Raw genomic sequence first — 56509 nt, forward strand, 5'->3', positions numbered from 1 at the left:
GTCATGGCCGGCCCCACCCCGACCGCACACGGCGGCGACCACCACGGCCACGACCACACCACCGACCCGCACACCGGCCACGACCACTCCGTCCAGCGCACCCCGGTCGTCCAGCGGATGACGATGACCCAGTTCGACCAACTGCTGGCTCCGCACAACCTCGTCGGAGACCCCGACTTCCATGCCTACTTCGAGATCAAACGTGGTCAGGCCAACCCGCAGACCGTGGTCAACAACTTCCCACCGGCCGCACCCGGCGCCCAGACCCGGCTCCAGCAGTTCGTGGCGGACCCGACCCTCACCGCGCAGAACGTCACCGAGTACATCAACGCCTACCAACAGCTCACCCCGCAGGCCCGCACCCAATCCGCGGTCCTCGGCGACGCCGAACTCGCCGGCCTGGAGGTCGAACTGCCGTGGGTGCGGCTGAACGTCCCGGCCGGCACGCGCAACGGCGACCTGCTCGGAGCCTCGACCGCCACGACGGAACCCAGTCCACCGGTGATCAAGCTGGAGATCGAGGGCATGGACCGGGGCAGCCCGACGATCGAGCTCATCTACGGACCGCTCCCGCGCGAGGAGTACACGAGCCAGGCATTGATCACCGCCCGCGCGGCGCTCGTCACCGCCCTCACCCCCGCGGGCCAGCTCCACACGCTGCTCACCAACTACAACAACCGCCTCAACACCCCGGAACTGCAGCGCTACCGGATCACCATCGACCAGCGAACCCGCACCATGCGCAAGGTCGGCACCACGAAGGCGCAGGCAGAGCCGTCGAACCCGAGCAACTCCAACACGCAGACCAACGTCTCCACGCCCTACACCAAGCTCGGCACCGCCGCCCAGAACTCCGAGGAGGACTTCACCAACTTCTTCGAGAACCAGTCCGGCCACGAGATCACGATGTTCCGCGAGGCCAGGACGCAGGCCGCGGGCATCCGGACCCGGATCGCCACCCACTGGAACACCAACCACGCGAACGCCGGCCAGCTCACCGCCGGCAGCACCCTCACGTCGCTGCTCACCCACGTCCTCTACCAGGAGGGGATGTACATCAACCACCGGCTCAACCGGACGCAGATCAACGACGCGGACAAGCACCACTTCCACGTGATGCTCAAGGCGAGCCCGCAGGACGTGGTCATGTCCGTCATCAGCGACGACGAGGCCAAGATGCTCCTGGCCTGGCTGGTCAACACGAACGCGACGCCCCTGGGCGCCGCAGCCGTGGCCACGTTCGCGTCGCTGGGCACCGGCCGGCAGGCGCCGCCGCCCACGACCCACATCTACCGGTACCTGGTCAATGCCCTGGTCGCACGGCTCGTCGCCGGCCGGCAACTGCTGGAGGTCAACCACGGCGCACAGCAGCAGCGGTCGGAGGCACGGGGCAACGCCCACGGCGTCGGACAGGTGGCCCACGTGCACCCGCGCCCCAGCAACCGGCTGCCCATCACCATCGAGGGCACCGAGTACTACGTCGTCGTCGAGCAGCGGTCGGCCAGGCACAGCCTCAACCGGAACGCCCTGGCCGATCCCTCCGCCGCAGTGGGGCAGATCGGCGACCTCCAGCACCTGTGACCCCGACGCGCAGCCCACGTGGTGCTCGCCGTGCGCCCAGGCGGTTCCCGCATCGCGGGCGGGGGCGACCCGTGGCTGCGGTGTGGACATGGCGGCTTTTGTTCTCGGCGCGGACCGACCGGACGGGAGGGTCGCGCCGAGAACGGCACGACGGTCTGCTCCGGTCGGCTCGGTGGGGTCTGTAGGTGCCGGTTCCGCAGCCGTAGGTGGGGATGGCTTGCGGCCGAGGGCGTAGATCACCTCCGGGTTCAGGAGGCGGTCCTGGTCGTCGTGCAAGAGGTCGGCCAACGCGCTGGTGTAGTCGTGTTGGAACGCCTGGACCTGCTCGGGGACGAGGGTGGCGATGGCGTCGTGGTGCGGGCCGTGGACGTGGGCTTCCCAGGCGTGTTCGAGGTCGCTGCGGGAGAACTGGACGGTCTCTGCAACCGGGGCCGTCGGGGTGATGCCGGCTTCGCGCAGAGCGTGGGCGCATCGCGATTCCGTGCCCAAGGGCGTGGCCGGGTCGGTGAGATCCAGGCCGTAGCGGCGGGCCTGCTCGCGGAAGAGCCTCGCCCCGACGGGGAATCCTTCCCGCATGGTGGAGAACGCGATGAGCCCGCCGGGCGCCAGCAGCCGGTGCCATTCACGCAGCGCGGCCTGGACGGGCATGTAGAGCAGACCGGCGGAACAGAGGACCAAGTCGAACGAGGCATCCGCGAAGTGGGGCAGCGATGTGGCGTCGGCCTGGACCAAGTCGATGTTCGTCAGGCCCGCTGCGGTGATCGCCGGCTCGTTGCCAGGCGACGGCGACGCTGATGTGGATGCCGAGCATCTTGGCGAGCACTGGGGCGGGCAGATCGGTGGCGAGCTGGAACAGCGCGGTGGAGCGGGACTGGCCGGAGCGGATGCCGAGCCGGCGGAGTCGCTCGTTCAGACGGTAGGCGCTGATGGGCGTCCTGCCCGGCCGCCGGGGAACAGCCGACGAAGGCCGCATCGTCGTGGCTGGTCCGGCGGAAGCGTGCTCCGTCCGGGTTGACCTCGTCGATGTTGTAGGGCGTGCTGATCTGCGCTCCGCGGAAGCGGTAGCGCTCGACCCGCATCTTCGCCGGGTTGCAGAGGACGAGACCGCCCTCGGTGATGCGGTCGGCCCCGTAGTAGCGGCGCCGCAACTGTTTCCAGGTCAGTCGGGGGTGCTTGTGGCGTATCCGGTGAAGGAGCCTCCACCAGGCATACCAGCCGAGGTGGGAGAACGTCTTCTTCGATGCGCCGTAGCGGAAGTAGGCCGCCCAGCCCCGCAGTACCGGGTTGACCGTCCGCAGCACCTCCGTCAACGACCGCGAGGTCGTGCCTCGCCCCGTCAACTGCTTGATCTTGTGCATCACCGACGCCAAGGCGGGCTTGGCCGGGATGGTGGGCACGACGCGACGGCCTTCGCCGCTCGGTCTCCGCCGCATGTGGAAGCCGAGGAAGACGAAGCCGTCGTCGATGTGGGTCTTCTCGTCCGAGAGGGTCATCCTCAGCCTGTCCGCCAACAGTGCGCCGATCTCCACCTTGAGTGCTTCGGCGTCGGACCTGGTGCCGTGCACGAGCACGACGAAGTCGTCCCACACGCTTGGACTTCCGGACCCGATCAGGCTCGCCCGGGGATCGTGGAGGCTTCGGCACACCCCGATTGGCCCGCACGGCAAGAGGAATCACCGGGAACGACTCACGCTATTGCCGAAAGGTCTTTAATCAAGGCGGTCGGCTTCGGGCTCGTCCGAGTGGACAGTCCGGTCGAATGCGCGCGTGCCCGTTCCTGCAACGCTTGTGCACCTGCACGGCAGTTAATATGTGATCCTTGTCAAGATCTCGTGCGTACGGTTCCATCTGGGCAATTCGCACGCGGCAGGTTGTGTGCGTTCGGCACCACCTGGGATCGATGGAGGGTCTGTGGCCAAAAGGTTGAGTGTCGCGAGCGTGCTCGCGCTGATGGCGTCGATTCTGTCCGGCGCGCAACCCGCCGAGGCCGCGACCGGCCTGCACGTCAGCGGCACGCGAGTCGTCGAGGGGAACGGAAGCGCCTTCGTCATGCGGGGCGTGAACCACCCGCACGTCTGGTTCCCCGGCCAGACCGGTTCGTTCGCGGACATCAAGTCCTTTGGTGCCAACACGGTTCGCGTGGTGCTGGGCACCGGCAAGCGGTGGGGACCGAGCTCGGCCGCTGACGTTGCCGACGTCATCTCGCTGTGCAGGCAGAACCGGTTGATCTGCGTGCTGGAGGCCCATGACACCACCGGGTACGGCGATCAGAGCGGAGCCGCGACCCTGGACCAGGCGGCGAGCTACTGGATCGGCGTCGCCGATGCGCTCAAGGGCCAGGAGAACCACGTCGTGATCAACGTGGGCAACGAGCCGTTCGGTACCAATCTGCTGGTGAGCCCGGCGTGGGCGAGCGCGACGAAGAACGCGGTCAAGCGGTTGCGCGGAGCCGGGCTGCAGCACCTGCTGATGGTGGACGCGCCGATGTGGGGCCAGGACTGGCTGAACATCATGCGCGACAACGCCGCCTCGGTGTTCAACGCCGACCCGCGACGCAACACGGTGTTCTCCGTCCACATGTACGGCGTGTACAACACGGCGGCGAAGGTCAACGCGTACTTCGACGCGTTCCGTTCGGCGGGGCTGCCGCTGGTGGTGGGCGAGTTCGGGAACAAGCACAGCGACGGCGACCCGGACGAGGATGCGATCATGGCGCAGTCCCAGGCTCGTGGCATCGGCTATCTCGGCTGGTCGTGGAGCGGGAACGGCGGCGGGGTCGAGTACCTCGATCTGGTCCGTTCGTTCAACCCGGCGGACCTCACCCCGTGGGGCGAGCGCTTCCTCAACGGTCCCAACGGAGTGCGGCAGACGTCGAAGCAGGCCACCATCTACGGCTGAGGTGAGGTTGTCCCACAAGACAATCCGACGTCGGGGCGTTGTCCGATCGGACAGCTTGCCCGTGGGTCATTCGGCGGAGCGTCTTCGGATCGTCAGGTGACTCCACAGTGCACAGTGGACTTGTCCTGGTCGGCACAGCATGTCACCGTGCTTCAGCGTGGCGCTGGCCTTGTGACAAGGCCGATGTCTGTCCACTCGGGATAGCTGCGGGTGTCCTGCCGCCGTTGCGGGGTTACGCTTGGTCGTGCCGCTCGAGCAGTGCTCGCAGCACCGCCATCTCCGCGGCGAGCGCCTCGCGGCCCGCCGCGGTGACGCTCAGCCACGTCTTCGCGCGTTTCCCGTCGTAGCCCTTCTCGACCTCCAGCAGGCCGGCCTCTTCGAGCACCGTGACGTGCCGGGACAGGTTGCCCGCAGTGAGATTCAAAATGGACTTGAGGTAGCCGAACTCCACCCTCTTGACCTCGGCCGCGATCGTCAGGATACCCAGCCGGTGCCGCTGATGGACGGTGTCGTCCAGGCCCGACGTGGGGTGCTCGGTCATGCCGGGATCCTGCCCCGCACCCGACGGGCGATGAGCCCACCGATCCCGCCGAGCGCGAGGATCAGCGACGACGACAGCAGATCACCGAAGTCGATCAGCGCCACCGGCCACAGGACCGAACCGTAGACCCACGTCGACCACCCGTTCACGAACAGCGCCCAGACGGCGAACAGCACGGCGAACGACGTGCACAGCGCACTGCGCTCCACCCACGCCAAACCGAGCACGCCCACCGCCACCACCAGCAACGGCCCGAACGGGAAGATCATCACCAGGTGGGCGACCAGGATCAGCGACAGGATCACGATCGCGGTCCGGACCTTCCGCTTCGCGAGCAACGTCGCCACCACGACCCCGGCGACCAGGACCGAAAGCGCGACCGGCCAACCCAACGTGGAGAAGACCAGCCGGGTGGCCAACGGCACGCCCAACAGCGGAAAGGCCAGCACGAACAGGGTCACCTGGACGTAGAGCCGCGTCGAGGTCTCCACTCCGACCTTCCTCGCCCGCCACCGGTACCACCACACCGTCGCCAGGAACCCGACTGTCAGCGCGGCCATCCAGTAGATGTCCTTCCACAGGGACGGGCGGTCGGTGAGAGCGGAAGTCCTCGTCGCCTGCCCCGTCGGGTGCAACCAGTGCCACACCGACGGCAGGTCGCTCTTCGACCAGGAACAGGCGAACTCGCACCGCACAGGCAGGTACAACGGGATCGCCGCCGCGACGATCACCCCGAACAGCAGGAACGGGAACCAGTAACCGTGCCGGTCACGACGAGCGCGCCGCCGCAACGCCGACAGCTCGTCGAGCAGATACCTCGGATCAGTCGCCACCGCACAACCCCCAACCCCTCGCTGATGCAATCAAGTTTGCACACCAAACCTGGCGGCGTCAACCACGCCCCACGAACCCCACATGGCCGTGCCCGAACGACGTGCTCTCGATGACCGCGTATCGCCAAACCAGACCCCATACCTGCCAAAGATCGGCTCGCCACACGGGCCGTCGATCGGCCATACCGTTGCGCACAAGCAACCGGCGACCGGCCGCAATCGGACGGAATGCGATATTGCGGCCACGGTCGACTGGCCCCTAATCGGGTCAACCTGGCTGATGCTCGTTGTGCGCCTACCGCCACACGGGTCAGGCCGTGCCCTCGCCGGACCTCAGAGACGAAGGCCTCGCGGTCGCACCGCCCCGTAGGACCGACGACGGCTCTACGCGTGCCAGCCTGGTCGCGGACACGCCATCGTCCAGCCTCGGTGACGCGAACGCCCCGACCCGGAATCCCGAGCCGACGGCCGGGTCGGTCCAGCCTGGTGTCGGTGGTCCCGCGGCCGGTTGGACCGGTGGTGGCGCGGGTCGTGGGGTGAGCGGCGGACCGGGCCGGTTGTGGGTAGGAGCGGCAACGCCGGTGAGCGTCAGGACACGGCCAACCCGCTAGGACGCGGTCCCGCGTCGGGGGCGGCCGACACGTCTGCCGTCCGCGACGCCGCGAGACGACGACGACACCGAGCACAGGAGCGTGCTGCTCCAGCCCGATCCCCACGAGTTGTTCGGCCTGGAAGGCCTGACGCCACCGGCTGTGATCGGAGAGGACGAGGACGCTTGACATGGCGGACGATCACATAGCCCTGACCCTGCGGACCACGCTCACGCTGTTGCGGCGCCGTGGTGTCGAGCCGCACCCCGTGTTCGCCTCCACGCTGTCGTGGCACTCCGAGGAGGCGTTGCGGAAGCTGGACGTCGAGGCCGACGAGGAGTTGCGGCGGCTGCACCTGCTGGACGGGCGGCGACTGCACCGCGGTCTCGGCTCGGCGTTGCGCGCGCTGGACCGGTCGAGCCGGGAGTACTACGGGTGGATCGACACGACGATCGGTGGTTCGCCGCGCAGTTTCGCGGTGCTCGCGGCGCAGGCCGGTCCGTCTGGCACCGGGGTGGGCGACAACGCGGAGATCTGCTCCCGCAGCTCGCCGGCATGTCGACGTCCAGGGCTGCCAGGTAGTCCGCCAGCTTTGCGAGGTCGCAGGCCGCGATGATCAGCGGGGCGACGGCCGAGTGCGCCATCGTCCACGCCACCGCGAGGGGTCGTCGGCTGCCACCAGTCTGCCGGAACTGGCATGCCATCCATGTAACCGCTGGGCACGTAAATGGGGGAGTCCCCACTGATACTGGTACTGGCAGTACATCCCACGGTGTCCGGATGGACGTGACCTCGATGTCGTGGACTGGCCCAACGACTCTGGTCCATCGGTTGCTGAGCGGTGGACCAGAGTCGTTGGGGAGGAATGCCAGCTGGTTGGTCAGAGCAGTGCTTCGGCGGCGATGGGGAAGTCGCGGATTCGGCGGCCGGTGGCGTGGAAGACGGCGTTGGCGATGGCGGGTGCGACGCCGACGAGTGTGATCTCGCCGAGTCCTTTGACGCCGAGGGGGTTTGTTTCGGGGTCGTTGCCGTTGAGGTAGATGGCTTGGAGGTTGGGGGTGTCGGCGTCGACGGCGATCTCGGCGAACACGGCGCCGTAGGCGGACATGGAGAACCGGTCGTGCACCGCGCCGGTGTAGGTGCCGATCGCTTCGAGGTGGGGGCGTTGGTTGCGGGTCAGCAGCTGTTGGTAGGTCTCGCCGCGGGTGGGGTCGTTCTTCAGGTGCATCCGTCCGTTGCGGACGATGACGTCCTCGGGCCGCACGCCGTGGAGGGGGGATCGGGGGTCGTTGACGGCGAGTGTGATCGCCTGCCGGCGCACCTGGTCGGAGCCGAGCTGGATTGCGGTGCCGACGCTGGCCATGGTCGTCGAGCCGCCGTGCGGCCCGGTCGGCGGCATGACCGAGTCACCCAGCCGGAAATCGACCGTCTGCATGGTCAGGCCGAGGGCGTCGGCGGCGACCTGGGGCATGGAGGTGTAGGTGCCGGGGCCCATGTCGCTGGTCGCGGATTGCACCAGGGCGGTGCCGTCGGCGTTGAGCCGGACATGTGCTTGGGCGGGAAACCCGCCGGTGTCGTAGACGGCGGCGGCCATGCCGGTGCCGATCAGCCAGTCACCGTCGCGCGTGACGCCCGGTTTGGGGTTGCGGCGGTGCCAGCCGAACTCCCGGGCACCCACCTGGTAGCACTCGCGCAGCCGGCGGGTGGAGAACGGCAACCCGGTCGACGGGTCCTTGCCGGGTTCGTTGCGCAGGCGCAGCTCGATCGGGTCGACGCCCAGTTCGTGGGCGAGCTCGTCCATCGCGCACTCGATGACCTGGGTGCCGGTGGCGAAGCCGGGACCACGCATCCAGATCGGGGTGTTCACATCCAGCGGCACCGTCGAATACGCCTGCCGCACGTGAGGCATGCTGTAGAGCATCTGCCCCGGCACCAGCACGGCCTCGGTGAACGTCTCGTAGCTGGAGGTCTCCGCCCGGACGTCGTGGACCATCGCGGTCAGCTGGCCGCGCCGGTCGCCGGCCACCTTCAACGCGTAGGTGTAGGCGGGCCGGAAACCGGTGCCGAAGTACATTTGCCGCCGGGACAGCACGAGCTTCACCGGCAGACCGGTCACCCTGGCGGCCAGCGCCGCGATCGTGGTGTGCGGCCACGCGCGCAGCCCGCTGCCGAACCCGCCACCCACGAACGGTGAGATGACCCGCACCGACTGCTGCGGAATGCCGAACACCGCGGCGAGTTCGGTCTGGGTGCCACCGACCACCCACTGGGTCTTGTCCCACACCTTGAGGTTGTCACCATCCCAGCGGGCGATGGTGGCGTGGGGCTCCATGGGGTTGTGGTGGTTGCGGGCCAGCCGGTAGTTCAGGTCGAGTCGGACCGGCGCCTGCGTCCAGGCGGTGTCGGCGTCGCCGCGGGCGTAGCGGGTGGGCTCGTCGCCGGGCGCCTGGGTGAGGTCGGTGGACGGTGGCTCGGCGGCGTAGGTGACCTCGACCAGGCTCGCGGCGTGTTGCGCCGCCTCGAGGGTTTCCGCGACCGCGACGGCAACCGGCTGGCCGAAGAACAGCACCCGGTCGTCCTGGAACACCCGCAACCGTGTGCCTGGCTGCGGGTTGTTCGAGCCAGGGTTGTCGACGTAGGGCAGCCGGGGTGAGTTGCCGTGGTGGATCACCGTCAGCACACCGGGCTGGGCGAGCGCGGCCCGCGTATCGACGCCGGTGATCCGGCCGAGGCCGACGGTGCTGTCCACCACGACCGCGTACCGGACGTTGTCGACGCCCTCCTCGGCGCCGTGGTCCGCGGCGTAGGGGGCGCGGCCGGTCACCTTGAGCCGTCCGTCCACACGGGACTGCGGGGTGCCGACGGCAGTCTGGGGTTGCAGGGTCATCGGATACCTCCCACCACACGCAGCTGACGTTCCACGGGTCCGTTTCAGCAGCTCAACCTTGAACTCGTTGTGTGTCAACGGCTGGGCGCCGTCCGCCGCCCGCGCGGCGGCCTCGGCCCACAACCGGTCCGACGGGCGCTTGCCGATCAGGTGCTGTTCCACCGTGGACAGCTTCCAGGGCACCGTGCCGACACCGCCGGCGGCGATCTTCGCCGCGCGGATCACCCCGCCCTGGACGTGCAGGGCGACCGCGGCGGAGGTGAGGGCGAACTCGTAGCTCTGCCGGTCCCGCACCTTCAGATACCCCGACTTCAGCGGCCGAGGATGCGCCGGGATCTCCACCGCGGTGATCAGCTCACCGGGCCGCAACGCCTGTTCCCGCTCCGGCGTGGTCCCCGGCTGGAGCAGGAAGTCAGCGAACGCCACCCGGCGTTCCCCGTCGGGGCCGAGCAGGTGCACGGACGCCTCCAGCGCGGCGAACGCCACCGCGACATCGGAGGGGTGGGTGGCCACGCAGTGCTCTGAGCCGCCGAGGATCGCGTGGGTCCGGTTGACCCCGCCCCGCGCGGCACAACCCGAACCGGGTTGACGTTTGTTGCAGGCGGCGGACACGTCCCGGAAGTACGTGCAGCGGGTGCGCTGCATGATGTTGCCGCCGATGGTCGCCATGTTCCGCAACTGCGCCGACGCGCTCAACTCCAACGCCTCCGAGACCACCGGGTAGGCGTCACGCACCCTGCGGTCGGCGGCGGCCTCCGACATCCGCACCAGCGCGCCGATCCGCACCCCACCCCGCGGCGTGGCCGTGATCTCCCGCATCGGGAGGGCGCTGATGTCGACCACCGCGCCGGGACGTTCGACGGTCTCCCGCATCAGGTCGACCAGCGTCGTGCCGCCGGCGATGAAGCGCCCACCCCGCTGTCCAGCGGCGACCGCTTCACGAGTGTCGGAGACTTTCGCGTAGGTGAAAGGAAACATGACCGCCTCACCGCACCTTCGCGGCCTGCTGGACCGCCCGAACGATCTTCACGTAACAGCCGCAACGGCAGATGTTGCCGCTCATCCACTCCCGGATCTCCCCGGGCGACCCGGTGTGCCCTTCCCGGATGCAGCCGACGCCGGACATGATCTGCCCCGGCGTGCAGAAGCCGCACTGGAACGCGTCCTGCTCGATGAACGCCTCCTGCAACGAATGCAGGTCATCCCCGTCCGCGAGACCCTCGATCGTCGTGACCTCCGCGCCGTCCAGACGCACCGCCAACGTCAGACACCCGTTCACCCGGCGACCGTCCACCAACACCGTGCACGCGCCGCAGGCGCCGGCGTCGCACCCCTTCTTCGTGCCGGGCAAGGCGAGGTGCTCCCGCACCAGGTCCAGCAGCGAGGTCCGGTTGTCCACCGTGACCGTCACTCGCCTGCCGTTCACGGTCAACGAGACACGACTGCTCGTGCCCCCGCCGGCCGGTTGCATCGAGTCGACCGCTGCGGCCGCGGCCTGCTCGGCGTCCAGAAGCGATGGTCCGGCGACCACACCACCGGCCGCGACCCCGGTGGCCGCGATGAACGTCCGACGGCGCAACGCCGGCGCGGACTCCGCTGGCGCGGATACGGGCTCTGGCGGGTCGGGCACAGGGGAAGCGTGGTGTCCGGCGGACATGCGCCCTCCAGTCGAGTTCGGCAGTTCGGAGATGAGCCTCAATACAACCCGCAGCGGCCACGTTGTGGGAGGTACTGACAGAGCACCCCTCACGTCACCTCGGTAAACGAGGGCCACACACCCACTGTGCTGCCGGGTTCAGCGGCGGCGACCAGCAGTGGCAGCTCGTCCAGGTCACCGCTGACGAGTACCCGCACGTCCCATGGGCCGAGGTCCAGCGCGGCGGCTACGGGTTCACCGGTGAGGGCGTCGGACGGGGCCACCGGCACCTGGACCTGAGTGGGTTCCCAGTCCAGTTGTGCACCACGTGGACACGGCGGCCGCCCGGTGCCGTTCCTGTTGTCGCGGTGCGGAACTGCTCGGGGCGGGTGCAGATGCCAGCGCGTGTCGGCGAGGACGGCCGGGTCGTGGGTCGGGTGTCCCGGCTGGATCGCGCCGGGGATGAGCTGACCGACCTGGATACCCTCGCCGGCCGCGGTGTCGTGGAGCATCGACGCGTAGGCGCTCTCGCCGGCGAACGCGATCGAGGCGCCGTTGACGAACAGGTAGGTCGGATTCAACGTTTCTCCTGTAGATGATCCACCATCCCGGACGCGGGGAATCCGCCCGCCGCCGTATCAGCCGCGGATCGGGCTGCTACTCGAGCACCTCGACGGTGACCTGGCCTCGTTCGAGCCGGTTGAGCTGGTCCATCCCCGACTCGACCGTGCCGATCGCGATCACGTCGTCGGAGACGCCGCCGCCAGGGTCGCCGTTGCGGGTGTCAGCGCCCGGCGAGCCGTCCGTGGTGAGCCGATCGGGCAGGTAGCTGATCTTCTCCCTGCCGGCGAACTCCTCGAAAGTCAATGTCAGCGGCAGCTTCGCGACGAAGTCCCGGCTCGTGGGGTTGTCGACCACCCGGACGACGATCTCGGCATCCCCGGTGGCGAACCGTACCCGCGAGGCACCCATCTCAACCCCTTCCCCTTCGGTCGTGTCCTGCGTCGTGGCTGTCGGGGACTGTGCCGAACTCCGGGACTGTGTTGTGCTCGGAGACGGTGTTGGTGCCGAGGCGCCGTCCTGGGAGGCCGCGCAACCTGCCACCGGTATGAGCAGGAGCGCGGCCAGGGTGACGAGGAGTCGCTTCCTCATGGCTAGGACCTCCGAAACGTCGTGACGGGGAATCGGGAGGTACGCGCTCCGTGCCCCGCCCGGCACCGTCGCGGATCACCCGTGAGGTGGGCTGACATGACACCGAGGCGGGCGAGGCACGGCGACGGACCAGACGCGGGGTAGGCAGCGGTGGTCACACGCGGAGCAGGGCCTTGATGGCGCGGCGTTCGTCCATGGCCTTGTAGGCCTCGGCGGCCTGGTCGAGCGGGAGTTCGAGGTCGAAGACCTTGCCGGGGTCGATCTTCCGGTTCCAGATGAGGTCGATGAGTTGGGGCAGGTACTGGCGGACCGGGGCGGGGCCGCCGTGCAGGTGGACGTGGGAGAAGAACAGCTCCAGGCCGTCCAGTGCGACGTCGTGGGCGACGCCGACGTAGCCGACGTGCCCGCCGGGCCGGGTGGAGCGGATGGCCTGCATCATCGACTCCTGGGTGCCGACGGCCTCGATCACGCTGTGCGCGCCCAGCCCGCCGGTCAGCTCCTTGATCTTCGCCACGCCTTCGTCGCCGCGCTCGGTGACGATGTCGGTCGCCCCGTACTCCCACGCGAGCTTCTGCCGCGGCTCGTGGCGGCTCATCGCGATGATCCGCTCGGCGCCGAGCTGTTTCGCGGCCAGGACCGCGAGCAGGCCGACGGCGCCGTTCTACGGTGAGTCGTCCTTCCTGATGTACAACAAGGAAGTCATGGCGGAGAAGGGCATCACGATGCCGGAGCGGCCGACGTGGCAGCAGGTGGCGGACATCGCCGCCGCGGTCGACGGTGCCCGTCCGGGGATGAAGGGCATCTGCCTGCGTGGTCTGCCCGGCTGGGGTGAGCTCGGCGCACCGCTGACGTCCATCGTCAACACCTTCGGTGGCACGTGGTTCGACAAGGACTGGAAGGCGCGGGTCAACAGTCCGGAGTTCAAGCAGGCGACGAACTTCTACGTCGACCTGGTCCGTGACCACGGTGAGGCGGGCGCGCCGCAGGCCGGCTTCACCGAGTGCCTGAACGCGATGAGCCAGGAGAAGGTCGCGATGTGGTACGACGCGACCAGCGCGGCCGGGTCGTTGGAGGACACCAAGTCCAGCAAGGTCGCGGGCAAGGTCGCGGGCAAGGTCGGTTACGCGTACGCGCCGGTGGTGGCGACGAAGAGCAGCGGCTGGCTCTGGGCCTGGGCGTGGGCGATGCCGAAGACCACGAAGAAGGCTGACGCCGCCTCGAAGTTCATGCTGTGGGCGTCGGGCAAGGAGTACGAGAAGATCGTCGGCGAGCAGTTGGGCTGGTCACGGGTGCCGGCGGGGAAGCGTGCCAGCACGTACGACATCCCCGAGTACAGGACGGCTTCGGCGGCGTTCGGTGACATCACCCTGAAGTCGATCGAGGAGGCCGATCCGACCAACCCGAATTCCAGGACCTGGGCACGAAGGTGACGCAGGAGATCTCCGCCGCCATCGCCGGCAACACCACGGTGGACGCGGCGCTGGAGAAGGGCCAGGAGCTGGCCGAGGAAGTCGCGAAGAACTACCCGTGACCCACCGGTGCCCGGCTGGTTCGTTCCGACCGGGCACCGCTCCACCGACCCCCTGGCCGTCACCGGCGGAGGAAAGCCATGACCACGCTCATCGAGGCGCCCGAGACCGCGCCACCGCCCGCCCGCCCGCGGACGCCCGTCGGCGTCGGCAAGTGGCGGCGGCGCATCCCACTGCTACCGGCGCTGGTCTTCACCGTCATCGTCACGCAGTTGCCCTTCGTGGCCACGCTCGTCATCTCCACCTTCCAGCGGAACATCCTCAAGCCGGGGGAGCGGCAGTCCACCGGGCTGGCCAACTACGCGTTCGTGTTCACCGACGAGCGGCTGCGCTCGGCGGTGCTCAACACGGTCGTGCTGACCGCGTCGGTGGTGCTCGTCAGCGTGCTGCTCGGACTCGGTCTGGCGCTGCTGCTCGACCGCCGCTTCCCAGGCCGCGGCCTGGCGCGGACCCTGCTCATCGCACCGTTCCTGGTCATGCCGGTCGCGGCGGCGTTGTTGTGGAAGCACGCCGTGTACAACCCGGGCTACGGGCTGCTCAACGGCACGCTGAACGCCGTTTACCGGTTCTTCGGGGCGGCCAACGGTCCCACGGTCGACTGGGTTTCCACCTTCCCCATGCCGGCGGTCGTGCTGTCGCTGGTGTGGCAGTGGACGCCGTTCATTATGCTGATCCTGCTGGCCGGCCTCCAGGCGCAGCCCGGTGACGTCCTGGAAGCAGCCAAGGTCGACGGCGCGTCGGCACTGGCGACGTTCCGCTTCATCACGCTGCCGCACCTGCGGCAGTACCTGGAGTTGGGCATCCTGCTCGGCACGATCTACGTGGTGCAGACGTTCGACGCGGTCTACACCATCACCCAGGGCGGGCCTGGTTCGGACACGACCAACCTGCCCTACGAGATCTACCTGACCATGTTCCGCAAGTACGAGTACGGCGAGGCAGCGGCGGCCGGTGTCGTGGTCGTGCTCGGCTCGATCGTGATCGCGACCTTCGCGTTGCGCACCATCGCATCGCTGTTCCGTCAGGAGGCATACCGATGACCGCCCACGCAGCAGTCGGCGCTCCCGGCGCCGGGCTCGGGAAGCGTCTCCGCCGGGCCAAGGACCACGGCGGGTCGCCGCGGTTGACGCCGTTGTGGACCTTCGTCGCCTGGCTCGCCACCCTGGCGTTCTTCGCGCCGGTGGCGTGGATGGTGCTCACCTCCTTCCACCAGGAGGCCGACGCGGCGACGAACCCGCCGACGCCCTTCGCGCCGTTCACGCTGGACCAGTACGCGACGCTGCTGGGCCGGGACATCACGCTGTTCCTGGTCAACTCGGCCACCGCGAGCGTCGTGTCCACGCTGTTGGTGCTCGCGCTGGCGGTACCGGCGGCCTACGCGCTGTCCATCAAGCCGGTCGAGAAGTGGACCGACGTGATGTTCTTCTTCCTGTCCAGCAAGTTCCTCCCGGCCATCGCGGCCCTGCTGCCGGTCTACATGATCGTCAAGAACGTCGGGATGCTGGACAACGTGTGGACGCTGGTCGTCCTCTGCACCGCCATGAACCTGCCGATCGCGGCGAGCCGCAGTACGAGTGCTCTGATCGCCGCCGGGGTCGGCGGGCGTCCGGTGTGTCGGCCGGCGCTGTAATCCCACCTCCCGGCGATGAACCTGCGGTGCCAGGCGAGCAGAGTGCCGGGAGACAGGAAAGACGACCCGCCGGCGGAGGCGGTCCACCAGCCCGGACAGCGCGGCGAACCGGAACCGGTCTGAGGGCTCGTAGCGGACCGGGTCCGTGACGTGCCGACGAAGTACCGCGTTCTCGTGCCGCAGTACGAGCAGTTCAGCGTCCTTCGCCGCCTCGCTGCGCAGCAGCACCGACGGGACGGACAGCAGCTTCCGGGTCACCTTGTACAGCAGGGACACGATCACCCGGACATGCTCTCAACCCGCTGGTGCCGCCGGTCTACCAGCGACGACGACTTTTCGAACGGCACAAGGTCGGGCAGCGGCACGTCGGACGCACGCGAACGGCCGGGTACCGGAGGCTTGGCGCCCGGTGCCCGGCCGTGTCGGGCTACTTGCAGCGGCGACCGGTGTTGACGCAGTCGACGATCTTGGCCATGGTCTGGTCGGAGTTGACGTTGACGAAGTCGTTGTGGTCGGAGAACGGGTTGTGGTTCTCCTCCGGGAACGAGTCGAGCTGGTACCGGCCCGTCCGCTGGACGTCCTGGGGGATGTCGTAGGAGATGCTGATCCGCAGCTGCGGCACGGCCTTCGTGCCGGCCGGGCAGGTGCCCGTGTTCCGGTCTGCGACGGCGAGGTGGTCGCGGTGGTTGGCGCTGTCGGTGTTCTTGCCGTCCCAGCAACTGGCGAAGTCGTGCACCCGCATCACCTTCTGGCCCGCGGGGCAGATCACGTACTTGTCGGAGAGCCGGTCGGTGAACCCGCTGCACGTCCAGGTGGCGCGGGCGTTGGCCGGGCCGCGGCTGGTCGGCTTGGCGTCGCCGGTGATGGCCTTGAGGAACTTCGGCATCGCCACGACCTTGCTCGTCGGGTTGCCGCGGTACTCGATCTTCACGGCGGCCGGTTGGACGATGCCGCCCACGTTGCCGGCGATCTCCAGGTTCGGGCCTTGGACGCCGGGCAGCTCCGCGGGATTGCCCTGGTTGCCGCCGTTGCCGGGGTTCGGGTTGGGGTTGCCGTTACCGGGGTTGGGGTTGGCGTTGTCGAGCTTGCACGGCGCGAGGGCTTCCAGCCCGGCGGGCCGGGGTGCGTTGCGGCTGATGGCGATGGCGATCCGATCCAGGGTGGCGAACCGCTTGTCCTTCAGCGGACCGAGGATCGCGTTGTTGACGAAGTTCGGGCCGCCCTGTCCCTGGGTGCTGACCAGGCGCTGGTTCGCCTCGGCGATCTGCTTGTCCAGCAGGTCCAGGTTGCGGTTCACCTCGTCCACCGCCTGGGCCGGGACGCCGCGCAGCTTGCCGCGCACGGTCGGGCAGTTGACGGTCGGCGTCACGGCCGGCGGCGCCGCGTTCGGTGACGTCGCGGGCGGCGTGGTCGCGCCACCCGTCGAGCCGTGCCCGGTGTGCGCGCCGTCGTAGCTGAGGTCGCAGTCGGCGAGCGACTCCAGGCCGGCGGGTCGGGGTGCGTTGCGGCCGATGGCGATGGCGATCCGGTCCAGCGTGGCGACCCGCTTGCTGCGCAACGGACCGAGGATCGCGTTGTTGACGAAGTTCGGGCCGCCCTGTCCCTTGGTGTCGATCAGGCGCTGGTTCGCCTCGGCGATCTGCTGGTCCAACAGGGCCAGGTTCCGGTCCACCTCGTCGCGCGCCTGCTCGGGGACGGCGGGAAGCCGGTTGGCCACGGTCGGGCAGCTGATCGTCGGCGTTCCGGCGGCCTTGAGCGTCTCGGCGTCGGCGCCGACCGCGTTCGCCTGCTCGACTATCCGGACGACCGGCCAGAAGTACGACGACCGGTCACCGTTGCGGCACGTCGTCTCCGAGTCCACCAGGCTCTGGTCGGACGAGTCGGCGCTGATCGACTGGTTGCCGACGAAGTCGTGCACGTGCTGGGCGCCGTTCTTGACGCCCGGTTGCGCGACCGGGTTGTCCGGGCTGAACTTTCGGTTGCCGTTGGTGCCGCAGTCCACGGTGAACACGCCGGTCGAGCCGTCCCGACCGACTCGCGGCGTGGTGACGTTCGCCTTGACGTTCTCGATGGGGACGAAGGCCGACAGCGGCGCCGCGTTCGACGGTTGCCGGCCGTTGGCGGCGATCGCGGCGGTCGCCGTGCCGGCCACCGCCAGGGCTACGAAGCCCACGAGCACGCGGAATCTCCGGGACTTGGTATTGAATACGGCGTGTTTCATCTCTTGCTCCTCACCCGACGCGGCACCGGCCGGGGGTCCGACGGTGGTTGGCGTGGTGGCTGCGACAACCGGGAGTACGTAGCGATGAGGCCGGCGGATCAAAGCCCACATGCGCATGTCATCGGTAGGTAAGGAGTTGGTACGAGCAGAGGAGGCCGTGTGGCCGTTATGTCCGTTTCGCTCCGGTAGTTGACTATTAAGTATCGACGTGTTCTTGTTCCGCGCAGCAACCGGAGTCGCCGAGAGGGCGCGGAACGCATGCCGAGCGTGGATGGGGACGACCAGCCGCCGTCAGCTGGTCGTGGATGTCGGCCATCCGTGGGCGCCATCCGTGGGCGCCATGCGCGGCATAGCGATCGTCATGGCGGTCGTAGTCGAAGCGGCAGCCGCTGCGTACATGGTCATCACGTCCGGTGACGAATCCGCGACGTTCATTGGTGTGTCCGCTACGGGCAGTCCCGTCCAGACGATCTCGCCGCCGACCGAGGCACCGCGCCCCCAACTCCTCATCAGTTCCTTCCTCCGCGCCCTCCACCACATCCGCCTCCACCACGTCAACAACACCACCCGCGACGCAGGTCGCGCCCCCGCCCGGCGGGTGGCCCACACCGGCCGGCTCCGTCCTGGTCCCGGCGACCATCGCCGTCGTGCCGCATCAGGCAAGGTTTGCCCTGTTGTGACGTGACGCGCCGCTCGGGTCCTGTTCCGGGCGGTGCGTGTCCGTCAGGCTGGGTGAGTGGCCGATCGGGTACGTGTCCGTGGGATCGATGACGACGAGGGCAGGCGCCTGCTACGGATCGTCCGCCGGGGTACCGGGTCGGTGGTGACCTGGCGGCGGGCGCAGATGGTGCTGTTGTCCGCGCAGGGCATGCCGGTGGCGAAGATCGCCGACGTGACGTTCACCAGCGCGGACCGGGTCCGGGACGTGATCCACAATTTCAACGCCGACGGTTTCGACTCGCTGTATCCGAAGTACAAGGGCGGCCGGCCGAAGACGTTCACGCTGCCCGAGCGCCGCGAAGTCAAGAAGATCGCCAAGTCCAGGCCGGTCGAGCACGGCCTGCCGTTCTCGACCTGGAGCCTGGCCAAGCCGGCCGACTTCCTGGTCGCCGAGGGGGTGGTCGACGACATCAGCCACGAGGGCCTGCGCATCCTGCTCCGCGAGGAAGGCGTCACCTTTCAACGCCTGCGACGTTCAGATGATTTGACCCTTTCTGCCGCCCGGCCGGTATCTCCTTCCGTGGGCTGCTCCCCAGGCACTCGTTGTACGCCGATCAGCAGGTCTTGGACGACCGAGACCAGCGGATTGGGTTGGCCTTCGGCGGTCAGCTGAAGCGTCACGGCGGCGACCTTGCCGAGGTTCATGGTCACCTTCCGCTGGTCGCCTGGGTGACCCGGCAGAGGGTCGTGATCGGTCTTCCCGTATCGGGCTGTCATCACGATGTCCGCGAGGTACGGGATCGTCAGTCCAGTAGCGACCCAGCCGTCCCGCAGCAAGCCCGCCGGCTGGCCGGTCACCGTCTCCCACGACCGCACCGCCGTGACGCCGAACACGATCGAAGTCAACATCGTCTCGAACGGGTCTTCCCGGCAGCAGTGCTCCAGCTGTCGCACCCGCGTCGTGAAACCGGACTCGTCATCGAGCAGGAACGCCGCGACAGGTGCCCCGAACGCTGAAGCGGGTTCGGGGAGGACGACGGCGTCCGGTGCGAAGCCGTCAATGAGCTGTGCCACCGACCAGGCCGCCGATACCGACACCGCGGTCCTCGACGACGAGCTTCTCGCGGCAACCCGGGAATGCGCACCGGCTCGCACTTCCGAACAGTTCCTTGATCACGCGGTCCCTGGACGACACGCGCGAGATCTCAGCGGTCGTGACCGTTAGTTCGTCTTGAGGTCGGTGCGGGTGAAGTCTTGGTCGAAGGACAGGGCGGTAGCGTTGTAACGGTCCTGAAAGGACAGAATCCGTTCGGTTACGTCGTCGAGGTCGCGGAAGTCGTCGGGGGTAAGGGCTTTGCGTTGCACGACCGAGAAGTAGATCTCGACTTGGTTCAACCATGAGGCATGTACGGGTAGGTGGACCACGCGTCGCAGAGGTACTGCCGCGCAAGCGTGGTGAAGGGAAGAGTCACCAGCGCGCAGTGCTGTCGCTCGCTCGGCGCAGGGCCAATGTCCTCTGGGGCATGACCTGTGATGGAGTGGGCTTGTCCCGTTTTGACGGACATTGATCCTCCTCTGGTTGTGCGGAGTCGGGTCACATGGATCGGCGGAGGCTTGCCCGAGATGGGCTTCACCCTCGGCGGCCTCGAGGAGCTCACCGGCGGCGGCGTGCGCTGCCTGCTCGCGGTCGACGGCGACCGCACCGTACACGGCATCACCAGCTGGCTGCCGGTGTATGCCGACGGCGAGGTCGTCGGGTACACGCTCGACTTCATGCGCCGGCACGCCAACAGTTTCCGCGGCACGATGGAGTTCCTGGTCGCCTCGGCGGCCTTGGAGCTGAAGACCGAGGGGCGCGGTTCGTGAGCCTGTCCGGCGCGCCGCTCGCCCGGCTGGACCGCGGCGATCGCCCTCGCGCGCTGCAACGGGTGCTCGACCTCACCGGGCAGGTGCTGGAGCCGGTGTGCGGTTTCCGCTCGCTGTTGGCGTTCAAGGCGAAGTTCCAGCCGATCTACCGGCCGATGTTCATGGCCTACCCCGACTCGGCGGCACTGCCACGCATCGCGAACGCGGTCAGCCGCGCGTACCTGCCACACGTCAACGTGCGACAAGGCGTCCGCCTCCCAGCCAAGATGATCATTCGCTCGTGACCGGTGTGGCTGCTGTCAGCGGACTTCGGCCACTGACGAGCCAGACTCCCGCGCGATGACCGCGAACTCACGCGCCGGAGCCGCGCATGCTCCCGTCCGTGTCCCCGAGTGCCGTCGGTCAGCGTCGCCGGCACGACGGCACCGATCCGCCCGGGGCCCGCCGGACGCACCGGACCGGCGTGAACGAGAGCGCGTGCCGAGGGTTGGTCGCAGAACACCAACCCGTCGACGAGGAAATCCGGTTCGCTGCTCAGGCTCACGCGGACACGTCCGCGCCGACCGAGCCGGTCAGCCTGCCTGCCTCGGTTGGTGTTGGGTTCCATCTCCAGCCACCGTCGACGAGCGCTGCCGGGCCCGCGTCGACCTGTCGACGCCCCCTGATCATGCACACCGCGTATCAGCAGCACTTCATCGACCAGAACCGGGACGTGCTCGCCAGGACCAGGCGGCTGCTGGAGGTCCAGCTCCGCAACAGCGGGGGGCCGCCCGTCCGCTGACGTCCCGTCCTGAAGGCGGACAGGGCCGCCGCAGTTGGCAGGTTCCGGCCGAGGACGCGCGTGACCGGACCGGGACACCTAACGTCGGCCCTCGAGTCCGGAGAGGAGGCGTCGTGGTCGGGTTCGCCGAGTTGATGGCCGCCAAACCCGCAGAGTGGTCGACGGCCGCGGAGGGGTGGCTGGCCTTGGCCCGAGAGGCCGAGGAGGCCGCAGAGGACGTCTACCAGCGGGGGCGGCAGCGGGTCGTGCCCAACTGGACCGACCAGGTCGGCGAGTTCGCCGGGCGGCGGATGGACGTGCTGGCCGGTTCGTACTCGACCAGCGCGGCCACGATGCGCGGGGTGGTCTTCATTCTCGTGGGGATGGCGGAGTCGATCGGGAGCCTGCAACAGTCGCTGCTCTCGGCCGTCGACTACGGCCGGCGGAACGGCCTGGTAGTGGGGGCGGACGGGAGTGTCACCGGCGAGGCGCCCCCAGGGGTGGCGGAGCAGGTGGTTGCCCTGATCGGGGAGGCCGTCCGGTCGGCCGACCTGGTCGATAGGCAGGCCGCGGCGGAGTTGGACCGGCTCGCGGCGGCGGTGGCGAACGAGGACCGCGACACCGCGGTCGACGACATCCAGCAGCGCGCGTCGGAGGCGCAGTTGCAGCTGATGCGGGAGGCGTTGCCGATCGGGCAGGACCCCGCGGTGGTCGCCCGGTGGTGGGGCGCGCTCACCCCGGAGCAGCGCACCGAGTTCGAGCGCGCGGTCCCCGTCGAGCTGTACGACCTCAACGGCATCCCCGAGGACGTGAAGAGGCGGCTGGAGGGCTCCGACGGCTACAACCGCGTGGAGATGGTCCGCTGGGCCCAGCAGAACGCCTTCAACACCGACATCGACATCTTCGACAACAACTGCGCGAACTTCGTCTCCCACGCGCTGGCCCATGCCGGGCTCGACCAGCACCCCGACCCGTTGACCCGCACCGGCGACCCCGGCAGGTGGTTCCAGGGCCTGCAGACGGGGTGGGACTGGTTCGACGCGCGGAACTTCAGCCACAGCCCGACCTGGACCCTGTCCAACGCGCAGCGCGACTTCTTCCTCGAGCACGGCGGCCGGGAGGTGCCGCTCACGCAGGCGCAACCGGGTGACGTCATCTACTGGGAGCAGGCCGGGCCGAACGGGCCGATCGAACCGGGCCGGGTCCACCACGCGGCGGTGGTGACATCGGTGACGCCCGACGGGAACGTCCACTACACCCAGCACACCGCCTCGCGGCTCAACGCGAGCCTGGACGGCAGGCTGCCGACCAACGAACTGGTCGAGGGCGACCAGCGCGTGGTGGTCGTGCGGCCGCGGCAGACCTGGTAGGTGGGGACCGTGGAGGTGAACATGCGGCCGGCCGAGGTGGGTGCGGCCGGGGACGACCTGATCACCATGGCCGAGGAGGCCAAGCAGCGGATCGCGACCCTGTTCGAGGCCGCCGGCGCCGCGGCCCGTGGCAACCCGGGCTGGGCGTCATCGGCGTCGCTCGCCGCCTGTCGTGCCGCCTGGGAGCCGCGCCTGGCCCGTACCGTCGACCAGACCGCCGAACTGGGCCGGGCCCTGGCGTTCTCGTCCACCGCCGTAACCGCCGCGGACGCGGAGGGCGCACGCCGCCTGCGCTCGGTGCTGGACGACTTCGGCGAGCCCTGAGGGCGTGCCGCGCGGCCGGTCGAGCTCGTCCGTCGGCACCGAGGCCGGCCGATCGCAGTACCGCTGCCCTCGGCTGTCTGGCTCGACGTCGGCGTCGCGTGGTAGCCCAACCCGCACCACCTGCCGAGGTCGCGGTGCATCGCCGCCGTGCCCGCCGGCGCCTGCTCGCGCACCACCACGCCTTGTCCGAGACGGGGTGGGCGGACCGTGTTTGTAGGCGAGGAAGAATTCCTCGTAGAACGCGCGGGCGTCTGCCAGGGATCCGAACCGGTCGGGGAAGTCGGGCATGTACTTGATCGTCTTGAACCGGGCTTCGGAGTAGGGGTTGTCGTTCGAGACGCGGGGACGGGAGTGGGACCGGAGGACACCGAGGTCGACCAGGAGTTCCGATACCGGTTTGGACACCATGGCACCGCCCCTGTCGGCGTGGATCGTGTGCGGCCCGGTGCCGTTGCGGGCGATGGCGTCGGCGAGGAAGTCCTTGGCCACGACCGCGTCCTCCGCGGCGGCGACCAGCCATCCGGTGACGTAGCGGGAGAAGATGTCCAGGACGACGTAGCACCTGTACCAGACTCCCTTCACCGGTCCTCTCAGCGCGGTGATGTCCCACGACCACACCTGGTTCGGGCCTCGGGCCAGGAGTTCGGGGCGGACACGCGCCGGGTGGGTGGCCAGGCGGCGGCGTTCCCGGACCTGCCCGGCCGTGCGGGCGATCCGGTACATCGTGGACACCGAGCACCAGTAGCGGCCTTCGTCCAGTTCACGCGCCCACACCTGCGGGATCGCCAGGTCCCGGTAGGCCGGGCTGGTCAACACCTGCAGCACCCGGTCGCGTTCGGCTGCGTCCAAGGCGTGCGGCGGTGGGCTGCGGGGCGGCCACGGGCCGTGCACCGGCCCTCTGGGCCCGCGGTGCCGGTAATGGGTCGCGCGGGACATCCCCGTCAACGCGCACGACTTCGTCACCGAGACGTCCGCGTCGTGCAGTTCGGCGAACGCGGTCGTCAGGACGAGCTCGGCGGCCTGTCGTCGTCCGTGCTCCCGGAAACTTCCCACAAGAGCGCGTGCGCTTTTCCCATGATGTCCAGCGCCATCCGGGTCTTCGTCAGGTCGGAGGTCAGCTTCTCGTTCTGCCGACGGAGTTTCTCCAACTCGATCTGCTCGGGCGATTGTGGGGTTCTAAAAGTCGGTCACACGGTTCTGAGCTGCGCTTCAGGCCGCCGCGGGTTCGTACTCGTTGATCAGGCCGCTGAGGACGGGTTGTCGGCGTACCGAGGTGCGGCTCGGTTGGGGGATCGGTTGGTCCGGTCGTGGTGGCGTGAGTTGTCGGGCTCGGTGGGGTCGGCGGTGGTTGTAGTGGGAGACGTAGCGGTCGAGCACTGACTTCAGGTGGTGTTCGTGATGATGAGCAGTCGGTCGGTGGCCTCGCGTCTGGCGGTGCCGACGAATCGTTCGGCGTGGCAGTTGGCTCGCGGGCAGCGTGGTGGGATCTTCACGACTTCGATGCCGGTGTCGGCGAGGACGGTGTCGAACGAGGTGGTGAACTGGCCGGCCCGGTCGCGGATCAGGAATCGGAAGTCGTCGGTCCGGTCGTCGAGGTCCACGAGCAGGTTGCGGGCTTGTTGGGTGGTCCAGGGTCCGTGTGGAAGAAGTCGCAGGCCAGCATGCCGGCGGCATGGGCGCGCAGGAACCGCCGCCATGACATGTCGGTGTCGCGCCCGGGTGCGGGTGGTATCCGCAGGCGCTTGAGCACGCGGCGGACGGTCGACGCGGCTACCCGGTGGCCCAGCTTGAGCAGTTCGCCCTGGATCCGGCGGTAGCCCCAGCCGGTGTTCTCCCGGGCCATGCGCTCGATCAACGCCACGACGGTGTGGTCGAGCGGCGGGCGCCCGGTCCGGTTCGGGTGGGTTCACTTCCTCGCGACCAGGCGCCGGTGCCGTCGCAGGATGGTGCCCGGTGTCACCAACCGCGCCCACGCAGCAGCCGGGGGAGTCGGCGCACCATCACGGCGAGCACGGCGCGATCCGCCCAGTCCGGCCGCGGACGGGGACTGGCGCGGCGCAGCACGGCGACCTCGTGCCGCAGCACCAGCAGCTCGGCGTCCTTCGCTGCGGAGGACCGGCCGAGCAGAACCAACCAGCCGACGAGCCGGACGAAGATCAGGTACAGCAGTCGCAACGCCACGTCTCACGATCATGCCCCTGTGGTCGATGGTGCACGATCACCGCAGGCCGGCAGCCCGGTGCAGAGTATTGACACCCCACAGGGTGCCTTCGTGCCGGACGGCGCCCCCCAGACGCGGTTGCACTGTGGTCCTGTCGACGTCCACGTGGCGTCACGCGCCGGTAACGCCTCGCGGAACACGATGTGGTCATCCGAATTTCCGGAGACGAGCGGAGGACAAAGTGCGAAGTCGACAGCTTTACCCGATCCTGGCCGCAGGAATCATGGTCATGGGCGGTTTCGCAGGCGCAGGTAGCGCCTCAGCGGCGGTCCCGTGCACCATCGGCCCCAACGTGACGCAGACGGACACCGCCGTGTTCGGGTCCGGCGGGAACGACACGATCGACTGCACCAGCGCCGAACCCGGCAAGACCATCCACGGCAACGGGGGCAACGACACCATCACCGGCACGGCGTACATCGACACGATCTACGGCGGCGACGGCAACGACACGCTCACCGGCAAGGTGGGCAACGACACCCTCAACGGTGATCTCGGAATCGACACGCTGAACGGTTCCGCGGGCAACGACACGCTCAGGGGCCCCGGCACCGACGACGCCGAGGACACCCTCAACGGCGGCGACAACACAGACTCGTGCGGACCCGTCGGCGTGCCCCCGGACCTCCGCACCAGCTGCGAGTCGTAGAACCCGGCACTGCCGAGATGCCGCGGCCGACACGGCGACCGAACGACGACCCGGCCCTGGAAGGGGACCGGGTCGCTCCGCGCGTCGGGTGCCGTCCGGATTCCGGAGCGGACCCAACCCCTGAACGGGTGGTTTGAGCGGCGGCGCACCCGGACTCACACGTGGCGGATTCGAGTGGTAGGAAAGCCTTTGCGAGCTGGGCCATTCGCCATGCCCGCGCTGGTAGCGTGACCAACAGGAGGTCAGCCGACGGTTCAGTCGCAGCCGGCTCCGACTTCGGCAGCGAATGCGCAGGCCCGCGCAAACGTGCAGGACGAAGCCGAAAGGCTTTCCGTGATCATTCTTCCGGATTTTCTCGAAACGACGCCGACACCGGACTCATGACACCACTCGCGGTGCCGAACGTGCGCTTGGTGCCTCACATCCACCAAGCGGGTTTGCGCGTCGCGCTCCTCGACGGGTTCCGGCTCACCGGGGGAGCCGACGCCATTCCCGTCTCCGGAGGAGCGGAGCGCCTGCTGGCGTTCATGGCGATGCGCCACCGGGCGGTGGGACGGCTGCTGGTGGCGGGCTCCCTGTGGGCGGACGCGACCGAGGGCCACGCCTACGCGGCCCTGAGGTCGACGTTGATCCGCATGAATCGCGCCTGCCGGGACACGCTGCTGGTCACCCCGTCCAGCCTGGAACTCGCACCCGGTGTCTCGGTCGACCTGCGCGACGCCCAGGCACTCGCCCACCGACTGCTGGAAGCCGGTCCGCACGCCGCGGTGGACTTGAGCGTGGAGGCGGTCGCAACCCTGTCGTCGGAGTTGCTGCCACTCTGGTACGACGACTGGGTCGTCTTCGAGGCCGAGGACTGGCGCCAACTCCGGCTTCACGCGCTGGAGGCAGTGGTGGACGGCCTGGTCGCGGCACGGCGTTTCGGCGATGCCACGGCGGCAGCGGGTGTGGTCGTCCGAGCCGACCCGCTGCGGGAGAGCGCTCAGACCGCCCTCATCCGCGTCCACTTGGCCGAGGGCAACCAGTCCGAGGCGGTGCACGCGTTCGACCGGTTCAGCCGCCTCCTCCACGTGGACTTGGGCCTGACGCCCACCCCGGAACTCCGAGAGCTGGTAGGGGGCCACGCGAGGCCGCCACGCGGATGACCGGCTGGGCTTGCCGCCGCCCGCCGTGCGGTGGTCAGCCCGACGGTCCCCGGCCCGCGTCCCTGCGGTCGGCTGCCGATCGTCGAGAGCAGTGTTCCCCCCTCGCTGGGCAGGTCGGCGCCCGGGTCAGCGTCGAAGTGGTGTGGTCCTGGTGGGTGCGTTGAGCAGTTCCGCGGTGTTGATGTTGCCCGCGATGACCTCGTGGGCGACGCGGCTCAGCTTGAGGTTGTGCCCGCGGGCGTAGCCGCGCAGCGCGGCGAAGGCGGTGTCCATGTCGACCTGGAGACGCTCGGCGACCAGCCCCTTGGCCTGTTCGACGATCACCCGGCTGTTCAGCGCGGCTTGGAGCTGCTCGGTCAGCACCTGGTGGTGGTGGATCGAACGTTGTTGCAGCAGGCCGATGGTGGCGACATCGACCAACGCCGTGGCGGTCCGCAACGCGGTCGCGTCCAGCACCCCGGACTCGTTGCGGAACAGGTTGAGCGCGCCGATCACCTCGCTGCGCAGGCGCATGGGCACCGCGTCCACGGCGGCGAACCCGGCCTCGGTGGCCGCCGCGGTGAACCGCGGCCACCGCTCGCCCGCGTTGGCCAGGTCGGGGTGGCTGACCCTGGTGCCGGCGGCGAACGCGTCCAGGCAAGGTCCCTCGTCGTTCTGGAGCTGGAAGAGTTCCAGCAGCCGGGCCTGCTCGTTGGACGTCGCGATCAATTGCAACCTGCCCTGGTGGTCGACCAGCAGCAGTCCCGCCGCGTCCACGTCGAGCAGTTCGACGCACCTGTCCACGAGCATGTGCAGGAAGTCGATGACGTCGAAGTCGTCGACCAGGGTGTCGGCCAACTCGACGAACGTTTCGACGAGACGTTCACCGTCCATCGCAGCCACCTCCACTGGTGTGTTCAGAGTGCGGTCGTGTCCCACCCGTTGTCACGGTAGTTCCCCGTCACGATCGAATCGCCGCCGGCGGGCCACCACGTCGGCCGCCAGGTCGCTCAGCGGCGTTTGCTCGGCGAACGACCGCGCTCGCAGGTGGGCGAACGCGTCGGCCATACCCACGTCCAGTTGCGCCGCGACCATCCCGGTGGCCTGGTGCACCTGCGGGTTGTGCAGCGGGAGGACGTCCTCGGCGACGCCGCCCGCCTTGTTCAGGCCGGCCTGCTCGTCCAGCAGCAGCCGCAGGGCCAGTTCCGCGAACGCCAACGAGTCGGTCAGCGTCGCAACGTCGAGGTGACCCGCCTCGACCCGGTACAGCGACAGCACCCCGACCCGGATCGCGCCGACGCACAACGGCAGCGCGAACAGCGAAGCCGCCCCGACCTCGACGGCCAGTGGCGCGAACATCGGCCACCGGGCCTGGCTGGACGGGGCGTCGAGATCGGCCACGAGCGCCGGGCCGCCTCCACGCCAGACGTCCACGGCCGGGCCTTCCCCCACCGTCACCTGCAACTCGGCCAGCCGTTCGCCCAGCGCGTCCGTGGCGCATCCGACCTCCGGCCAGCCGGAGGTGTCCACCGTCAGCACGGCGCCGCTCACACCTAACCGCGCCACGGCGGTCCGGCAGAGTGCGTCGACCGATACGGGCACGCCCAGTTCGACGGCCTCCTCCGCGATCCAGCGGCTCACCTGCGCCAACCGACTGGTGGTGTACCGGGCCATCCGGAGACCTCCCAGTCATCGGGCCACGCAGCACGACTCGCGTCTGTCCCATAGCGTGGAATTGCGATTGCCTGACTGTACGCAGCCGGAATCGCGAAGCCGGACCGGCACGCGCCGGCCGCCGGCACCGTCACCCGACTGCACGCTCTCCGGACCTCGCGCAGCCGGACGGCCACCCGATTCCCGGCGCGAGTGTCGCCCGGGTGGCTGTCCGAGCGGTGGCGCTCGGCGTGGACACGCGGGCGCTTGCCCTGGATGTCGGGATGCGCGTGGTCGCGCTCGCCTCGGCTCCGACCGACGACCCCGCCCCCTGGGCGTCCGCTGTGGACGTTCAGGGGGCGGGGTCAGCGATCGGCGGAACGCGACCGCCGGCGGTGGCTCACGTTGACCCGGACACGTCTGCGCCACAGCCGGCCGTGGGCCACGACGTCGGTCGGTGGAACGGGTGCGACCGCGGGCAGGGGCGCGACCGACAGGTCCGGCCGGGGTGGAGGTCGTCACGACGCGGCCCTGTCTTCGGTGGGGAGCGCTTCCCGTCGTGGCCTGCGCAGCGCCGCCCGCAGGTCGAGCGTGCCGCCGTCGGATTCCCGGCGTTCGCTCGGCTCGGTGTCGACCGTCCGCCATCCGGGCTGGGCGGTGGTGCCGGCCCGCGCGCCGGGGAGGGGGACGTTGTTCCACCTCAGGATGTCCTCGGCGGTGGCAGCCGAGTCGATGTCGGCGGCCGCGGCGCGCAACGCGGCTCGCGCGGCGCCGCCCGGTGTGGCCGGCGGGACCACCAGCAGCCGGGTCCGGACGCGGTCCGATCCGATCATGGTGACCGTGTGGGGTTGTGTGGTGTGGAAGCCTTCCAAGCGCACCACCGTGTCGCGCACGGTGAGGCGGCGCCCGCTGGGATCCCAGGTATCGAGGTTGTAGGACACCCGCAGCACCGGCATTCCCAGCGCGGCCATGGCGGTGATCAACGGCGGGAATTCGGTCGCGGGGTCGGCGGTCCACGGCCACCAGCCGCCGTCGACGAGGCCCTGTGCTCCGGTGTGCGGTTTCATCGTCCACCGGCATTCGCGCCCCGTCGTCGGGTCGGTGGTGGGACCGGGCTGGTTCGAGATCATCTCGGCGCTCCCGCCTCCGGCCGAATCCGGCCGGACGACTTCGTAGTGCGCCCAAGGCGGCGCCGACTCTGACGTCGGCGCTCGATGTGCCCTCGGTACGTCCCACATTACGCAGAAAAACCGTCGACAACAATTTTCGACAGATTTTCGGTGGCTGTCGGACCGTAGAGCCGGAAGTTTTTCAGAAATTTGACCGAGATGGTTTGAAATGGCTCTGTACGGCGATCTCGCCTGACGGTATGCTCAACACCTCAATTCTTCCGCCCGGACCTCGCGGACGCCACGTTCAGGTGAGAGGACCCTCATGAGTGCCCTCGTCCGAAATTCGGCTCGACCACCGTTGTCCGACGTCGTCCGCCTGTCGTCCGTCCCCCCACTTGCCGGACTGCTCACCGTCGCGGTACGGCGGCTGTCGTCCTTCACCCTGGTGTGCGCGGTGTCCGGCGAGGTGGACCTGTGGACCGCCCCCCAGTTGCGCGACCGCGTCCTGGCGCAGGTCCACCTCGCCGGCCCGGACCTGGTCGTCGACCTCGGTGAGGTGCGCTTCTTCGGCGCGGCCGGTCTCAGCGTCCTGGTGGAGGTCCAGGCCGCGGCCGACGCGGCCGGGGTGGGGTTCTGCGTCGTCGCCCGCACCCGCCCGGTCCTGCTGCCGCTGACCGTCACCGGACTCGACCTCGCGTTCGACGTGTACCCGGACGTCGCCGGCGTGCCAGTGCGGGGCGGGGTTCCCGATCAGGGATCCTCACGGTCCGCCGTGGAGCACGGGCGTCGGGGACATCAGCGACCGGCCCGGTCGCTGATGTCCCCGTTGCTCGACTTGCCGTAGGTCGCGCCGCTCGACTCGCCCGAGCACAGGCAGCCCCGGGACAGCGCTCCCGCCTCGGTCGCGGAGCAGAACCGCCGGGCGATCGGGTCGTGCGCGTTCGCCGGATGAGGGCACACGGGGCAGGACGTCCCGTCCTGGCCCGTGGTGTCGTGGGTGAGGTTATTCATCAGTACGTCGGTCGTTGGCATCGGCCTGTCCCTCTGCGTGGTCGGCTCTGGTCGGCTTCGCCGGGGACTGGGGCGACTCTGCCGAGGGTACGCCGGACATCTCGCCGTTGTCCGGGAACGAACAACCACGTCGACCCCGGAAGAGACGCCCGAACGGGTTCGTCGTTTCGTGGGATTGTCGTCAGAGCACGCGAGTTCGCTCCGGATCTCGGCGGACTACCGACACGGCGGAGGCAGTTGCGTGCACGAGGCCGTGGCGCGGTTACCGATGGCCCTCGCGCTGTTGAGCCTCCCCGTGACCGCTCGGATCGGCGACTCGCTCCGCACAGCGGTGGCGGACCTGCACAACCTGGCCGACTGGGCGTGCTTCGACACCGGCGACACCGGCGACCCCGGCCGCTGCCCGCCCTCGGCCCATGGCCTCCGTACCCGTCGCGGCGCCAGGAGGGCCGCGGTGAGGTCGGGCGGTGAGGGCACGCTGGTGATCGAACGGCGAAGAGGCGTTCACCGGAACGGTGAACCCCTCTTCCTCGCCAGGTGATGCGACCACGGGAACGTGGTCAGGAGGTGGGCTCCTTGACCGGGGAAGCCGGTGTGGTGGAGCGCAGGGCGGGCTTTTTGCGCGGTCGGGCCCAGCGGCGCATCATCGGGCGTTCCACCAGGGCGAACAGGGCCCAGCCCGCCAGCATGGTGGCGATGAACAGCAGCGCGGTCACCGCCACTGCGGTCGGGGTGGCGAAAGGGCCCTGGGGGAGGAGGGTGCGGCCATAGAAGATCACTACGCCTTGGCTCAGGTAGAAGCCGAACGATATCTCGCCCAGCCACACCGCCCACCGACCGCGCAGACCGCTGGGCCTGCCCTCCGCGTCCGCCGTCGCCCAGGCCAGGATCACCAGGGACACCGGGATGATCGTGGCCACCACGAAACCGAACACGAACGGCACCATCAGGGCCACGGCGTAGCCGACGGGTACCGAGAGGGCGGCAGGCAGGAGGCCGATCCGGGGCACACGGCCCGCCAGCACGGCACGGGCCAGGATCATCCCCAGGACGAACTCGAACAGCCTCGGCAGCGGGAAGATGTAGCCGAACCAGAACTGGGTGGTGGAGATCGGGGTGATCGGCGATTTCGGGGTGTCCGGGATCAGGGTCAGGTTGACGACCTGCACGGCCACCATGCCCAGCACCATGATCGCCGCCCAGAACCACAGGCGGTTGGCCGAGATCCGTCGGACCGCCTTGATGATCAGCGGGAACAGCAGGTAGAACAGCAACTCGCTGCACAGCGTCCACGCGGGCGGGTTGACGTTGACGTACACGCTCCCGTCCGGCGAGAACGAGTGCAACAGGAACAGGTTCGGCAGCCACCCGGACCACGACGTGATCGCGCCGGCGAACAGGACCATCGCGAGGCCGAACATGACCAGGTGGTTCGGGAAGATCTTGAACACGCGCCGTCGCCAGAACGCGCGCATCGGCTCGCCGGGCACCGACGACCAGGTGAGCACGAAACCGCTGAGCACGAAGAAGAACGAGACGCCCAGGTAGCCCGCCTTGCTGAAGAACCACTCCAGGCTTTGTGCCAATCCTTCGTCGGCGAAGGGGTTGATCGGGTCATTGGGCGGGATGGGGGAGCTGAACAGGGTGATGTGGAAGCCGAAGACCAGCAGGGCGGCCAGGAAACGCAGACTGGTCAGCGACGGCAGCGCCGGCGGTCGGAACCCCGAAGCCGGGCGGCTGGTGTCTGGAGCCGGGAGACGTAAGTCTGAAGAGGACACGTCTACCTCGGGATCTCATTGCGGTAGACCATGATCTTGGCGTCCTCGGCCACGTAGTAGTTCTGCACCGAGTAGGCGATGGTGGCGAAGTCGAGCCTGCCGTCGCCGTTGAAGTCGGCCGTGGCGATCCTGGCGACCGAATCGTCGGCGACCCGCCACTTGGTCCAGATACCCCGCGCGGCGTCGATCGCCTTGTAGTACATGACGCCTTGCCACGGCCAGGGACCGCGCAGCGCGACCAGGAACTCGTCGTCGCCGTCACCGTCGAAGTCGGCGCACACGACCTGGTGGCCGGGGCCCTCGCCGTTCTCGTTGGGGTCGCCGAACACGTCGAGCAGGGTCCGCTGCCACTCGCCCGCGTCGTCCTTGACGTAGACGGCGACGGTGTTGCCGTGGAACGGTTCCAGCGCCGCGACGTAGGCCATGGGGTCGCCGCCGAGGCCGCCCGCGTCGAGGTCGCCGCTGCCGCGGAACCCGGTCCGGGCGAACTGGGTCAGCTCGCCCGTGCCGATCAGCTCGGTGCGCCAACACCCTCGCTCGACGTCGAAGTGCAGCCAGGTGACGCCCTCGTCGGAGGCCAACAGCAGCGACTCCAGATCGGATCCGGGCACCAGGCCCTTCTTCTTCTCCGCGCCGTGGATCATCCGGAACGAGTGGTCGTCGATGACGGTCATCGGCCACTCCTCGGCGGCGTGCACGTCGTCGGGCTGGGTGAACATCACCAGCGGCAGCACGGCGTGCACGTCGGCGGTGGCCACGATCGGCACGCCGATGACCTCCAGCCGCTCGGCCTGGGTGAAGTGCCCGACGCGGAGCCGGTGCATGCCGGTGGCCCGGCCGATGTAGTGCCTGCGCCAGCGGGCGTCGGTCTTGTCCGCGGCACCGGGGTTCTCCACCCAGTCGATCTTCCCGCCCGCGGGGTCCGGGTCCACGACGGTGCCGATCGGGCCGTACAACTCGTGGCAGACCACGATGTCGGGCAGGCCGTTGCCGCTGATGTCGGCGAAATCGGCGCCGACCGGCATCCGGAAGCCGTCCACGGCCAGCTTGCGCGGCCAGCCCGGCCGGTCCTGGTACCAGTAGATCTCGCCGAGGCGGAGGCCGTAGCCGAACAGGTCGGGCACGCCGTCGCCGTCGATGTCGGCGGCTTCCAGCCAGTAGCCGTCACGCAGTTGCTCGGCGACGACCTCGGGGGTGAACTCCGGTGGGGTGAACTCCGGTGGGGTGGGCATCATCGTTCTCCGGTTCGGTGGTATTCGACGGCGAGCCAGACGCAGTCGGTGTCGGCGCGGTACTGGTGCCACGGGTAGCTGAAGCCGCCGTCGGCACGGGTGCGGCAGAACGGCACGGGCGGGGTGTGCCCCGGGCCCATGAGCTGGTCCTCGTAGAGGGTGGTGTGGTCGTCGGCGCGGAACTTCTGCATCCGGCCGTAGCCGTGGACCTGGCTGTGGATCTCGATGAAGTCGTGCCGGTTGTGGATCGAGCAGTCGGTGCCCTCCGGCGCGAACCACAGGTTCACCCAGACCTCGAACTCCGCGGGAACACCCACGCGCTCCTCGCCCAGCGCCTCCGCCGGGTCGAACGTGGTCGTGCCGACGAGCGTGCGAGGGCCGCGGTACAGGCCGGTCTCGCGGGGGAACGCGGGCAGCAGGTCGGCGAAGTGGCACCACTGCGGTGCACCGGTGATGCCGGAAACGTCGTCGCCGACGCGCAACAGCATCACTCGCTCGGCGTGTTCGACCGTCGCGTCGGCCAGGATGGTGGAGGAGAACGGGAGCAGCGGTCGCGTCGGCGGCCCGCCGAGCACCGCCGGTGTCCGGGCGAGGTTCACCACGATGGTCCGGCCCACGACCGGCAGGTCCACCGCGTGGTCCACCACGACGGCGTCGACCACCCCCTCGGCCAGGTCGACCGGCGTGGTCACGGTCTGCGTGACGTCCGTGCGCGCGGCCATCACGCGACCAGCGCTTCGGGCTCGACGCGCCAGCCGGGCACGAACGGCATGACGGCGGGGCCGACGCCGAAGTGGTGGGCCAACGCGCCGACCACGCGTTCGGTGGCGTTGCCGTCGCCGTAGGGATTGGCCGTGGACGCCATCAGCTCGTACTGCGTGGGATCGTCCAGCAGTCCGGTGACGTGCCGCACGATTTGGTCGCGGGAACGGCCGACGAGTCGGGCGATCCCGGCCGCCACGGCCTCTGGTCGCTCGGTGACGTCGCGCAGCACGAGGGTCGGCTTGCCCAGCGCGGGCCCTTCCTCCTCGGCGCCGCTGCTGTCGGACAGGATGATGTCGCTGCGCCACATGAGCCGGCAGAACGCCAGGTAGGGCAACGGGTCCACGACGGTGATGTTGGGCACGTCGCTGATCAGCGGCAGCAGCCCTTGGCGCACGATCGGGTTGCGGTGCAGGGGCACCACGATCCGCACGTCCGGCCGTGCCGCTATGTCCCGCAGCGCCTGCCCGATCTGCGGCAGCATGCGCCACGACTCCCGGCGGTGCGCCGACGCCAGGATCACCCGGCGCGGGTCGCGTTCCAGGTCGGCCAGGACGGGATCGTGCGGTTCCGGCGCCTGCTCGCCCGCCCAGCGCAACGCGTCGATGACGGTGTTGCCGGTGACCACGACGGAGGACTCGCGCACGCCCTCGCGGATGAGGTTGGCGCTGTTGCCCGGCGTCGGCGCCAGGTGCAGTGCGGTGATCTGGGCGACCAGCCTGCGGTTGGCCTCCTCGGGGAACGGCGAGTGCAGGTCGCCGCTGCGCAACCCGGCCTCGATGTGCACGACCGGCACCCGGTGGTGGAACCCGGCGAGCGCGCCGGCCAGGGTGGTCGCCGTGTCGCCGTGCACCATGACCGCGTCGATCCGCTTGTTCGTCAGGTAGGTGGACAGGCCGTCGAGCGCGCGGTGCGTCACCTGGGACAGCGTCTGCTTCGGAGCCATGACCCCGAGGTCGACATCCGGTCGGATGCCGAACGCGTCCAGGGTCTCGTCGAGCATCTCGCGGTGCTGGCCGGTGGAAACCACGACCGGGTCGAAGCGCGGGTCGTCCTGCAACGCGCGGATGACCGGAGCACACTTGATGGCCTCGGGACGAGTGCCGAGGATTACGGCTACTGACCGCATGGCGTCCCTTTCGATGTCTCGTGCGTGGGCATTCGATGTCGAGTGCGCTGATATTCGTTCGCGACCTTGGAATGACCTGGTTCCGATGCGCGGGAATCGAATCGGTGATGACCCGATAGTAGGGTGGCGGTGAGTCGTCGGGAATGGATGTACGACTGAAAAGTCTCGCCGGTTGCGCACATCGGCGGCATTTGCCCGGTGCCCGTCCCGGCGGAAAAACCCCGGCGGAAACAAATTTCCCCTTGGGTATCACTGACAGGGTCAGGCTCACGCCCCCACGCGGACCGTTTGTGCGGGACACTGACGGGTATGGACACCGAATTGGGCGACTTCCTGCGCACCCGTCGCGCTCGGCTGCTGCCCGAAGAGGTCGGTCTGGCCTCCTACGGCAGCAGGCGGGTGCCCGGCCTGCGCCGCGAGGAGTTGGCGCAGTTGGCCGGCGTGAGCGTGACCTACTACACCCGCCTTGAGCAGGGGCAGAGCCAGAACGCCTCGGACGACGTGCTCGACGCCATCGCACGGGCGCTGCGGCTGGACGACGACGAGACCGCCCACCTGCGCGACGTGGCCAGGCCCACCCGGCGCAGGCGTCGCGCGCAGGCGCGCGCCGAGTCGGCACGTACCGGGTTGACGCAGCTCGTCGCCGCGATGGACGGCGTGGGCGCGGTGGCCATGGACCGTCGCAGCGACGTGCTCGCCTGGAACGCGCTCGGGCACCAGCTCCTGGCCGGGCACTACGCGGTGGACAGCCCCCGCTCGGCGGCCGAACGGCCCAATCTGACCAGGATGCTGTTCCTGGACCCGCACACCCGTGAGCTGTACCCGAATTGGGGCGACGAGGCCAAGCGTTCGGTCGCGTCATTGCGGCTGGTCGCCGGACGTCATCCGGACGATCACCACCTGGCCGAGTTGATCGGCGAGTTGTGCATCAAGAGCAAGGAGTTCGCCGCGCTCTGGTCACGTCATCCGGTGCTCAACTGCACGTTCGGCGTGAAGTACTTCGCACACCCGCAGGTCGGCCACCTCGAATTGCAGTTCGAGGTTGTGCAACTGCCCGACGATTCCGCGCACCGCATTCTCATGTACAGCGCCGAGCCGGGCACGTCGGCCGAGGCGGCACTGCGCCTGCTCGGCCGCGGCGTGGCGACGGTGCCCATCCCCGAGATGGTGCAGCGCTCCCACCGCGACCACTGACCGACCGCGCCGGCCGGGACGACCGGTCACGCTGTGTTCGGGCCGCGCCTCGACTCCCCGGCAACCCGACGCGACGACCCGGTGGCCTCCGGAAAACGGTGGCCACCGGGTCGTCGCGTCGGGTCGTCACGCACGCTCGGCGAGTTGGCGGCGATCGAGGTGGGCGGCCAGGAGTGCCCAGCTCCCGGCGCACTCGGCGGCCAGCCCCGCCATGAGGTCGGCGCAGTGCGGGGGCAGGGTGTCCGCCAGTCGCTGCCAGTCCTCGACCGCGGCGTGGGCGTCCAGCAGCCGTAGGAACTGCCTGCCCATCTGCCCGCCGCGCAGGGACGGGTCGTTGCGGAGCACGGCGAGCACCGCGCGTGCGCCCTGGGTGTGCGCCGGCCGGGTCACCCGGGTGGGCGGTCGGCCCGTTCTACTCCTGGCGGGCACCAGGTTCTCCCCCCGCCGCCGCCGGGCCCGGACGTCACGGGCGGTGCTGACCGAGATGCCCGCGGCCTCGGCCACCGCGCGCAGCGTCGCGGTCGGGTTCCGGGTGAGGTAACGTCCGGCCGCCTCACGGCCGTCCGCGCAGCTCACCGGGCGCACCCGGCCGTCACGGCCGACCCTGGCCGCCGCGGGCGTGCCGGAGCGGGACCGGATCGCGGCGACCGTGCCGGAGGCGAGGCCGGTGGTCGCGGCCACCCCGCGGTCCGACGACTGCGGGCGTGACCTGAGGATCCGCTCGGCCGTCGCGACCCGGTCGGCGAAGGCGGGTGCCTGCTCCCGCTCGGGGAGCAGCCCGATTGTGTCCGTTGTGCTGTCCATCGTGTGTCCCCCAGCCGCTTTCACGCCGACTTGACGGACATCGAGTGCCGGAAGTAGTCCGTGGGGTCGTAGCGGCGCTTGACCTCGCGCAGCCGCGGGTAGTTGCCCTTGAAGTACAGGTGCTGCCACGACACGCCGGACCGGTTCTGCGTGGGATCGGCCATGTCGTTGTCCGGGTAGTTGATGTAACAGCCGTCCGCCCGGGTGTCCGGCACCGGGACGCCGCCGGTCTCGGCGAAGAAGTCCGAGTACAGCCCGCGCAACCAGGTCAGGTAGAACTCGTCCTCCTCGGGGCGTTCCCAGAACGTCTGGAAGCACATCTTGAACGTCGAGGAGCGTTGGGCGTTGGCGGTGGCGTGCTCGGGCACCGCGTTGACCCGGCCGCCCGAGGAGAACAGCACCAGCATGGTGTCCGGGTTGGTGAAGTCCGGGCGGGTCATGTAGTCGAACAGAGTGGCGATCTGCTCCGGGGAGAACTCGCCGAGCATGTACGCCGACTTGTGCGCGCCGCGGGACGTGGGGTTGGTGATCGTCGGGTTGTTGGTGCCCACCAGCCGGGTCGCCTGCAACCAGGGCAGCTCGCGCGGCACGTCATAGCCGGGCATGGGGCCGATCTCGCCGATCGACCGGCTCGCCGAGCGCGGTGTGACGCCGACACCGTCGGTGATCGCGGCCAGGTAGTCGGCCAGCAGCCGCCGCGCGTTCGGCACGGTCGCGTCGACCTGGGTGAACATGCCGAGCCCACCGTGCGCCTTGGCGCTGACGTTGAACAGGCTGCTCAGGCTGACGAACGGGGAGTCCGGCGCGGAGTTGGCCAGGTGCCACGAGGTGAAGTTGCCGACCAGCTTGGCGAACGACGTCCGGTCCATCTCGTCCCACGCGAACTCGATGGCGCTGACCAGCACCTTCGACGGGGGTGACAGGAGCTGGTCGGACGGGTTCGTGCCGCGGGCGTCGGGGGAGCGGAACCAGTACCGGGTGATCAGGCCGAAGCTGCCGCCGCCGCCACCGGTGTGCGCCCACCACAGGTCGCGGTTCGGGTCGTCGGGTTCGCGGCTGGCGATGACGCGGCGGACCTTGCGGTCGCGGTCGACCACGACGACCTCGACCGCGTACAGGTGGTCGACGGTGAGCCCGTGCGCGCGGGACAGCAGGCCGTAGCCGCCGCCGGAGATGTGGCCGGCGACGCCGACGCTGTAGCAGATGCCGCCGGGGATGGTGACGTTCCAGCCCTTGAACAGCGCCTCGTAGACGTTCATCAGTCGGGCGCCCGCCTCCACCACGAAGGCGTGCCGGGTCGGGTCGTAGCCGACCCCGGTCATCGGCGAGACGTCGAGGATCACCTCGGTCTCGGGGTGGCAGACGAAGTCCGCGAAGCAGTGCCCGCCGCCGCGCAGGGAGACCCGCTTGCCGCGGGCCACGGCGTCGCGCACGGCGCGCTCGGCGTCCGCCGGAGAGGTGATCAGCCGCACGTAGTCCGGCCGGGCGGTGTAACGCTGGTTGTTGCCGGTCATCAGCTCCGGGTAACGGGGGTCGTCCGGCCCGATGGCCGTACCCGCCGGGCGGCCGTCGACCGCCGGCGTCGCGTTGGCGGCCCCCGGCACTGTCGCGGCCGCTCCGGCCCCGAGTGCGGCGGCCGCCCCGAGTAAGACGGAGCGACGAGAAGTATTCGTTTTCATGGACGTGGCCCACCATTCATGGCAGTAGGGACGGCAAAGGTGTCACGAAGAGAAGTTGTGTCGATATGCGCTGAAACATCATCCGGGTGTCCGCGCGCAAGAATTTCCACGATTTATGCAGGTAGCCGCTGAGCGGACCCGGTCAACACGACCGGGCGGACCGATCCGCGACGGCCGAACGCCACGGAAATGACGGCGGCTGCCAATCCCGACGCGGCAAGTGCCGATCCGACCCAATTCGGCGCGGTATAGCCGAGCCCGGCGTCGATGGTCAGGCCGCCCAACCAGGCGCCCAGCGCGTTGCCGAGGTTGAACGCGGCGATGTTGGCCGCCGACGCGAGCGCGGGCGCGCCCACGGCAGTCCGCATCACCCGCATCTGGAGGGCGGGCACGGTGGCGAACCCGGCGGTGCCCAGCAGCAGCACTGTCACCGCGGCCGGCAGCTGTGCCGTCGCGGTCAACGTGAACAGCCCCAGGACCACCGAAAGCAGGCCGAGGGCCACGCACGTGGTGCGCATCAGCGAGCGGTCGGCCGCCTTGCCGCCCAGGAACGTGCCGATGCAGGTCCCGACGCCGAACAGCACCAGCAGCCAGCTCACCGCGCCAGGGGTGAAACCGGCGACCTCCGTCATCATCGGCGCGAGGTAGGTGAGGGACGCGAACACGCCCGCGAACCCCAGCGTCGTGGTCAGCAGCGACAGCCACACCAGCGGTCGGGCGAACACGGCCAGCTCGCCGCGCAGCGCGCCCACCGGCCGCGGTTGTCGCGGCACCAGCGTGGCCAGAGCGACCAGGCCGACCACGCCCAGCGCGGTGACCACCCAGAACGTGGCCCGCCAGCCGTACTCCTGGCCGATGAACGTGCCCATCGGCACGCCGAGGACGTTGGCCACGGTCAGGCCGGTGAACATCAGCGCGATCGCGCCCGCCTGCCGGTCCGGTGCGACCAGCGCGGTGGCCACCACCGAGCCGATGCCGAAGAACGCGCCGTGGCACAGCGCGGCCACCGCCCGTCCCACCATCAGCAGGGCGTAGTCGTCGGCCACCGCGCACAGCACGTTGCCGAGCACGAAGACCGCCATGAGCGCGAGGAGCACCGTCTTGCGCGGCAGCCGGGAGCCCGCCGCCGTCATCAACGGCGCGCCGATCACCACGCTCAGCGCGTAGCCGGTCACCAGCATCCCGGCGGCCGGGATGGACACCCCGAGATCAGTCGCGACGTCGGGCAGCAAGCCCACGATCACGAACTCGGTGGTCCCGATGCCGAACGCGCCGATGGCCAACGCCACAAGGGCAGCGGACATGGAATATCCCCCAGTTTCAGTCGCGGGCGGCCGAAGGTCAGAGCTGGCGCAGCGCGCCGCCGTCAATGGCCCACTCGGCCCCGGTGACCTGCGCGGCCGACGGGGACAGCAGGTAGGCGATGACCCCGGCGACCTCGTCAGCGGTGCCGAGCCGCCCGGTCGGCAGGCCGCGGACATCGCGCACGAAGTGCTCGACGGCGGCCTCCACCGGCAGGTCGAACCGCTCGGCCAGCTTCTCCGCGAAGCCGCCGGGCCGGTCCCACAGCCAGGTCCTGGTGGGACCGGGCGAGACCACGTTGGACCGCACGCCACGCGGCGCGAACTCGGCGGACAGCGATTTCGACACCGACAGCACCGCGGTCTTGGCGGCCGCGTAGTCCACCAACGGGTAATCCGGGAACCGCGCCGCCTCGCTGGCCACGTGCACGATCGCACCGCCGGTCCGCAGCAACGCGGGTAGCGCGGCCCGGCTGAACCGGACCACGGAGTGCAGGTTCAGGTCGAACGACGACAGCCAGTCCTCGTCGGTCACCGCCAGGAAGCCGGTCCTCGGCTCCACCCCGCCCGCGTTGTTGACCAGGCCGTCCAGCCTGCCGTGGCGGTGCAGCACCTCGTCGACGACCAGGCCGGCCGCCCCGATGTCGGTGACGTCGGCGGCGATGTCGGCCGTGCGCTGCGGCTTGCGGGCCACGCCCACCGCCGTCGCACCTTCGTCTTCAAGTACCCGGACGACGGCCGCGCCAATCCCGACCGAGGCCCCTGTGACGAGGAATACCTTTCCAGAAAGGTGCAGATCCATTTTCGTGATCCTCCGATTCGGTGCTGACGGCATTCATCGTTACCGAGCGCCGGCCGTTTTGCCTGTCCCTGTCGGTGCTACGCAATCCAGTGGTCGGCTCACCAGGGTGCTGGTTGATCTCCGGGCGCCCGGACATTGTGGGGACACGCAGTTCATTCACGCGAAAGGATCCGCGATGACAATGGCGGAGAACGTCGACAGTGCCACGACGGCAGCGGCCGTGCCAACGCTCGAACCCACGCCTCGGATGACGCCGCGCCAGCGACTGATCCTGATCCTGCTGCTGACCGCGAGTTTCACGCTGGCGGTGGATTTCTCCATCCTCAACGTGGCGCTGCCGGTGATCGGCGCCGAGGTCGGGTTCTCACTGGAGAACCTGCAGTGGATCGCCACGTCGTTCGCGTTGTGCGCGGCGGGCTTCACCCTGCTGTTCGGCCGGGTGGCGGATCTGTTCGGCAGGCGCAGGCTGTTCCTGGCCGGCATGGCGCTGCTCGGGGTGGCATCCCTGGTCGGTGGCCTGGCCCAGGACCCGGCGCTGCTGCTGATCGCCCGGGTCGCGCAGGGCCTGGCCACCGCGGCGATCACGCCCGCCGCGTTGTCGCTGCTCACCACGTCGTTCCCGGAAGGCGGTCTGAGGGCCCGGGCGCTCGGCCTCAACGGCGCGCTGATGGCGGCCGGGTTCACCACCGGCGCGATCCTCGGCGGCCTGCTGACCGACCTGTTGAGCTGGCGGTGGGCGTTCCTGATCAACGTGCCGGTCGCGGTGGCCGTGCTCGTGATCGCGCCGATGGTGATCGCGGAGAGCCGTCCCGAGCGTCGGGTCCGGTTGGACCTGCCGGGCGCGGTGACCGTGACGCTCGGCCTGCTCGCCATCGTGTTCGGGCTGAGCAGCGCGGGTGAGAACTCCTGGTCCAGCCCGCTCACGCTGGGCTCGCTGGCGTTGGGTGCCGTGTTGCTCGCGGTGTTCTGGCAGGTGGAGAAGAGGGTCGCCGATCCCCTGGTGCCGGTGTGGATCCTGCGTCGCGGCAACGTGGCCTGGGGCAACTTCGCGGGCCTGCTGGCGTTCATCACCGAGACGTCGCTGGTGTTCCTGCTGACCCTGTACCTGCAGAAGGTGCTCGGGTTCACGCCGCTGGCGGCCGGCCTGTCGTTCGCCGTGCTCGGCATCGGCACCGTGATCGGCGGCGTCACCGCGCCCAAGCTCATCGGCAGGCTCGGCCCGAAGCGGGCCATCGTGACCGGCTTCGCCGTCCAGGCCGCGGCGACGTTGCCGCTGGTGCTGCTCGGCCCGTCGTCGGCCTGGATGCCGCTGCTGCTGATCGCCACCTTCGCGGGCGGCGTGGCCAACCTGATCGCGATCGTCGGCTTCATGGTGACCGCGACGTCCGGCCTGCCCGACGCGGAACAGGGACTGGCCACCGGCCTGGCCACGATGAGCCAGCAGATCGGCATCACCATGGGCATCCCGATCATGAGCGCCATCGCCGCGGCACAGGTCCACGCCCTCGGCGGGGAGACACCGTCCACCGTGCTGACCGGCGTCACGACCGCGATCTGGGTCAACGCCGGGCTGTGCGTCGTCGCCGGTGTCCTCGTCGCGCTGTTCCTGAAGACCCGGTCGGCCGAGCGGGTGTCGTGACCGCCGACGCGACGCGCGTCGAGGTGACCTGGGTCGACACCACCGCCGCCGGTCGTCCGGTCCGACTGTTCCGACCCGCCACGGGCACCGGCGGCACGCTGGTCTGGGCGCACGGCGGAAGCTGGATCGGCGGCTCGGTGGCGGGGTGGCACGAGCCCTGCGCCGAGTTGGCCGGGCTCAGCGGCTGGACCGTGGTCAGCGTCGAGTACCGGCTGGCACCCGCCCACCCGCACCCGGCGGCGCTGCTGGACGTGGCGGCCGTGGTCGGCTGGGCGAGTGGGCGGGGCGGTCCGGTCGCCGTCGGCGGTGACAGCGCGGGTGGCACCATCGCGGCCAGCGTCGCGGTGGCCCTGCGCGGACGGCCGGACGCGCCGGCCGCGGAGCTGCTCGCCTACCCGCCGCTCGACCCGGACTGCCTGGCCACGTCCTACGCGGGCGACGACTTCCCCACCCGCGCCGACCTGAGGTCCGCGTGGCGGATGTACCTCGGTCGGACGCCCAGGCTCGACCTGTCGGCGACCCCGTGGGACGTGCCGGACCTGACCGGACTGCCGCCCGCGACGCTGATCGTGGGCGAGCGTGATCCGGTCGTCGACGACGTGCGCGCGTACGCGGCCAGGCTGATCGCGGCCGGGGTGCCCACCCGGCTGTGCGAGTTCCCCGACATGGGGCACGCGGAGTTCCTGCGCCCCGGCCCCAACCGACTGCGCGCGGCGCTCGCCCACGCCCTGCGCGAGATCCCGGTCAAGCGACAGATCCCGATCAAGGAGGCACTGTGACCCTCATCCACCACCGGGCGCTGCTCAGGCACTTCGCTGACCTGCGCGACGGCAACCACGGCGACGACGCGGTGACGCGACAGCAGAAGGAGAAGCTGTTCGCCACGACGGCGGCCCTGCTCGACCCGGTCGTGCGCCGGGTGCTCGCCGAACTCGACGCCGACCTCATGCTCGGTTCGGGCGTTGTCCGGGGCACCGGCCTGGTCGGCTCACCGGACGGCGGCTCGCAGGCGGTGTGGACGCTGAGCTGGCCGGAGCAGACCGAGGCGGGCGTGGCGCCGGTGGTGATCCGGGCCCACTACGGGCGCGGTTTCCACCACCCGCACCTCAGCGGCGGCACGGTCGGTGAGTGGCCGCTCAACGTGTTCGACGAGGAGCAGGCAGAGGCGGAGGCGCCGACGTTGCGCGCCATCGCCGCCGCCGACCTGCACAACCTGGTGTTCCAGGCGGATTACCGGATCGTGCGGGCGACAATGGCGGGGAGGTAGCGGTATGAGGTTGTCGGTCTTGGACCAGTCACCGGTGCCGGACGGCGGCACGGAGGCGGAGGCGCTGCGGGCGTCTCTCGCGCTGGCCCGGGCGGCGGAGGAGTTGGGGTTCGCCCGGTATTGGGTGGCCGAGCACCACGGCTCCGCGGCGTTCGCGGGCGCAGCACCGGAGGTCATGGTCGGCGCCGTCCTGGCGGTCACCACGTCGATGCGCGTGGGCAGCGGGGGAGTGTTGCTGCCGCGGTACCCGTCGGCGAAGGTCGCCGAGGTGTTCCGGATCCTGTCGGCCCTGCACCCCGGTCGGGTCGACCTGGGCGTCGGCCGTGCGGGCGGCCCGGCCGACGATTTCCCGCGGAAGCTGGTGGAGTTGATGGCCCGGCTCGGTCCGGAGCCGCCGGTGTGGCTGCTCGGCGCGAGCACCGGCTCGGCGGAGTTGGCGGCGCGGTTGGGTACGGGGTACTGCTTCGCCCACTTCCTGAACCCGGACCCTGGTGAGGCGGCGATGAGCCGGTACCACGCCGGTGGGTCGGTGCGCGGCGACGTCGCCTTCGACGCAACCGGCGGCGACGCCGTGCCCGAGCCGCGCGGCGCGGTGGCGGTCCGGGTGGTGGTCGCCGACACAGCCGGTGAGGCCGACGCGTCGGCCGAGGCGTTCCTGCTCTGGCGCAGCCGGCGCGACCTTGGCCACGACGAAACCCTGCCCGCGTCCGACCGGGTCCGACGGCACCGGTGGACCCCGGCGGAACTCGACCGGGCCGCGGTCAACCGCCGCACCCTGGTCCACGGCACCGCCGAGCAGGTCCGCACCGCCCTGATCGGGCTCGCGGACGCGCACGGGGTGCGTGAGCTGGTGGTCAACACCCTGACCCACGACCCGGCTGACCGACTCCGGTCCTACCGGCTGCTCGCCGAAGCCATGGCGGACACCATGGCCGCACCTGACACCATGGCCCACCTCTGACACCGTTCGGACGCGTGGGTGGCGAGTGCTCATCCCGGGCACTCGCCATCGGCGTCACGCGGGGGTTCGGTTCGTGATCTCTGGGCTCCCATCGCCTGGCCGGGTGACCGGTCAGGGCGTGTTCACCCAGGCGATGCGGGACGCGGACACGGCGACCCGAGCCGAGGATCCCGGCCTGGAGGCAGTCGGGGAGCGCAAGCCGTGGAGGGCCTAGCTGACATTCGGCGATGTCGCGCGCAGAGGCGCGCCGACCGCGTGAAGGTGGTGCAGGACGTGGCCGTAGGAGGCCGGCCAGCCGCACTGGGCGTAGTCGATCCCGCGCTGCTCGCAGAACTCGCGCACGAGGACCTGCGCCCGCCGGAGGCTGGGCCTGGGCATGCTCGGGAACAGGTGGTGCTCGATCTGGTAGTTCAGGCCGCCGAGCACGAAGTCGACGGCGTGTCCGCCGCGCACATTGCGCGAGGTGAGCACCTGCTTGCGCAGGAAGTCCAGCTCGTGGCCGGCGGACAACGTGGGCATGCCCTTGTGGCCGGGGGCGAAGGAACACCCCATGTAGAGACCCCACAACGCGTGGTGCACCAGGATGAACACGATCCCGGTCAGCGGCGAGAGAACGAGGAACACCGCCGTCAGGTAAGCGGCGAAGTGGCCGATCAGCAAACCCGCTTCCAACGTCCGTGACTTGACCTCGCCCTTGCGCACTGCCTGGACGCTGGACACGTGCAGGTCCAGGCCTTCCAGCAACAACAGCGGGAAGAACAGGAACGCCTGGTACTTCGCCATCCACCGCAAGAAGCCACGCTTGGCCGAACCCTGTCGGGCGGTGAAGGCGAGCACCGCGATGTCGATGTCGGGGTCTTCGTCCTCGTGGTTCGGGTTGGCGTGGTGGCGGGTGTGCTTGCCGATCCACCACCCGTAGCTCAGGCCGGTCAGGCCTGCGTGCAGGTGGCCGACCGCGTCGTTGGCGCGACGGGTGCGGAAGATCTGCTTGTGCCCGGCGTCGTGGCCGATGAACGAGAGCTGGGTGAACATGACGGCGAAGAACGCGGCCATGAACAGCTGCCACCACGTGTCGCCGATCAGGGCGAACGCGACCCAGCCCCCGGCGAACGCCAGCAGGTTGAGCACGATCTTCGCGGCGTAGTAACCGGTTCGGCGCTCCAACAGCCCGGCGTGGTTGATGATTCGGGACAGGTCGGCAAAGTCACTGCCCCGCTTCGACGGCACCGCTTGGATTTCGAAGGTCGACATCGGAGACTCCATGATCGCACCGGAGAGCGCGCCGGGGTCTCGGGCGGCATGACACCGCAGTGGGTCCGCGATGTGCCCTTCAGGGTCCCACCCGGTAGACGAGTCGGCAACCGATCAACCCCGCAATCCCGGAGCAAGGCGGTGTCTGCGGCCTTCAGCGCCACCTTCTCCGCGTTGCCCGCCGAGGTCGGCGCTCATCAGCAGGTAGGTGACGTTGCGACCGTCGTGATCCGGCACGGCATCGGCCGGTCGGCTCATCCCGAGGAAATCGGGAACCGACTGTCGGGATGAGCAGATGTCACGATCAGACCACCGATCCCCGTGCCCGGCAGGCTCGTCGAGGTGATCTGGCGTCACCGGGCCCTGGTGATCCGATGCGATCGCGACAGCACGCCGGCTCGTGGCAGCGGCGACTGGTACGGCTCCGCGCAGGCAACCCCCCACGACACTCGGATCTGGGGCGGCAGGCTTGCGGGTGCCGCCTTGTGCGCGCATCCCGCATGCCGCTACTCTGCGTATATCACTTCTTCCGCCCGCCTGGCCCCCGCGGACGCCACGGTCTGGTGAGGAGAACCTCCGTGACAATCGTCCTCCCATTTCGGCCATCCGTCCTTCCGCTACCCCCGACCACACACCGATCGCTCCCCGAATCGGCCGCCAAGTTCCTCACTGTCACCTCCCAACTGGCCCAACCGGGCACGATCGTGCTCACGGCGCGTGGCGAGGTGGACATGGCGAGCGCCCCCTACTTGAGGGACCGTCTCCAGGGCGAGATCCACCACGCCGGCCCGGATCTGATCGCGAACCTCAACGACGTGAGCTTCTTCGGCGCAGCCGGTCTCGACGTCCTGGCGGATGTCCAGGAGGCAGCGAGCCTCGCGGAGATCGGATTCTGCGTGGTCGCACGCACTCGCAAGATCCTGATGCCGTTGCGGGTCACCGGGTTGGACCTGGTGCTCGACGTCTACCCCGACCTCGACCACACCCCCATGCGGCCCTGGTTCCCGATCGGACGTCGGTAGCGCACCTCCGAGAACGACCATCGTAGACAGACAGGCCCTGCTGTCACCCGGCGCGCCGTGATGGGGCCTGGTCCAGTCGGGTCTCCTCATCCGAAACCGGTCGAGGCCGACCTCCGATCGGTCATGGAACCTGTGGGGTGCCAGAAGTCGGCCATGTGGTCTGACCTGCGCGTCAGGCTGCTGCGGGTTCGTACTCGTTGGTCAGGCCGCCGAGGACTGAACGGCGGGTTGCGGGCTTGTCGGGTGGTCCATGGTCCGTCGGGGTTGGTGGTGGTGCCGAGGACGTGGACGTAGCGGGTGGCCACTTCGAGGACGAAGAACACGTGGACGCGCTTGAGGGTGACGGCGCAGTCGGCGTGGAAGAAGTCGCAGGCGAGCATGCTCGTGGCCTGAGCACGCAGGAACCGCCGCCAGGAGATATCGCTGTCACGTCTGGGTGCCGGTGGTATCCGTAGGCGCTTGAGCACGCGCCGGATGGTCGAGGCGGCGACCTGGTGTCCGAGCTTGAGCAGTTCGCCCTGGATTCGGCGGTAGCCCCAGCCGGTGTTCTCCCGAGCGATCCGCTTGATCAGCGCCACGACGGTGTCGTCGATCGGTGGGCGCCCGGACCGGTTCGGATACGTCCACTTCTTGGCGACCAAGCGTCTTCTTGGCGACCAAGCGTCGGTGCCATCGCAGGATGGTGCCCGGTGCCATCAGCCGATGCTCGCGCAGCCGTCGGGGGAGTCGGTGCACCAACGCGGCGAGTACCGCGCGGTCGGCCCGGTCCAGCCGGGGGTGTGGATTCACCCGGCGCAACACGGCGACCTCGTGCCGCAGCACCAGCAGCTCTACATCCTTCGCCGCCGACGACCGGCCGAACAGCGCCAACCAGTCGACGATCCGGACGAAGATCAGGTACAGCAGTCGCAACGCCACACTTCACGATCATGCCCCTATGGCCCATGGCGCACGATTACCGCAGCTCAACAGCCCAAGGCAGGATTCTGGCACCCCACAGGGTCGCCCAGGCCGCGAAGAACCTCGTCATCGACCTCGAAGACGCGGGCATCCGGGTCGTTCTCACCGGTGTCCGGATCCCGTGGATGAACGCGATCATGGAACGTTGGATCCAGAGCTGCCGCCGCGAACTCCTCGACCGCACTCTCATCTGGAACCAGCGCCACCTACTCCACGTCCTACGCGAGTACGAGCAGTTCTACAACACCCACCGCCCCCACCAAGGCATCGGCAACGCCCGACCACTACGCGCGCTGCCACAACCCACCGCCGATCAAACAGGGGTCGCCCAACTCGACATCCGCCGGCAGCAACGACTGGGTGGCATCCTCAGCGAGTACCACCACGCCGCCTGGCCTGTACGGACGGCATTTTCGGCAAGCGCAGGGCCGGACACGTTCGAGCAGCGCCCGCAGCTGCTGGACCGTGTCCGGTCGCCTCGGTGCGTAGGTGTGATCGGAGCCTTCAGCGGTCGGCGAACAGCTTGTAGTTGAGGGCGACGTAGTTGATGGGTGGGCCCTGCTCGAAGTCGGCGGAGTTGACGCTTGCCCAGCCGACGGCGCCGGTGGAGGTGCGGAAGCAGAACCGTCCGCCGACGCTCGGCGTGTAGCGCTGGCCGTTTTGGCGGTCCAGGGCTTTGGGGCACTCCTGCTCGGCGTCGGCTTGCGTGCCGCTGTGGGTGATCAGGGATGACTGGCTGGCGCTGAGCAAGTCCCGGTCGTAGTGCAGGTCGAGGTCACCGTCCGGGCCTGTGGCGTCCACCGGGCGTGGGTCGGCCGCGTCCAGGTCGACCGCTTGGCCGACTTCGAGTTTGATCTGCCGGAGTGCTCCGCTGCCCGCTGGTACGACGCCCGAGGTGGTCGCGGGTGATCCGGCGGTCTCGGTCACGGTCCGCACCTCCGTCACCGTGGACGGCGGACTTGCCTCGGCTCCCTGTTTGCGGCCGGTCGAATAGGCGGTGATGGCGGCCGCCGCGATGGTGGCCAGGGCCGCGATCACTCCGACCGCGACCGCACCCCGGCGGCTGACGTGCGCGGCCTGCACCGCCGGATCGGCCGGCACGTTCGCCGCCTGCTTCTTCTTCCGCACGGGCGCCTCCCAAGGATGGAATCGGTCATCCCCGACCGTGGAGATGAAAGCACATGTCCATTTCCTGCGATCAGCGGCTCTGATTTCCCTATTTTTGCGGATATGTCGTGGATTCGGCGGTCCGCCACGTGATCGGCATGCCGCGTGGTCAAGGCCTGGAGTTACGGCCTTGCCGGGTTCCGGGTGACGGTTCGCCCGGTTGCATTGGAGTGAAACCGGCGGTAGCACGCGGTCGTTCCCCGGGCCGGGCGAGGTTGGCCGGGCGGCGCGGGCGGTGTCGCCGTCGTACGCGGCGGCTTGCGCGGCCGTGATCAGCGCCGGCCTGTCGGGAGAAGTGTCGATTCACTCCTTTGAATGATCTTCTATCATCGGCCTGGCCGGGACCGGGCACCAGGACCTCGGACCACTCGTCACCGCGTACGTCCTCGTCCTCGCGACCGCCGGCCCGCTCGTCACCCGCTGGTTCGGGGCACTGCCCCCGACCCCGCGCGGCACCGACACACGCGATCCGGTGGCGAAGATTCGCCCGGACACCCCCAAGCCACCCCCGCCTCCGTAGCTGCCGGGTGGTGTACCAACTGGGTATGACGACCTGGCTCTCTGGCGGGGCGGCGGCCCGTGCGTCACACACGGCGGACACCGTGTTTGCACGCGCTGAGATGGCTGCCCGCGACCCGGCCCGCTGAGGCGAGGACCGAGTGTCGGGTGGTCTGTCAGCCGGCGAGTTGCAGGCGGCGCTTGAGCAGTCGGCTCACCGGTGGCAGGGCGGCCGTGCGCAGCGGGAGGTCGCGCAGCCACAGGCGGAACGGGTCGGCGGGCGCGTAGAGGCCTTTGACGCGGCGGCCGAGTTTCTGCTTGCGTCGGACCTCGGGGCGCAGATCGGCTTCCCACCGGGCGAGGGCGGTGGTGATGTCGGGCTGGTCTTCCAGTGCGGTGCCGAGCAGGTCCGCGCCGCCGACGGCCAGGGATGAGCCGTAGCCGGCGAAGAGGGTCACGCACCAGGCCGCGTCGCCGAGCAGGACGACCCGCCCGCTGCTCCACCGGTCGAGCACGACCTGGCTGAGGGTGTCGTAGTAGACGGAGTCGGCGGTGCGCAGCCGGTCGAGCATGTCCGGGGTGAACCAACCGAGGTCGCCGAAGACCCTGGGCAGGGTGGTGTGCGGTCCGGCGGCGAGGTCGCGGGCGACGTCGTCGGTGCGGAAGCCGAAGAACGCGGCGGCCCGGTCGTCGCCCAGGCTGATGACGGCGAGGGTGCGGCCCTTGGAGGTCAGGCTGGCCGTGGCGCCTTCGGCGAGGCCGTCGGGTCGGCGGTCCAGCATGAACACCCCGACCACGTGATCGAGGTCGAGTAGGTGGTTGCGTTCCGGGCCGAAGACGAGTGCGCGGGTGTGGGAGTGCAGGCCGTCCGCGCCGATCAGCAGGTCTGCGGTCTCGGTGGAGCCGTCGCTCAGCGTGGCCTCGACGCCATGGGTGTTCTGCTCGATCGACGTGACGGTGGTGCCGAACCTGATGTCCGCGTGGTCGCGGACCGCGCGGTGGAGCACGTCCTCGATGTCGCCGCGCAGCAGGTTCAGCGCGCGCCGGCTGAGCAGGGCGCGGACGGTCTCGCCCGGCACGGTGAACCGGGTCGTGCCGTCCGGTCGCACGTAGTGCATGTCGTCGGGGCTGATGTGGCGCTGTTGGAGTTCGGGCAGGACGCCCATCCGTTCGGCGGCGTCGTAGCCGAGCCCGGCAAAGGTCACCGCGTAGCCGCCGGAGCGGCGGCCCGGCGAGCGCTCGACCACGATCGGCTCCCAGCCCGCCCGGTGCAGTCGCAGGGCGGCACTCAAGCCCGCGATCCCGGCGCCGACGATCACAGCTCGCTTGGTCATGTCGTAGTTCCCCTCGGTGTGGTGAGACCCGCGGCGACGATGTCGACCAGCAGGTCGATGATCCTGGGGTGGATGGCCGGGTCGCCGAGCCGGTCGGCGAACATCGGCACCAGCAGGACGGTCTGCAGCACGCCGATGACGACGGCCGGTTCGACGTCCACCAGCTCACCTGCGCGCTGCCTGTCGGCCACGAACTCCGACAGCGCGCTGACCGGGTTGTCCGCCAACGCGGTGACCCGTGCGGGGTCGAGCTTCCCGGCGACGGCACGCATCTCGTCGGGGTGGCTCGTCAGCCTGCTCCACAGTGGATTGGTGGTCAGCTCGTGCAGTGTGGCGCGCAGGAACCGGCGCAGGCCGTCGCGCGTGTCGGTGCCCGCCAGCAGGGCGTCGTCCACGACCCGCTGCTTCACGCCGGCTGTCTGGCGGAGCATCAGTTCCAGGTAGAGAGCCTCTTTGGAGTCGAAGAAGACGTAGAAGCTGCTCTTCGCGACACCGGTGGGCGCCATCAGCTCGTCCAGCGTGGTCTTGCGCAGGCCCGCAGTGGTGAACAGCCGGTGGCCGGTGTCCAGCAGCAGCGTGGTGATGCGGGCTTTCTCCTCGGCCGAGAACGCGGGCGGCATGACCTTCTCCTCTACTTGCGGCAGGCCCTCGCCCACCGCTGAAACCATAAAAACAGATCAGAAATTTGTTTTCAAGCGGTCTCGACCCATCGGCACATCAAGATCGCGTAAGGAACTGCGATACAGGGTCCGTTGGTACAGCCGATCCGGTTACCGTCGCCGCGGTGGCCGTGGGGGCATGCCCCGTGGGGACACGGGTGATCGAGTCCGCCACGACGGGCGCCCGGCAACGTTGGGACACAGCCCAGCGTGACTGCGACCGGTCGCAGACAGCCACATCGTGTTCCTGTCAACCTGGGCCGCACCCGGCCGAACCGAAACCTAGGCTGCGCTCAGATGCCCAAGCTCGCGACCGTCACCAAGCGGCTCTTGGTGGGTCGGCCGTTCCGCAGCGACCGCCTGTCGCACACGCTGCTGCCCAAGCGGATCGCGTTGCCGGTGTTCGCCTCCGACCCGATGTCGAGCGTGGCGTACGCCCCGGAGGAGATCCTGCTGGTGCTCTCGGTCGCGGGGGCGTCGGCGTACGTGTTCAGCCCGTGGATCGCGCTGCTGGTCGCAGTGGTGATGGCCGCCGTGGTGGCGTCCTACCGGCAGAACGTGCGCACGTACACCTCGGGTGGTGGCGACTACGAGGTGGCGACGGTCAACCACGGGCCCCGGTGGGGCCTGGTGGTGGGCAGTGCCCTGCTCGTCGACTACGTGCTGACGGTGGCGGTGTCGATCGCCTCCGCCGCGGCCAACATCGGCTCGGCGGTGCCGTTCGTGGCTTCCCACAAGGTCGAGTTCGCGGTCGGCGCCATCGTGGTGCTCACCGCGATGAACCTGCGGGGTGTGCGGGAGTCCGGCACCGCGTTCGCCATTCCGACTTACGCCTTCGTCGTGGGCATCCTCGCCATGATCGGGTGGTCACTGGTGCGGGTGTACGTGTTGGGAGAGGACGTGCGGGCGGAGAGCGCCGACTTCCACCTCGTGGAGGAGCACGGGAACCTGGCCGGCCTCGGCTTCGCCTTCCTGATCCTGCGCGCGTTCTCCTCCGGCAGCGCGGCGTTGACCGGGGTGGAGGCGATCAGCAACGGCGTGCCGGCGTTCCGCAAGCCGAAGGGGCGCAACGCCGCCACCACCCTGCTGATGATGGGCGTGCTCGCCATCACGATGTTCCTCGGCCTGATCATGCTGGCCCGGCTCACCGGGGCCCAGGTCGCCGAGGATCCCGCGCACCAACTGATCGGCGCGCCCGCGGGCTACGAGCAGAAGACCCTGGTCGCGCAACTGGCCAACGCCGTGTTCGCCGGATTCACCCCGGCGACCTGGTACGTCATCTTCTTCACCGGCCTGATCCTGGTGCTGGCCGCGAACACCGCGTTCAACGGGTTCCCGGTGCTCGGCTCGATCCTGGCCCAGGACCGCTACTTGCCGCGTCAGCTGCACACCCGCGGCGACCGGCTGGTGTTCTCCAACGGCATCGTCTTCCTCGCCGGGTTCGCCATCGTCCTGGTGGTGGCGTTCGACGCCGAGGTCACCCGGCTGATCCAGCTCTACATCGTCGGTGTCTTCATGTCGTTCGTGATCAGCCAGAGCGGCATGATCCGCCACTGGACCCGACTGCTGCGCACCGAAACCGACCCCGCCACCCGGCGCCGCATGCGCCGCTCCCAGGCGGTCAACGCCTTCGGCTTCGCCATGACCGCCCTGGTGCTGGTGGTCATCCTGATCACCAAGTTCACCCAGGGAGCCTGGATCTCGCTGGCCGCCATGGCCGCCATCTACGCACTGATGAGCGCGATCCGCCGCCACTACCAGCGGGTCAGCGACGAACTCCAGGAGGACGACGACGACCCGCCGGTCAGGATGCCGTCGCGCAACCACGCGATCGTGCTGGTGTCGAAACTGCACCGACCCACCAAACGGGCACTGGCCTACGCCAAGGCGGTGCGACCGGACCGGCTCGAAGCCGTCACGGTCAACGTCGACGACCAGGACACCCGGGAACTCGTCGCCCTGTGGCACAAGCAGAACTTCTCCGTTCCGCTCAAGGTCATCGAGTCGCCCTACCGCGAGATCACCAGGCCGGTCCTCGACTACGTCAAGCGGATCCGCTCCGACAACCCACGCGACGTGGTCACCGTGTTCATCCCCGAGTACGTCGTCGGACGCTGGTGGGAACAACTCCTGCACAACCAGAGCGCCCTGCGACTCAAAGGCCGGCTCCTGTTCCAACCAGGCGTCATGGTCACCAGCGTCCCCTGGCAACTCGCCTCCTCGGCCAAAGTCCACGACCGCCCCGCACTGGCACCGGGCGCGATCCGCCGCGGCCTCCACACCGGCGACGGCGACCAGCGCGAACGGTGACCGCCAAGGCGTGGCCGGGACTGCTCGGTCGCGTCGAACTCGACGACCGATGCCGCCCGGCACAGTTGCTCGACTGCGTACGACTGCACGTCGAGGACGCATGCGCTCGGCTCGCCGAGTTCGAGCAATGTTGCGCCGGCTACATCAGAGCCCGACGAGGTTGGCCCGTGATCTGGCGCCTGGCCGGTACATGCGTCGACCCTACGCAGTGATCCAGCCACTGCCGAGCGACGATGTCAGCCAGGCCGTCGCAGCCGTCACCACACCGGCGGACCGGCTCATCCTCGCCCTGGCCCGCCATCCACGCCGCTCGACCGAGAACGATGCGAGCTCCAGCTGGACGACGTCGACCTCGGTGACCGGCGCCTCGGCCTGGCCGGGCACGCGCGATCGCTGGACGAGTTCACCTACCACGCTCAGGCGGGGTATGGATGTTCATCTCGATGCGGACGGGGTGCCCATGCCGGGGCCGGTGATCAGGGGCCGCCACCGGCATGGCCTCCGGCCGCAAACTACTGTGACGGCTTTCGCAGCACCTTGTCGCCAAGCCTGGCGATGACCTCGGCCACCCGGGCCGGTGCGAGGTTGTTCGCCGCGTGGCCTTGGCGGCGCAGCCGCACGCGTTCGGTGTTCGGCATGGCGCGTTCCAGCGCATCCAGCCGTTCGCCCAGGTGTGCCGGGCTCCGTGCCCGGGTTTCCGGCAGTCATAGCGACCTGCGCGTTCGGACACCATGAGTCGCGTGTTCGGGCAGGGTGCTAGCCGCCGTCCCGGTAGGCGTGCAGCACGGCCTGCACCGCGTCGTGCGAGTTCACCCCGAGCGCCCTCGCGGCCAGCACGTATTGGGTCGCCGCGTCGTCGAGGGCTGTGGCGACGTCGGTCTCCGGCTGGGGGACGGCGGCGACGACGGTGCCCGCACGCCTGGCGGTGTGCAGGAGTCCGGCCGTCTCCAGCTCGCGGTACACCCGCGCCACCGTCCCGACCGACAGTCCGAGATCACGTGCCAGTTGTCGGATCGACGGCAAGGGCGCGCCCACCGGCAGTTCGCCGACCCGCATCAGGTGCAGGAGCTGGTCACGCACCTGCCGCCAGGGCGCCACACCGCTGTCGGGATCGACCAGGATGCGGGTCGTCCCGCTCACTCGGCGGTCCGCCGGGCGGAGGGGTTGGCCACAAAGATCCAGCCCAGCACCGCGACCAAGAACACCAACGGCCCCACGAGGTTGACGAACGACGTGTACTCCAGCCAGCCGGGCATCGGCGACGAGGGCGGTCTCAACCCCGCCGTGCCGCGCAGCAGGCCGAGGTAGTTGTTCACGGGCAGGACCATCGAACCCATCCACGCGATGCCGATACCGACTGCCACCCTCGCGCTCCGCCTGCGCAGCGCGGCGTCCACCAAGGGATCGGCGACCGAGCCGCGTCGCACCGCCAGCCGCACCACACCCAGGACCGCGACCAGCCCCAACACCACTCCGATCAGCACGATCCAGCCCACCGGCTGGGCCATCTCGGCGCGGTACCGGTCGGACACCGACGACAGGACGTCGTCAGCTTGCACCATGGCGACGGACCGCTCGGCCCATGGCCGGGCGAGCAGGCCGATGACGGCGAACAGCACGGCCAATCCGCCCAAGGCGAGAAAGGTGACCATCGCCGACCTCGGCACCAGATCACGCCACCGGCGGCGGGCCAGCGTCGCGACCCGGACACCACGCACCGGCCGCAACGCCGCGACCGCTTCCGCGAGCAACAGCGCGACGATCACCGGAGCGAGGTTGCGGACCGCGCTCGAGTCGGGGTAAGGCAGTCCCAGCATGCGCTGCCCGGCCGGGATGATCAGGAACAGCAGCGGGTAGAGCAACCGCCGGTCCCGCAGGTACCGAACTGCCTGGAGTTCCTGCTGGTCGTCGGGCTCGGGAACGCCCCAGCGCCGGAGGAACCGCCGCCCGCCCGACCGGGTCGGCCACAGCACCAGCAACACGGCGAGGCCGATAAGCCCGTTCAACAGTGCTGTACCCAACACCTCGGCCATGACGCCCCCTTTGTATCAACCCCTTGATACAAAGACTCTCATGGCCGTCAACCCACGGCCTTCGGTCGAGACTGCTCGCAGTGGATCAAGAGCGACGGGAAGGCCCTGCCGTGCGATCCGCACAAGTACGGTCACGATCGTGGTGACGCGAGTTCGCGGGAATTCGATCCACTGCTGAAGTCGACCTTCAGGTTGCGGCGGAGGCGGCATCGCGTCGCCGGAGGTGCACGGCCTACTGGCCGCGGTCGCCACCCGCGTCCACTCCCTGATCACCGTCGCCCTGCAGATCCAGCCCGACCTGCCGCTTCCCTGACCCGCGCAGCCGCACCCGCGTGATGGCGTGGCGGTCCACGGGTTCGTCGACGCGCTCAACGCCCACACCGCCGGACGGGAGACCGTCGACAGCACGTCCAACGGATGCGCGACCAGCAGCGCCCACGGCAGCGAGTACTGCATGGCCAACCGCTTGGGCGGCATTG

The 56509-nt window shown here is 69.4% G+C and carries 56 protein-coding genes and 4 pseudogenes; 22 read left to right on the forward strand and 38 right to left on the reverse strand.

The window, feature by feature from the left end:
• The coding region (locus FM051_RS52485) for a hypothetical protein (protein ID WP_238413041.1) at positions 1–1581 on the forward strand (1581 nt) is incomplete at its 5' end.
• Positions 1582–2223: 642 nt separating this feature from the next.
• On the opposite strand, the pseudogene FM051_RS54205 reads toward FM051_RS52485, so the two are convergent.
• Together FM051_RS54205 and FM051_RS42180 are read right to left on the reverse strand one after the other, a co-directional pair.
• A pseudogene (locus FM051_RS54205) lies at positions 2224–2313 on the reverse strand (methyltransferase domain-containing protein); the annotation flags it as partial.
• An 11-nt stretch (positions 2314–2324) separates the two neighbouring features.
• On the reverse strand, positions 2325–3170 hold the full coding sequence (locus FM051_RS42180) for a group II intron maturase-specific domain-containing protein (RefSeq protein WP_202919326.1): 846 nt from the start codon (positions 3168–3170) through the stop codon (positions 2325–2327).
• A gap of 322 nt (positions 3171–3492) precedes the next feature.
• Here FM051_RS42180 and FM051_RS42185 point away from each other — a divergent pair, with 322 nt between their 5' ends.
• Entirely contained in the window at positions 3493–4479 is a 987-nt protein-coding gene (locus FM051_RS42185) for a glycoside hydrolase family 5 protein (RefSeq protein WP_238413043.1), read from the forward strand.
• A 232-nt stretch (positions 4480–4711) separates the two neighbouring features.
• On the opposite strand, the gene FM051_RS42190 is transcribed toward FM051_RS42185, so the two are convergent.
• On the reverse strand, positions 4712–5020 hold the full coding sequence (locus FM051_RS42190; protein WP_158852717.1) for a transcriptional regulator: 309 nt from the start codon (positions 5018–5020) through the stop codon (positions 4712–4714).
• A complete protein-coding gene (locus tag FM051_RS42195; RefSeq protein ID WP_158852718.1) occupies positions 5017–5853 on the reverse strand; it encodes a hypothetical protein in 837 nt (278 codons plus the stop codon). Before FM051_RS42195 ends, FM051_RS42190 begins: the two co-directional genes overlap by 4 nt.
• 780 nt (positions 5854–6633) lie before the next feature.
• Between FM051_RS42195 and FM051_RS42200 the strand changes: the two genes are divergently transcribed.
• On the forward strand, positions 6634–7059 hold the full coding sequence (locus FM051_RS42200) for an ESX secretion-associated protein EspG (protein WP_158852719.1): 426 nt from the start codon (positions 6634–6636) through the stop codon (positions 7057–7059).
• A 264-nt stretch (positions 7060–7323) separates the two neighbouring features.
• On the opposite strand, the gene FM051_RS42205 is transcribed toward FM051_RS42200, so the two are convergent.
• The 6 genes and pseudogenes from FM051_RS42205 to FM051_RS52495 all read right to left on the reverse strand — a co-directional run bounded on the left by FM051_RS42205 (position 7324) and on the right by FM051_RS52495 (position 12713).
• A complete protein-coding gene (locus FM051_RS42205) occupies positions 7324–9330 on the reverse strand; it encodes a xanthine dehydrogenase family protein molybdopterin-binding subunit (RefSeq protein WP_158852720.1) in 2007 nt (668 codons plus the stop codon).
• Positions 9327–10308: pseudogene (locus tag FM051_RS42210) on the reverse strand (FAD binding domain-containing protein). Before FM051_RS42210 ends, FM051_RS42205 begins: the two are co-directional and overlap by 4 nt.
• A 7-nt stretch (positions 10309–10315) precedes the next feature.
• Positions 10316–10960, reverse strand: a complete 645-nt coding sequence (locus tag FM051_RS42215) for a (2Fe-2S)-binding protein (RefSeq protein ID WP_238413044.1) — start codon at positions 10958–10960, stop codon at positions 10316–10318.
• Between the two features lie 116 nt (positions 10961–11076).
• Positions 11077–11547 (reverse strand): hypothetical protein, encoded by a 471-nt coding sequence (locus tag FM051_RS50185; RefSeq protein WP_162470795.1) that lies wholly within the window; start codon positions 11545–11547, stop codon positions 11077–11079.
• A 76-nt stretch (positions 11548–11623) separates the two neighbouring features.
• Positions 11624–11938 (reverse strand): cyclophilin-like fold protein, encoded by a 315-nt coding sequence (locus FM051_RS42225; protein ID WP_158852723.1) that lies wholly within the window; start codon positions 11936–11938, stop codon positions 11624–11626.
• Positions 11939–12272: 334 nt separating this feature from the next.
• Positions 12273–12713, reverse strand: a complete 441-nt coding sequence (locus FM051_RS52495; protein ID WP_238413045.1) for a zinc-binding dehydrogenase — start codon at positions 12711–12713, stop codon at positions 12273–12275.
• 4 nt (positions 12714–12717) lie between these two features.
• Here FM051_RS52495 and FM051_RS42235 point away from each other — a divergent pair, with 4 nt between their 5' ends.
• From FM051_RS42235 to FM051_RS42245, 3 genes are all read left to right on the forward strand, one after another.
• Entirely contained in the window at positions 12718–13548 is an 831-nt protein-coding gene (locus tag FM051_RS42235) for an extracellular solute-binding protein (RefSeq protein WP_238413046.1), read from the forward strand.
• 179 nt (positions 13549–13727) lie between these two features.
• Positions 13728–14687 carry a carbohydrate ABC transporter permease gene (locus tag FM051_RS42240; protein ID WP_158852725.1) on the forward strand — a complete coding sequence of 320 codons (960 nt, stop codon included), beginning with the start codon at positions 13728–13730 and terminating at the stop codon, positions 14685–14687.
• Positions 14684–15277 (forward strand): ABC transporter permease family protein, encoded by a 594-nt coding sequence (locus tag FM051_RS42245; protein ID WP_158852726.1) that lies wholly within the window; start codon positions 14684–14686, stop codon positions 15275–15277. Before FM051_RS42240 ends, FM051_RS42245 begins: the two co-directional genes overlap by 4 nt.
• 427 nt (positions 15278–15704) lie before the next feature.
• On the opposite strand, the gene FM051_RS42250 is transcribed toward FM051_RS42245, so the two are convergent.
• Positions 15705–17498, reverse strand: coding sequence for a DUF1996 domain-containing protein (locus tag FM051_RS42250; protein ID WP_158852727.1), 1794 nt, complete (start codon positions 17496–17498; stop codon positions 15705–15707).
• Positions 17499–18321: 823 nt separating this feature from the next.
• Here FM051_RS42250 and FM051_RS42255 point away from each other — a divergent pair.
• Positions 18322–18831 (forward strand): helix-turn-helix domain-containing protein, encoded by a 510-nt coding sequence (locus tag FM051_RS42255; RefSeq protein ID WP_202919327.1) that lies wholly within the window; start codon positions 18322–18324, stop codon positions 18829–18831.
• A 548-nt stretch (positions 18832–19379) separates the two neighbouring features.
• Here FM051_RS42255 and FM051_RS42260 read toward each other — a convergent pair.
• Entirely contained in the window at positions 19380–19553 is a 174-nt protein-coding gene (locus FM051_RS42260; RefSeq protein WP_158852728.1) for a hypothetical protein, read from the reverse strand.
• A 228-nt stretch (positions 19554–19781) separates the two neighbouring features.
• Between FM051_RS42260 and FM051_RS42265 the strand changes: the two are divergent.
• Both FM051_RS42265 and FM051_RS53420 read left to right on the forward strand, forming a co-directional pair.
• Positions 19782–20308: pseudogene (locus FM051_RS42265) on the forward strand (phosphatidylglycerol lysyltransferase domain-containing protein).
• 610 nt (positions 20309–20918) lie between these two features.
• Positions 20919–22154, forward strand: coding sequence for an amidase domain-containing protein (locus FM051_RS53420; protein WP_158852729.1), 1236 nt, complete (start codon positions 20919–20921; stop codon positions 22152–22154).
• Between the two features lie 147 nt (positions 22155–22301).
• Here the strand turns inward: FM051_RS53420 and FM051_RS52505 are convergent, their stop codons facing one another.
• The 4 genes from FM051_RS52505 to FM051_RS52520 all read right to left on the reverse strand — a co-directional run bounded on the left by FM051_RS52505 (position 22302) and on the right by FM051_RS52520 (position 24659).
• Positions 22302–23531, reverse strand: a complete 1230-nt coding sequence (locus FM051_RS52505; protein ID WP_158852730.1) for a DDE-type integrase/transposase/recombinase — start codon at positions 23529–23531, stop codon at positions 22302–22304.
• A 329-nt stretch (positions 23532–23860) separates the two neighbouring features.
• A complete protein-coding gene (locus tag FM051_RS52510; protein WP_162470796.1) occupies positions 23861–24079 on the reverse strand; it encodes a transposase family protein in 219 nt (72 codons plus the stop codon).
• On the reverse strand, positions 24040–24333 hold the full coding sequence (locus FM051_RS52515) for a hypothetical protein (protein ID WP_238413047.1): 294 nt from the start codon (positions 24331–24333) through the stop codon (positions 24040–24042). The genes FM051_RS52510 and FM051_RS52515 overlap by 40 nt, the downstream gene beginning before the upstream one ends.
• Before the next feature lie 101 nt (positions 24334–24434).
• A complete protein-coding gene (locus FM051_RS52520) occupies positions 24435–24659 on the reverse strand; it encodes a hypothetical protein (RefSeq protein ID WP_238413048.1) in 225 nt (74 codons plus the stop codon).
• A gap of 332 nt (positions 24660–24991) precedes the next feature.
• On the opposite strand from FM051_RS52520, the gene FM051_RS42290 reads away from it, so the two are divergent.
• Together FM051_RS42290 and FM051_RS42295 are read left to right on the forward strand one after the other, a co-directional pair.
• The gene (locus tag FM051_RS42290; protein WP_158852731.1) at positions 24992–25348 is read left to right on the forward strand and encodes a calcium-binding protein; all 357 of its coding nucleotides are present in this window, start codon (positions 24992–24994) and stop codon (positions 25346–25348) included.
• A 404-nt stretch (positions 25349–25752) separates the two neighbouring features.
• Entirely contained in the window at positions 25753–26493 is a 741-nt protein-coding gene (locus FM051_RS42295) for an AfsR/SARP family transcriptional regulator (protein WP_202919328.1), read from the forward strand.
• A gap of 126 nt (positions 26494–26619) precedes the next feature.
• On the opposite strand, the gene FM051_RS42300 is transcribed toward FM051_RS42295, so the two are convergent.
• The 3 genes from FM051_RS42300 to FM051_RS42310 form a co-directional block, all read right to left on the reverse strand.
• Positions 26620–27366: a GAF and ANTAR domain-containing protein gene (locus tag FM051_RS42300; RefSeq protein WP_158852733.1), complete on the reverse strand. Its 747-nt coding sequence runs from the start codon at positions 27364–27366 to the stop codon at positions 26620–26622.
• A gap of 51 nt (positions 27367–27417) precedes the next feature.
• Positions 27418–28146 carry a GAF and ANTAR domain-containing protein gene (locus FM051_RS42305; protein WP_158852734.1) on the reverse strand — a complete coding sequence of 243 codons (729 nt, stop codon included), beginning with the start codon at positions 28144–28146 and terminating at the stop codon, positions 27418–27420.
• A 497-nt stretch (positions 28147–28643) separates the two neighbouring features.
• Complete coding sequence (locus tag FM051_RS42310; protein ID WP_202919329.1) at positions 28644–29255, reverse strand: DUF5994 family protein; 612 nt, start codon at positions 29253–29255, stop codon at positions 28644–28646.
• A 304-nt stretch (positions 29256–29559) separates the two neighbouring features.
• On the opposite strand from FM051_RS42310, the gene FM051_RS42315 reads away from it, so the two are divergent.
• Positions 29560–30081: an STAS domain-containing protein gene (locus tag FM051_RS42315; protein ID WP_158852735.1), complete on the forward strand. Its 522-nt coding sequence runs from the start codon at positions 29560–29562 to the stop codon at positions 30079–30081.
• Here FM051_RS42315 and FM051_RS42320 read toward each other — a convergent pair.
• Positions 30033–30269 (reverse strand): RGCVC family protein, encoded by a 237-nt coding sequence (locus FM051_RS42320; protein ID WP_158852736.1) that lies wholly within the window; start codon positions 30267–30269, stop codon positions 30033–30035. The genes FM051_RS42315 and FM051_RS42320 overlap by 49 nt on opposite strands.
• Positions 30270–30489: 220 nt before the next feature.
• On the opposite strand from FM051_RS42320, the gene FM051_RS42325 reads away from it, so the two are divergent.
• Complete coding sequence (locus tag FM051_RS42325) at positions 30490–30789, forward strand: hypothetical protein (RefSeq protein ID WP_158852737.1); 300 nt, start codon at positions 30490–30492, stop codon at positions 30787–30789.
• A 19-nt stretch (positions 30790–30808) separates the two neighbouring features.
• Here FM051_RS42325 and FM051_RS42330 read toward each other — a convergent pair whose 3' ends face one another.
• The 4 genes from FM051_RS42330 to wecB are packed head-to-tail and all read right to left on the reverse strand — an operon-like array spanning position 30809 to position 35149.
• Positions 30809–32026: an acyltransferase family protein gene (locus tag FM051_RS42330; RefSeq protein ID WP_158852738.1), complete on the reverse strand. Its 1218-nt coding sequence runs from the start codon at positions 32024–32026 to the stop codon at positions 30809–30811.
• A 2-nt stretch (positions 32027–32028) separates the two neighbouring features.
• Positions 32029–33258 carry an FG-GAP repeat domain-containing protein gene (locus FM051_RS42335; RefSeq protein WP_202919330.1) on the reverse strand — a complete coding sequence of 410 codons (1230 nt, stop codon included), beginning with the start codon at positions 33256–33258 and terminating at the stop codon, positions 32029–32031.
• Entirely contained in the window at positions 33258–33980 is a 723-nt protein-coding gene (locus FM051_RS42340; RefSeq protein ID WP_158852740.1) for a hypothetical protein, read from the reverse strand. Before FM051_RS42340 ends, FM051_RS42335 begins: the two co-directional genes overlap by 1 nt.
• Positions 33980–35149, reverse strand: coding sequence for a non-hydrolyzing UDP-N-acetylglucosamine 2-epimerase (wecB, locus tag FM051_RS42345; protein WP_158852741.1), 1170 nt, complete (start codon positions 35147–35149; stop codon positions 33980–33982). Before wecB ends, FM051_RS42340 begins: the two co-directional genes overlap by 1 nt.
• 309 nt (positions 35150–35458) lie before the next feature.
• Here wecB and FM051_RS42350 point away from each other — a divergent pair, with 309 nt between their 5' ends.
• Positions 35459–36343: a helix-turn-helix transcriptional regulator gene (locus FM051_RS42350; protein WP_158852742.1), complete on the forward strand. Its 885-nt coding sequence runs from the start codon at positions 35459–35461 to the stop codon at positions 36341–36343.
• A gap of 126 nt (positions 36344–36469) precedes the next feature.
• On the opposite strand, the gene FM051_RS42355 is transcribed toward FM051_RS42350, so the two are convergent.
• The 4 genes from FM051_RS42355 to FM051_RS42370 form a co-directional block, all read right to left on the reverse strand.
• Entirely contained in the window at positions 36470–37147 is a 678-nt protein-coding gene (locus tag FM051_RS42355; protein WP_158852743.1) for a hypothetical protein, read from the reverse strand.
• A 20-nt stretch (positions 37148–37167) separates the two neighbouring features.
• The gene (locus FM051_RS42360; protein ID WP_238413049.1) at positions 37168–38751 is read right to left on the reverse strand and encodes an FAD-binding oxidoreductase; all 1584 of its coding nucleotides are present in this window, start codon (positions 38749–38751) and stop codon (positions 37168–37170) included.
• 188 nt (positions 38752–38939) lie between these two features.
• The gene (locus FM051_RS42365; RefSeq protein ID WP_158852745.1) at positions 38940–40130 is read right to left on the reverse strand and encodes an MFS transporter; all 1191 of its coding nucleotides are present in this window, start codon (positions 40128–40130) and stop codon (positions 38940–38942) included.
• Positions 40131–40167: 37 nt separating this feature from the next.
• The gene (locus FM051_RS42370; protein WP_338019526.1) at positions 40168–40962 is read right to left on the reverse strand and encodes an SDR family oxidoreductase; all 795 of its coding nucleotides are present in this window, start codon (positions 40960–40962) and stop codon (positions 40168–40170) included.
• Between the two features lie 142 nt (positions 40963–41104).
• On the opposite strand from FM051_RS42370, the gene FM051_RS42375 reads away from it, so the two are divergent.
• The 5 genes from FM051_RS42375 (at position 41105) to FM051_RS42395 (ending at position 45010) form a co-directional block, all read left to right on the forward strand.
• The gene (locus FM051_RS42375; protein ID WP_238413050.1) at positions 41105–42568 is read left to right on the forward strand and encodes an MFS transporter; all 1464 of its coding nucleotides are present in this window, start codon (positions 41105–41107) and stop codon (positions 42566–42568) included.
• Positions 42565–43347 carry an alpha/beta hydrolase gene (locus tag FM051_RS42380; RefSeq protein WP_158852747.1) on the forward strand — a complete coding sequence of 261 codons (783 nt, stop codon included), beginning with the start codon at positions 42565–42567 and terminating at the stop codon, positions 43345–43347. The genes FM051_RS42375 and FM051_RS42380 overlap by 4 nt, the downstream gene beginning before the upstream one ends.
• On the forward strand, positions 43344–43835 hold the full coding sequence (locus FM051_RS42385) for a hypothetical protein (protein ID WP_158852748.1): 492 nt from the start codon (positions 43344–43346) through the stop codon (positions 43833–43835). The genes FM051_RS42380 and FM051_RS42385 overlap by 4 nt, the downstream gene beginning before the upstream one ends.
• 4 nt (positions 43836–43839) lie before the next feature.
• Complete coding sequence (locus FM051_RS42390) at positions 43840–44796, forward strand: MsnO8 family LLM class oxidoreductase (RefSeq protein ID WP_158852749.1); 957 nt, start codon at positions 43840–43842, stop codon at positions 44794–44796.
• A gap of 73 nt (positions 44797–44869) precedes the next feature.
• Complete coding sequence (locus FM051_RS42395) at positions 44870–45010, forward strand: hypothetical protein (protein WP_158852750.1); 141 nt, start codon at positions 44870–44872, stop codon at positions 45008–45010.
• Here the strand turns inward: FM051_RS42395 and FM051_RS42400 are convergent.
• Positions 45007–46047 carry a fatty acid desaturase family protein gene (locus FM051_RS42400; protein ID WP_158852751.1) on the reverse strand — a complete coding sequence of 347 codons (1041 nt, stop codon included), beginning with the start codon at positions 46045–46047 and terminating at the stop codon, positions 45007–45009. The two genes, FM051_RS42395 and FM051_RS42400, sit on opposite strands and share 4 nt — an antisense overlap.
• Before the next feature lie 500 nt (positions 46048–46547).
• On the opposite strand from FM051_RS42400, the gene FM051_RS53785 reads away from it, so the two are divergent.
• Positions 46548–47069, forward strand: a complete 522-nt coding sequence (locus tag FM051_RS53785; protein ID WP_338019527.1) for an STAS domain-containing protein — start codon at positions 46548–46550, stop codon at positions 47067–47069.
• An 86-nt stretch (positions 47070–47155) separates the two neighbouring features.
• Here FM051_RS53785 and FM051_RS52525 read toward each other — a convergent pair whose 3' ends face one another.
• Positions 47156–47710 (reverse strand): helix-turn-helix domain-containing protein, encoded by a 555-nt coding sequence (locus FM051_RS52525; protein WP_238413052.1) that lies wholly within the window; start codon positions 47708–47710, stop codon positions 47156–47158.
• A gap of 288 nt (positions 47711–47998) precedes the next feature.
• Here FM051_RS52525 and FM051_RS52530 point away from each other — a divergent pair, with 288 nt between their 5' ends.
• Positions 47999–48562 carry a transposase gene (locus FM051_RS52530; RefSeq protein ID WP_238413053.1) on the forward strand — a complete coding sequence of 188 codons (564 nt, stop codon included), beginning with the start codon at positions 47999–48001 and terminating at the stop codon, positions 48560–48562.
• Here the strand turns inward: FM051_RS52530 and FM051_RS42420 are convergent.
• The 3 genes from FM051_RS42420 to FM051_RS42430 all read right to left on the reverse strand — a co-directional run bounded on the left by FM051_RS42420 (position 48534) and on the right by FM051_RS42430 (position 51684).
• The gene (locus FM051_RS42420; protein WP_158852753.1) at positions 48534–49157 is read right to left on the reverse strand and encodes a hypothetical protein; all 624 of its coding nucleotides are present in this window, start codon (positions 49155–49157) and stop codon (positions 48534–48536) included. The genes FM051_RS52530 and FM051_RS42420 overlap by 29 nt on opposite strands.
• 713 nt (positions 49158–49870) lie before the next feature.
• Positions 49871–51028 (reverse strand): FAD-dependent monooxygenase, encoded by a 1158-nt coding sequence (locus tag FM051_RS42425; protein WP_158852754.1) that lies wholly within the window; start codon positions 51026–51028, stop codon positions 49871–49873.
• Complete coding sequence (locus FM051_RS42430; RefSeq protein ID WP_238413054.1) at positions 51025–51684, reverse strand: TetR/AcrR family transcriptional regulator; 660 nt, start codon at positions 51682–51684, stop codon at positions 51025–51027. Before FM051_RS42430 ends, FM051_RS42425 begins: the two co-directional genes overlap by 4 nt.
• 300 nt (positions 51685–51984) lie before the next feature.
• Here FM051_RS42430 and FM051_RS42435 point away from each other — a divergent pair, with 300 nt between their 5' ends.
• Entirely contained in the window at positions 51985–53997 is a 2013-nt protein-coding gene (locus FM051_RS42435) for an APC family permease (RefSeq protein ID WP_158852755.1), read from the forward strand.
• Between the two features lie 201 nt (positions 53998–54198).
• Here FM051_RS42435 and FM051_RS42440 read toward each other — a convergent pair whose 3' ends face one another.
• The 5 genes and pseudogenes from FM051_RS42440 to FM051_RS52535 all read right to left on the reverse strand — a co-directional run.
• Entirely contained in the window at positions 54199–54411 is a 213-nt protein-coding gene (locus FM051_RS42440; RefSeq protein WP_158852756.1) for a hypothetical protein, read from the reverse strand.
• A 98-nt stretch (positions 54412–54509) separates the two neighbouring features.
• The gene (locus FM051_RS53425; protein WP_274383872.1) at positions 54510–54635 is read right to left on the reverse strand and encodes a hypothetical protein; all 126 of its coding nucleotides are present in this window, start codon (positions 54633–54635) and stop codon (positions 54510–54512) included.
• Positions 54636–54753: 118 nt separating this feature from the next.
• Positions 54754–55137, reverse strand: coding sequence for a GntR family transcriptional regulator (locus FM051_RS42450; protein ID WP_158852757.1), 384 nt, complete (start codon positions 55135–55137; stop codon positions 54754–54756).
• The gene (locus FM051_RS42455; protein WP_238413055.1) at positions 55134–56030 is read right to left on the reverse strand and encodes a hypothetical protein; all 897 of its coding nucleotides are present in this window, start codon (positions 56028–56030) and stop codon (positions 55134–55136) included. Before FM051_RS42455 ends, FM051_RS42450 begins: the two co-directional genes overlap by 4 nt.
• Positions 56031–56435: 405 nt before the next feature.
• A pseudogene (locus FM051_RS52535) lies at positions 56436–56507 on the reverse strand (hypothetical protein); the annotation flags it as partial.
• Positions 56508–56509 lie beyond the last annotated feature (2 nt).

Source organism: Saccharothrix deserti, assembly GCF_009769385.1.
In the GTDB taxonomy this organism is placed as follows: Bacteria; Actinomycetota; Actinomycetes; order Mycobacteriales; family Pseudonocardiaceae; genus Actinosynnema; species Actinosynnema deserti.

What these genes read in the sequence shown, in the direction of transcription:
- FM051_RS42320 (WP_158852736.1), bottom strand. Translation starts at nt 30,269, where the DNA reads ATGCCAACGACCGACGTACTGATGAATAACCTCACCCACGACACCACG.
- FM051_RS42400 (WP_158852751.1), bottom strand. Translation starts at nt 46,047, where the DNA reads ATGTCGACCTTCGAAATCCAAGCGGTGCCGTCGAAGCGGGGCAGTGAC.
- FM051_RS42425 (WP_158852754.1), bottom strand. Translation starts at nt 51,028, where the DNA reads ATGACCAAGCGAGCTGTGATCGTCGGCGCCGGGATCGCGGGCTTGAGT.
- FM051_RS42305 (WP_158852734.1), bottom strand. Translation starts at nt 28,146, where the DNA reads ATGGCCCGGTACACCACCAGTCGGTTGGCGCAGGTGAGCCGCTGGATC.
- FM051_RS42200 (WP_158852719.1), top strand. Translation starts at nt 6,634, where the DNA reads ATGGCGGACGATCACATAGCCCTGACCCTGCGGACCACGCTCACGCTG.
- FM051_RS42455 (WP_238413055.1), bottom strand. Translation starts at nt 56,030, where the DNA reads ATGGCCGAGGTGTTGGGTACAGCACTGTTGAACGGGCTTATCGGCCTC.
- FM051_RS42250 (WP_158852727.1), bottom strand. Translation starts at nt 17,498, where the DNA reads ATGAAACACGCCGTATTCAATACCAAGTCCCGGAGATTCCGCGTGCTC.
- FM051_RS52495 (WP_238413045.1), bottom strand. Translation starts at nt 12,713, where the DNA reads ATGAGCCGCCACGAGCCGCGGCAGAAGCTCGCGTGGGAGTACGGGGCG.
- FM051_RS42340 (WP_158852740.1), bottom strand. Translation starts at nt 33,980, where the DNA reads ATGGCCGCGCGCACGGACGTCACGCAGACCGTGACCACGCCGGTCGAC.
- FM051_RS42225 (WP_158852723.1), bottom strand. Translation starts at nt 11,938, where the DNA reads ATGGGTGCCTCGCGGGTACGGTTCGCCACCGGGGATGCCGAGATCGTC.
- FM051_RS53785 (WP_338019527.1), top strand. Translation starts at nt 46,548, where the DNA reads ATGCCGCTACTCTGCGTATATCACTTCTTCCGCCCGCCTGGCCCCCGC.
- FM051_RS42355 (WP_158852743.1), bottom strand. Translation starts at nt 37,147, where the DNA reads ATGGACAGCACAACGGACACAATCGGGCTGCTCCCCGAGCGGGAGCAG.
- FM051_RS42190 (WP_158852717.1), bottom strand. Translation starts at nt 5,020, where the DNA reads ATGACCGAGCACCCCACGTCGGGCCTGGACGACACCGTCCATCAGCGG.
- FM051_RS42375 (WP_238413050.1), top strand. Translation starts at nt 41,105, where the DNA reads ATGACAATGGCGGAGAACGTCGACAGTGCCACGACGGCAGCGGCCGTG.
- FM051_RS42245 (WP_158852726.1), top strand. Translation starts at nt 14,684, where the DNA reads ATGACCGCCCACGCAGCAGTCGGCGCTCCCGGCGCCGGGCTCGGGAAG.
- FM051_RS42240 (WP_158852725.1), top strand. Translation starts at nt 13,728, where the DNA reads ATGACCACGCTCATCGAGGCGCCCGAGACCGCGCCACCGCCCGCCCGC.
- FM051_RS53425 (WP_274383872.1), bottom strand. Translation starts at nt 54,635, where the DNA reads ATGCCGAACACCGAACGCGTGCGGCTGCGCCGCCAAGGCCACGCGGCG.
- FM051_RS42335 (WP_202919330.1), bottom strand. Translation starts at nt 33,258, where the DNA reads ATGCCCACCCCACCGGAGTTCACCCCACCGGAGTTCACCCCCGAGGTC.
- wecB (WP_158852741.1), bottom strand. Translation starts at nt 35,149, where the DNA reads ATGCGGTCAGTAGCCGTAATCCTCGGCACTCGTCCCGAGGCCATCAAG.
- FM051_RS42350 (WP_158852742.1), top strand. Translation starts at nt 35,459, where the DNA reads ATGGACACCGAATTGGGCGACTTCCTGCGCACCCGTCGCGCTCGGCTG.
- FM051_RS42235 (WP_238413046.1), top strand. Translation starts at nt 12,718, where the DNA reads ATGATCCGCTCGGCGCCGAGCTGTTTCGCGGCCAGGACCGCGAGCAGG.
- FM051_RS42365 (WP_158852745.1), bottom strand. Translation starts at nt 40,130, where the DNA reads ATGTCCGCTGCCCTTGTGGCGTTGGCCATCGGCGCGTTCGGCATCGGG.
- FM051_RS42370 (WP_338019526.1), bottom strand. Translation starts at nt 40,962, where the DNA reads ATGCCGTCAGCACCGAATCGGAGGATCACGAAAATGGATCTGCACCTT.
- FM051_RS42435 (WP_158852755.1), top strand. Translation starts at nt 51,985, where the DNA reads ATGCCCAAGCTCGCGACCGTCACCAAGCGGCTCTTGGTGGGTCGGCCG.
- FM051_RS42205 (WP_158852720.1), bottom strand. Translation starts at nt 9,330, where the DNA reads ATGACCCTGCAACCCCAGACTGCCGTCGGCACCCCGCAGTCCCGTGTG.
- FM051_RS42300 (WP_158852733.1), bottom strand. Translation starts at nt 27,366, where the DNA reads ATGGACGGTGAACGTCTCGTCGAAACGTTCGTCGAGTTGGCCGACACC.
- FM051_RS42390 (WP_158852749.1), top strand. Translation starts at nt 43,840, where the DNA reads ATGAGGTTGTCGGTCTTGGACCAGTCACCGGTGCCGGACGGCGGCACG.
- FM051_RS52530 (WP_238413053.1), top strand. Translation starts at nt 47,999, where the DNA reads ATGCCCCTATGGCCCATGGCGCACGATTACCGCAGCTCAACAGCCCAA.
- FM051_RS42310 (WP_202919329.1), bottom strand. Translation starts at nt 29,255, where the DNA reads ATGATCTCGAACCAGCCCGGTCCCACCACCGACCCGACGACGGGGCGC.
- FM051_RS42315 (WP_158852735.1), top strand. Translation starts at nt 29,560, where the DNA reads ATGAGTGCCCTCGTCCGAAATTCGGCTCGACCACCGTTGTCCGACGTC.